At 59.5% G+C, this 55,536-nt stretch carries 55 protein-coding genes and 1 pseudogene (1 of these 56 only partly in view); 30 read left to right on the forward strand and 26 right to left on the reverse strand.

Translation table 11 applies throughout. The annotated features are described in order from the left end of the window. Positions 1–102: 102 nt before the first annotated feature. Together AC3WTM_RS02500 and AC3WTM_RS02505 are read right to left on the reverse strand one after the other, a co-directional pair. On the reverse strand, positions 103–1,245 hold the full coding sequence (locus AC3WTM_RS02500; protein WP_102669393.1) for an MFS transporter: 1,143 nt from the start codon (positions 1,243–1,245) through the stop codon (positions 103–105). A 183-nt stretch (positions 1,246–1,428) separates the two neighbouring features. Next, a complete protein-coding gene (locus AC3WTM_RS02505) occupies positions 1,429–2,922 on the reverse strand; it encodes an aldehyde dehydrogenase (RefSeq protein WP_102669394.1) in 1,494 nt (497 codons plus the stop codon). 224 nt (positions 2,923–3,146) lie between these two features. Between AC3WTM_RS02505 and AC3WTM_RS02510 the strand changes: the two genes are divergently transcribed. Further along, positions 3,147–3,509, forward strand: a complete 363-nt coding sequence (locus AC3WTM_RS02510) for a cupin domain-containing protein (protein ID WP_102669395.1) — start codon at positions 3,147–3,149, stop codon at positions 3,507–3,509. Positions 3,510–3,608: 99 nt separating this feature from the next. Here AC3WTM_RS02510 and rpmG read toward each other — a convergent pair whose 3' ends face one another. Both rpmG and rpmB read right to left on the reverse strand, forming a co-directional pair. Continuing rightward, a complete protein-coding gene (gene rpmG / locus AC3WTM_RS02515; protein WP_003177274.1) occupies positions 3,609–3,764 on the reverse strand; it encodes a 50S ribosomal protein L33 in 156 nt (51 codons plus the stop codon). 11 nt (positions 3,765–3,775) lie between these two features. Further along, complete coding sequence (gene rpmB, locus AC3WTM_RS02520) at positions 3,776–4,009, reverse strand: 50S ribosomal protein L28 (RefSeq protein ID WP_007975166.1); 234 nt, start codon at positions 4,007–4,009, stop codon at positions 3,776–3,778. 446 nt (positions 4,010–4,455) lie between these two features. Here rpmB and AC3WTM_RS02525 point away from each other — a divergent pair, with 446 nt between their 5' ends. Further along, on the forward strand, positions 4,456–6,042 hold the full coding sequence (locus AC3WTM_RS02525) for an ABC transporter substrate-binding protein (protein WP_102669396.1): 1,587 nt from the start codon (positions 4,456–4,458) through the stop codon (positions 6,040–6,042). Positions 6,043–6,160: 118 nt separating this feature from the next. Here the strand turns inward: AC3WTM_RS02525 and radC are convergent, their stop codons facing one another. After that, the gene (gene radC, locus AC3WTM_RS02530; RefSeq protein WP_102669397.1) at positions 6,161–6,835 is read right to left on the reverse strand and encodes a RadC family protein; all 675 of its coding nucleotides are present in this window, start codon (positions 6,833–6,835) and stop codon (positions 6,161–6,163) included. A 135-nt stretch (positions 6,836–6,970) separates the two neighbouring features. On the opposite strand from radC, the gene coaBC reads away from it, so the two are divergent. The 7 genes and pseudogenes from coaBC to AC3WTM_RS02565 all read left to right on the forward strand — a co-directional run bounded on the left by coaBC (position 6,971) and on the right by AC3WTM_RS02565 (position 12,618). Further along, complete coding sequence (gene coaBC / locus AC3WTM_RS02535; RefSeq protein WP_090452162.1) at positions 6,971–8,179, forward strand: bifunctional phosphopantothenoylcysteine decarboxylase/phosphopantothenate--cysteine ligase CoaBC; 1,209 nt, start codon at positions 6,971–6,973, stop codon at positions 8,177–8,179. A gap of 5 nt (positions 8,180–8,184) precedes the next feature. Next, a complete protein-coding gene (dut, locus tag AC3WTM_RS02540) occupies positions 8,185–8,640 on the forward strand; it encodes a dUTP diphosphatase (RefSeq protein WP_007975171.1) in 456 nt (151 codons plus the stop codon). Positions 8,641–8,906: 266 nt separating this feature from the next. Beyond that, positions 8,907–10,283, forward strand: a pseudogene (locus AC3WTM_RS02545) (phosphomannomutase/phosphoglucomutase); the annotation flags it as partial. Between the two features lie 17 nt (positions 10,284–10,300). Beyond that, positions 10,301–11,206, forward strand: coding sequence for an acetylglutamate kinase (gene argB / locus AC3WTM_RS02550; protein ID WP_053163877.1), 906 nt, complete (start codon positions 10,301–10,303; stop codon positions 11,204–11,206). A 190-nt stretch (positions 11,207–11,396) separates the two neighbouring features. Continuing rightward, positions 11,397–11,657: a hypothetical protein gene (locus AC3WTM_RS02555; RefSeq protein ID WP_057712744.1), complete on the forward strand. Its 261-nt coding sequence runs from the start codon at positions 11,397–11,399 to the stop codon at positions 11,655–11,657. 18 nt (positions 11,658–11,675) lie between these two features. Next, positions 11,676–12,248, forward strand: a complete 573-nt coding sequence (locus tag AC3WTM_RS02560; protein WP_057712743.1) for a hypothetical protein — start codon at positions 11,676–11,678, stop codon at positions 12,246–12,248. Beyond that, positions 12,235–12,618: a hypothetical protein gene (locus AC3WTM_RS02565; protein ID WP_102669399.1), complete on the forward strand. Its 384-nt coding sequence runs from the start codon at positions 12,235–12,237 to the stop codon at positions 12,616–12,618. Before AC3WTM_RS02560 ends, AC3WTM_RS02565 begins: the two co-directional genes overlap by 14 nt. Before the next feature lie 133 nt (positions 12,619–12,751). On the opposite strand, the gene pyrE is transcribed toward AC3WTM_RS02565, so the two are convergent. After that, positions 12,752–13,396: an orotate phosphoribosyltransferase gene (gene pyrE / locus AC3WTM_RS02570; protein WP_008047079.1), complete on the reverse strand. Its 645-nt coding sequence runs from the start codon at positions 13,394–13,396 to the stop codon at positions 12,752–12,754. Positions 13,397–13,476: 80 nt separating this feature from the next. On the opposite strand from pyrE, the gene crc reads away from it, so the two are divergent. Then, the gene (gene crc, locus AC3WTM_RS02575) at positions 13,477–14,256 is read left to right on the forward strand and encodes a catabolite repression control protein Crc (RefSeq protein WP_003176915.1); all 780 of its coding nucleotides are present in this window, start codon (positions 13,477–13,479) and stop codon (positions 14,254–14,256) included. A 106-nt stretch (positions 14,257–14,362) separates the two neighbouring features. Here crc and gltS read toward each other — a convergent pair whose 3' ends face one another. From gltS to rph, 3 genes are all read right to left on the reverse strand, one after another. After that, entirely contained in the window at positions 14,363–15,571 is a 1,209-nt protein-coding gene (gltS, locus tag AC3WTM_RS02580; protein WP_102669400.1) for a sodium/glutamate symporter, read from the reverse strand. Between the two features lie 389 nt (positions 15,572–15,960). Continuing rightward, complete coding sequence (locus tag AC3WTM_RS02585) at positions 15,961–16,329, reverse strand: DUF4870 domain-containing protein (RefSeq protein ID WP_102669401.1); 369 nt, start codon at positions 16,327–16,329, stop codon at positions 15,961–15,963. Positions 16,330–16,357: 28 nt separating this feature from the next. Further along, on the reverse strand, positions 16,358–17,080 hold the full coding sequence (gene rph / locus AC3WTM_RS02590) for a ribonuclease PH (protein ID WP_007989575.1): 723 nt from the start codon (positions 17,078–17,080) through the stop codon (positions 16,358–16,360). A 268-nt stretch (positions 17,081–17,348) separates the two neighbouring features. Here rph and AC3WTM_RS02595 point away from each other — a divergent pair, with 268 nt between their 5' ends. From AC3WTM_RS02595 to AC3WTM_RS02620, 6 genes are all read left to right on the forward strand, one after another. Beyond that, positions 17,349–18,212: a YicC/YloC family endoribonuclease gene (locus AC3WTM_RS02595; protein ID WP_102669402.1), complete on the forward strand. Its 864-nt coding sequence runs from the start codon at positions 17,349–17,351 to the stop codon at positions 18,210–18,212. A 12-nt stretch (positions 18,213–18,224) separates the two neighbouring features. After that, positions 18,225–18,845 (forward strand): guanylate kinase, encoded by a 621-nt coding sequence (gene gmk, locus AC3WTM_RS02600; protein WP_102669403.1) that lies wholly within the window; start codon positions 18,225–18,227, stop codon positions 18,843–18,845. A 167-nt stretch (positions 18,846–19,012) separates the two neighbouring features. Further along, positions 19,013–19,276: a DNA-directed RNA polymerase subunit omega gene (gene rpoZ, locus AC3WTM_RS02605; RefSeq protein ID WP_007921129.1), complete on the forward strand. Its 264-nt coding sequence runs from the start codon at positions 19,013–19,015 to the stop codon at positions 19,274–19,276. 57 nt (positions 19,277–19,333) lie between these two features. Then, on the forward strand, positions 19,334–21,439 hold the full coding sequence (gene spoT, locus AC3WTM_RS02610) for a bifunctional GTP diphosphokinase/guanosine-3',5'-bis pyrophosphate 3'-pyrophosphohydrolase (RefSeq protein WP_008047084.1): 2,106 nt from the start codon (positions 19,334–19,336) through the stop codon (positions 21,437–21,439). Between the two features lie 24 nt (positions 21,440–21,463). Further along, positions 21,464–21,844, forward strand: coding sequence for a RidA family protein (locus AC3WTM_RS02615; RefSeq protein WP_003229509.1), 381 nt, complete (start codon positions 21,464–21,466; stop codon positions 21,842–21,844). A gap of 67 nt (positions 21,845–21,911) precedes the next feature. Next, positions 21,912–22,652: a hypothetical protein gene (locus AC3WTM_RS02620; protein WP_102669404.1), complete on the forward strand. Its 741-nt coding sequence runs from the start codon at positions 21,912–21,914 to the stop codon at positions 22,650–22,652. 77 nt (positions 22,653–22,729) lie between these two features. Here the strand turns inward: AC3WTM_RS02620 and AC3WTM_RS02625 are convergent, their stop codons facing one another. Continuing rightward, positions 22,730–23,587, reverse strand: a complete 858-nt coding sequence (locus AC3WTM_RS02625) for an SDR family oxidoreductase (protein WP_102669405.1) — start codon at positions 23,585–23,587, stop codon at positions 22,730–22,732. Positions 23,588–23,775: 188 nt separating this feature from the next. On the opposite strand from AC3WTM_RS02625, the gene exbB reads away from it, so the two are divergent. The 6 genes from exbB (at position 23,776) to AC3WTM_RS02655 (ending at position 30,675) form a co-directional block, all read left to right on the forward strand. Continuing rightward, the gene (gene exbB / locus AC3WTM_RS02630; protein WP_102669406.1) at positions 23,776–24,747 is read left to right on the forward strand and encodes a tonB-system energizer ExbB; all 972 of its coding nucleotides are present in this window, start codon (positions 23,776–23,778) and stop codon (positions 24,745–24,747) included. 6 nt (positions 24,748–24,753) lie between these two features. Further along, positions 24,754–25,182 carry a TonB system transport protein ExbD gene (gene exbD / locus AC3WTM_RS02635; protein WP_007989589.1) on the forward strand — a complete coding sequence of 143 codons (429 nt, stop codon included), beginning with the start codon at positions 24,754–24,756 and terminating at the stop codon, positions 25,180–25,182. Continuing rightward, the gene (locus AC3WTM_RS02640) at positions 25,179–25,928 is read left to right on the forward strand and encodes an energy transducer TonB family protein (RefSeq protein WP_015097375.1); all 750 of its coding nucleotides are present in this window, start codon (positions 25,179–25,181) and stop codon (positions 25,926–25,928) included. The genes exbD and AC3WTM_RS02640 overlap by 4 nt, the downstream gene beginning before the upstream one ends. Positions 25,929–26,178: 250 nt before the next feature. After that, complete coding sequence (locus AC3WTM_RS02645) at positions 26,179–27,108, forward strand: hydrogen peroxide-inducible genes activator (protein ID WP_008047093.1); 930 nt, start codon at positions 26,179–26,181, stop codon at positions 27,106–27,108. Positions 27,109–27,117: 9 nt separating this feature from the next. Further along, positions 27,118–29,193, forward strand: a complete 2,076-nt coding sequence (gene recG / locus AC3WTM_RS02650; protein ID WP_090452170.1) for an ATP-dependent DNA helicase RecG — start codon at positions 27,118–27,120, stop codon at positions 29,191–29,193. A 78-nt stretch (positions 29,194–29,271) separates the two neighbouring features. After that, a complete protein-coding gene (locus AC3WTM_RS02655; protein ID WP_102669407.1) occupies positions 29,272–30,675 on the forward strand; it encodes an aminoacyl-tRNA deacylase and HDOD domain-containing protein in 1,404 nt (467 codons plus the stop codon). Between the two features lie 140 nt (positions 30,676–30,815). Here AC3WTM_RS02655 and AC3WTM_RS02660 read toward each other — a convergent pair whose 3' ends face one another. Next, on the reverse strand, positions 30,816–31,187 hold the full coding sequence (locus AC3WTM_RS02660) for a helicase (protein ID WP_102669408.1): 372 nt from the start codon (positions 31,185–31,187) through the stop codon (positions 30,816–30,818). Positions 31,188–32,909: 1,722 nt separating this feature from the next. Here AC3WTM_RS02660 and AC3WTM_RS02665 point away from each other — a divergent pair. Next, positions 32,910–33,305 carry a DUF6124 family protein gene (locus AC3WTM_RS02665; RefSeq protein WP_102669410.1) on the forward strand — a complete coding sequence of 132 codons (396 nt, stop codon included), beginning with the start codon at positions 32,910–32,912 and terminating at the stop codon, positions 33,303–33,305. A 90-nt stretch (positions 33,306–33,395) separates the two neighbouring features. Here the strand turns inward: AC3WTM_RS02665 and AC3WTM_RS02670 are convergent, their stop codons facing one another. From AC3WTM_RS02670 to AC3WTM_RS02680, 3 genes are all read right to left on the reverse strand, one after another. Then, positions 33,396–33,671 (reverse strand): HU family DNA-binding protein, encoded by a 276-nt coding sequence (locus tag AC3WTM_RS02670; RefSeq protein ID WP_003195589.1) that lies wholly within the window; start codon positions 33,669–33,671, stop codon positions 33,396–33,398. A 194-nt stretch (positions 33,672–33,865) separates the two neighbouring features. Then, the gene (locus AC3WTM_RS02675) at positions 33,866–35,014 is read right to left on the reverse strand and encodes an NAD(P)/FAD-dependent oxidoreductase (RefSeq protein ID WP_102669411.1); all 1,149 of its coding nucleotides are present in this window, start codon (positions 35,012–35,014) and stop codon (positions 33,866–33,868) included. An 18-nt stretch (positions 35,015–35,032) separates the two neighbouring features. Further along, positions 35,033–35,203, reverse strand: a complete 171-nt coding sequence (locus AC3WTM_RS02680) for a rubredoxin (RefSeq protein WP_007995385.1) — start codon at positions 35,201–35,203, stop codon at positions 35,033–35,035. A 199-nt stretch (positions 35,204–35,402) separates the two neighbouring features. Between AC3WTM_RS02680 and AC3WTM_RS02685 the strand changes: the two genes are divergently transcribed. Beyond that, a complete protein-coding gene (locus AC3WTM_RS02685; RefSeq protein WP_102669412.1) occupies positions 35,403–35,966 on the forward strand; it encodes a chorismate--pyruvate lyase family protein in 564 nt (187 codons plus the stop codon). After that, a complete protein-coding gene (gene ubiA, locus AC3WTM_RS02690; protein WP_102669413.1) occupies positions 35,966–36,856 on the forward strand; it encodes a 4-hydroxybenzoate octaprenyltransferase in 891 nt (296 codons plus the stop codon). The genes AC3WTM_RS02685 and ubiA overlap by 1 nt, the downstream gene beginning before the upstream one ends. Before the next feature lie 61 nt (positions 36,857–36,917). Here ubiA and AC3WTM_RS02695 read toward each other — a convergent pair whose 3' ends face one another. After that, positions 36,918–37,301 (reverse strand): COG4315 family predicted lipoprotein, encoded by a 384-nt coding sequence (locus AC3WTM_RS02695; protein WP_102669414.1) that lies wholly within the window; start codon positions 37,299–37,301, stop codon positions 36,918–36,920. A 153-nt stretch (positions 37,302–37,454) separates the two neighbouring features. Between AC3WTM_RS02695 and phoB the strand changes: the two genes are divergently transcribed. The 3 genes from phoB to AC3WTM_RS02710 all read left to right on the forward strand — a co-directional run bounded on the left by phoB (position 37,455) and on the right by AC3WTM_RS02710 (position 40,976). Further along, positions 37,455–38,144: a phosphate regulon transcriptional regulator PhoB gene (phoB, locus tag AC3WTM_RS02700; RefSeq protein WP_003229608.1), complete on the forward strand. Its 690-nt coding sequence runs from the start codon at positions 37,455–37,457 to the stop codon at positions 38,142–38,144. Positions 38,145–38,224: 80 nt separating this feature from the next. Beyond that, positions 38,225–39,511, forward strand: coding sequence for a phosphate regulon sensor histidine kinase PhoR (phoR, locus tag AC3WTM_RS02705; RefSeq protein WP_219736698.1), 1,287 nt, complete (start codon positions 38,225–38,227; stop codon positions 39,509–39,511). A 124-nt stretch (positions 39,512–39,635) separates the two neighbouring features. Further along, a complete protein-coding gene (locus AC3WTM_RS02710; protein ID WP_007975205.1) occupies positions 39,636–40,976 on the forward strand; it encodes a hemolysin family protein in 1,341 nt (446 codons plus the stop codon). A gap of 67 nt (positions 40,977–41,043) precedes the next feature. Here AC3WTM_RS02710 and AC3WTM_RS02715 read toward each other — a convergent pair whose 3' ends face one another. The 8 genes from AC3WTM_RS02715 to AC3WTM_RS02750 all read right to left on the reverse strand — a co-directional run bounded on the left by AC3WTM_RS02715 (position 41,044) and on the right by AC3WTM_RS02750 (position 51,774). Then, the gene (locus AC3WTM_RS02715; protein ID WP_102669416.1) at positions 41,044–41,940 is read right to left on the reverse strand and encodes a peptidoglycan DD-metalloendopeptidase family protein; all 897 of its coding nucleotides are present in this window, start codon (positions 41,938–41,940) and stop codon (positions 41,044–41,046) included. Positions 41,941–42,162: 222 nt separating this feature from the next. Then, complete coding sequence (locus AC3WTM_RS02720) at positions 42,163–43,065, reverse strand: response regulator (protein ID WP_102669417.1); 903 nt, start codon at positions 43,063–43,065, stop codon at positions 42,163–42,165. Between the two features lie 168 nt (positions 43,066–43,233). Continuing rightward, on the reverse strand, positions 43,234–43,995 hold the full coding sequence (gene phoU, locus AC3WTM_RS02725) for a phosphate signaling complex protein PhoU (protein WP_057712724.1): 762 nt from the start codon (positions 43,993–43,995) through the stop codon (positions 43,234–43,236). Positions 43,996–44,116: 121 nt separating this feature from the next. After that, positions 44,117–44,950: a phosphate ABC transporter ATP-binding protein PstB gene (gene pstB, locus AC3WTM_RS02730; RefSeq protein ID WP_007971742.1), complete on the reverse strand. Its 834-nt coding sequence runs from the start codon at positions 44,948–44,950 to the stop codon at positions 44,117–44,119. 179 nt (positions 44,951–45,129) lie between these two features. Continuing rightward, the gene (gene pstA, locus AC3WTM_RS02735) at positions 45,130–46,800 is read right to left on the reverse strand and encodes a phosphate ABC transporter permease PstA (protein ID WP_102669418.1); all 1,671 of its coding nucleotides are present in this window, start codon (positions 46,798–46,800) and stop codon (positions 45,130–45,132) included. A gap of 15 nt (positions 46,801–46,815) precedes the next feature. After that, complete coding sequence (locus tag AC3WTM_RS02740; protein ID WP_173677925.1) at positions 46,816–48,849, reverse strand: ABC transporter permease subunit; 2,034 nt, start codon at positions 48,847–48,849, stop codon at positions 46,816–46,818. 422 nt (positions 48,850–49,271) lie between these two features. Beyond that, positions 49,272–50,273, reverse strand: a complete 1,002-nt coding sequence (locus tag AC3WTM_RS02745; RefSeq protein WP_102669420.1) for a phosphate ABC transporter substrate-binding protein PstS — start codon at positions 50,271–50,273, stop codon at positions 49,272–49,274. Between the two features lie 202 nt (positions 50,274–50,475). Then, positions 50,476–51,774, reverse strand: coding sequence for an MFS transporter (locus AC3WTM_RS02750; protein ID WP_102669421.1), 1,299 nt, complete (start codon positions 51,772–51,774; stop codon positions 50,476–50,478). A 362-nt stretch (positions 51,775–52,136) separates the two neighbouring features. Here AC3WTM_RS02750 and AC3WTM_RS02755 point away from each other — a divergent pair, with 362 nt between their 5' ends. Beyond that, positions 52,137–52,541 (forward strand): acyl-CoA thioesterase, encoded by a 405-nt coding sequence (locus AC3WTM_RS02755; protein ID WP_007942704.1) that lies wholly within the window; start codon positions 52,137–52,139, stop codon positions 52,539–52,541. Between the two features lie 69 nt (positions 52,542–52,610). After that, on the forward strand, positions 52,611–53,510 hold the full coding sequence (locus AC3WTM_RS02760) for a D-hexose-6-phosphate mutarotase (RefSeq protein ID WP_102669422.1): 900 nt from the start codon (positions 52,611–52,613) through the stop codon (positions 53,508–53,510). A gap of 77 nt (positions 53,511–53,587) precedes the next feature. Here the strand turns inward: AC3WTM_RS02760 and AC3WTM_RS02765 are convergent, their stop codons facing one another. From AC3WTM_RS02765 to AC3WTM_RS02775, 3 genes are all read right to left on the reverse strand, one after another. Further along, complete coding sequence (locus AC3WTM_RS02765) at positions 53,588–54,124, reverse strand: DUF3299 domain-containing protein (protein WP_102669423.1); 537 nt, start codon at positions 54,122–54,124, stop codon at positions 53,588–53,590. A gap of 87 nt (positions 54,125–54,211) precedes the next feature. Next, positions 54,212–54,457 (reverse strand): GlsB/YeaQ/YmgE family stress response membrane protein, encoded by a 246-nt coding sequence (locus AC3WTM_RS02770; protein ID WP_095964360.1) that lies wholly within the window; start codon positions 54,455–54,457, stop codon positions 54,212–54,214. 106 nt (positions 54,458–54,563) lie between these two features. After that, on the reverse strand, positions 54,564–55,536 hold the 3' portion of the coding sequence (locus tag AC3WTM_RS02775; protein WP_057712717.1) for a 5-(carboxyamino)imidazole ribonucleotide synthase. Its footprint extends 110 nt past the window's final position; the window shows 973 of its 1,083 coding nt (coding positions 111–1,083); its start codon lies off the right edge, out of view — the gene reads right to left on this strand; its stop codon occupies positions 54,564–54,566.

The raw sequence follows: 55,536 nt of genomic DNA on the forward strand, positions 1-55,536 counted from the left end.
CGCCAAACGGAGTTGGTGGCGGCGCTTCAATACCTGGTTGAGCAATACTGTTGGCTGGAGAAGATGTTGCAAGACTCGACCGCCACAGTTCTGCGATGCTCATCAGGCTGGCTGAGCGGTGCCAAACGCCCCCTGCCGCGACACCACAATCAACACGCCCAAAGCCCCCAATGCCATCAGCAACGGCAGCGCATGACCGTTGATCCACTGGCTGCCGGCACCCGCCAGCAGCGGCCCGACCAAACAACCAATCCCCCACAGCTGTGCAATATGCGCGTTGGCCCGCACGAGTGCATCGTCGCGATAACGCTCGCCGATCAGGATCAGTGACAAGGTGAACAAGCCACCGGCACTGGCGCCAAACAAGACCCACAGCGGCCAGATCAGCAGCGTGTCGATCAGCATCGGAATCGCCAGGCTCGACACCAGCAAGACGACTGCGCAGCCGGTAAACAACGCCCGCCGCGACAAACGATCGGCCAACGCACCAATCGGCAATTGCAGCAACGCATCACCGACGACCACCGTACTGACCATCGCCAGAGCGATCTCCGTGGTGAAGCCCTGGCGCAGGCAGTAGACCGGCAACAGCGTCAAAATCATCGCCTCGAACGCGGCGAACAGCGACACCGCCCAGGCAATCGCCGGCAGGCCACGACAAAATTCAAGCAAATCACGCAGGGTCACGCTGCTGGCTTCACTGCTCGGCGCGCCACTGCGGCCCAGCAACAGGAACGGAGCCCCCATCAGCAAACCGACGCCCACCCAAAAGCCATAGTCATGCTCGGTACCGAGGAAGCCCAACAACACCGGCCCCGCCAGCTGACTCAATGCGTAGCTGCTGCCATACAGCGCCACCAGCCGCCCGCGCCATTGCTCGACCACCAGTTGATTGATCCAGCTTTCACCGATGATGAATACAAGGGTCAGGATCACCCCGATCATCAGCCGCAGCACCAACCAGATCGGATAGCTCGGCAACAGCGCCAGCAAACCGATCGAAACCGCCCCCGCCCACAGGCACAGGCGCATCAGATTGGCCGTGCCGAGTCGCGCCGCCAGATGGCTGGAGATTTTCGCCCCCAGCAGGACGCCGATGGCTGGCATCGCGGCCATCACGCCAATGGCAAACGAGCCGTAGCCCCAGCTTTCCAGGCGAAACGACACCAGCGGCATGCTGACACCCAAGGCCAGGCCGACACTCAGGACAGATGCCAAAACGGCAAAATAAGTCGCCCAACGCATACTCCACGCTCCTGTGGATATTTTTATGTACAACACAAAACATTGTGGGAGCGAGCTTGCTCGCGATGACGGAGCAACATTCAACATTGAAGTCGACTGTTACACCGCTACCGCGAGCAAGCTCACTCCCACAAGGGATCTGTGTCGTTCGGGAGGTCTTTACAACAGACCTCCCTTAACGGCTTACAACTTGATCCAGGTCGCCTTCAGCTCGGTGTATTTGTCGAACGCGTGCAGGGACTTGTCGCGACCGTTGCCGGACTGCTTGAAGCCACCGAACGGAGCGGTCATGTCGCCGCCATCGTACTGGTTGACCCACACGCTACCGGCACGCAGTGCGCGGGCGGTGAGGTGAGCCTTGGAGATGTCGGTCGTCCAGACCGCAGCGGCCAGGCCGTACGGTGTGTCGTTGGCAATCGCGATGGCTTCTTCGGCGCTGTCGAATGCGATGACAGACAGTACCGGGCCGAAGATTTCTTCCTGGGCGATTTTCATCGCGTTGCTTACGCCATCGAAAATCGTCGGTTCAACGTAAGTGCCGCCAGTTTCCTGGAGCGTACGCTTGCCACCGGCCACCAGCTTGGCGCCGTCAGCATGACCGGCCTCGATGTAGGAGAGTACGGTATTCATCTGCTGGGTATCGACCAGCGCGCCAACATTGGTCGCCGGATCCAGTGGGTTGCCCGGCTTCCAGGTTTTCAGTGCTTCGATCACCAGCGGCAGGAATTTGTCCTTGATCGAACGCTCCACCAGCAGGCGCGAACCGGCGGTGCAGACTTCGCCCTGGTTGAAGGCGATGGCGCCAGCTGCGGCTTCGGCAGCGTCTTGCAGGTTCGGCGCATCGGCGAACACGATGTTCGGGCTCTTGCCGCCGGCTTCGAGCCAGACGCGCTTCATGTTCGACTCGCCGGAATAGATCAACAGCTGCTTGGCGATCTTGGTCGAACCGGTGAACACCAGGGTGTCGACGTCGTTGTGCAGGGCCAAGGCCTTGCCGACGGTGTGACCGTATCCCGGCAGCACGTTCAGCACGCCTTTCGGGATGCCGGCTTCGACAGCCAGTTCAGCGATGCGGATGGCGGTCAGCGGGGATTTTTCGGACGGCTTGAGGATCACCGAGTTACCGGTGGACAACGCAGGACCGAGTTTCCAGCACGCCATCATCAGCGGGAAGTTCCACGGCACGATGGCGCCAACAACACCCACCGGCTCACGGGTCACCAGACCCAACTGGTCGTGCGGAGTGGCTGCCACTTCGTCGTAGATCTTGTCGATGGCTTCGCCGCTCCAGCTCAAGGCTTGCGCCGCGCCGGGAACGTCGATGTACAGGGAATCGCTGATCGGCTTGCCCATGTCCAGGGTTTCAAGCAGGGCCAGCTCTTCGGCGTGCTGTTTGAGCAGGCCGGCAAAACGGATCATGGTGGACTTGCGTTTGGTCGGCGCCAGACGCGACCAGACACCGGAATTGAACGTGGCGCGAGCGTTTTCCACGGCGCGCTGGGCATCGGCAGCGTCACAGCTGGCAATCTTGCCCAGCAGACGGCCATCGACCGGGCTGATGCACTCGAATGTCTCGCCGGAAACGGCGTCAGTGTATTCGCCATTGATATAGGCGCGGCCTTCGATTTTCAGGTCGCGGGCACGTTGTTCCCAGTCGGCACGGGTCAGGGTGGTCATGCGAGTGTCCTCCTCTTATTGATACGACACCCGCGTTCTTCGCGGGCGCTGTCAGGAATTCTGCCCGGCCAGCCTGCTTTTCGGCCCAAGGCATCCACCACCCTAAACCAGCCGCCCATGAAGTTTCAATATATTTGACATAACGCCGGCAAACGGCCTTGCGATGTTCATTTTAATAAACATAGACTTTGGCAACACCAACGCAATGACGGGGGAATACAACAATGAGCATCCAGAATATCGTCGACTTCAGCCAGGCCACCACCGCCGCCGAACGCTATCGCCCGGAACCGACCAAAGTACTGAAGGGGGATCCTGAGCAAGTGGTGTACAACCACTACAACAGCCCTTGCGGCCAATTGAACGCCGGCGTGTGGGAAGGGGCTGTCGGCCAGTGGACGGTAAACTTCACCGAGCACGAATACTGCGAAATCGTGCAGGGGGTTTCCGTGATACGTGACCTCGACGGCAACGCCAAGACGCTGCGCGTGGGTGATCGCTTCGTGATCCCGGCAGGCTTTCGCGGCACCTGGGAAGTGCTGGAGCCATGCCGCAAGATCTATGTGGCGTTTGAACAGAAGGTTTGAAGCGTTATCAGGGCTCTGACAGGCATTGCATAACCCACAGGCAACAAAAAAGGCCCGTATCTCGCGATACGGGCCTTTTTCGTAAGAGGGAAAAATCAATTACTTGATTTTGCCTTCTTTGTAGATCACGTGCTTGCGAACAACCGGATCATATTTCTTGATCTCGATTTTGTCCGGAGTAGTACGCTTGTTCTTGTCGGTAGTGTAGAAGTGACCAGTACCGGCGCTCGAAATCAAACGAATCAATTCACGCATGATTAGCTCCCTTAAACCTTGCCATCGCGGCGAAGTTCGGCCAGCACGACAGTGATGCCACGCTTGTCGATGATACGCATGCCTTTGGCAGATACGCGCAGACGCACAAAACGTTTCTCTTCTTCAACCCAGAAGCGGTGATGCTGCAGGTTCGGCAGGAAACGACGACGGGTTTTGTTGTTTGCGTGGGAAATGTTATTCCCAGTCACCGGACCCTTACCGGTAACTTGACAGACTCTAGACATGCCTCAGCCCTCTAAAACCACATGCCCAACCCGGCATGGGTTGGCCGCTTAATCTCTCAGTCATTTGGCGCCAGGCGCCGCGTTTCTTTAGAGGTCTTACCGGCTACACCTACAGTGAAGGAACCGGGCCCCTAGAAAAGAGCGCTGCTTTATACCAGAAAGACTAGAGAGCAACAACATTCAGTGTGCGTTGAAATCACAAAAACCCTGTTTTTCTGGCTCCGAGAGCCTTGGACAAAGGCTATCGTCGATGGCGACCGCTCGTCGCAGAGAATCGCTCAGCGAGCCATCCAGGGGGTTTGCTCAACCGCTGCACAGCAAAATCAGTCGCCTATAGTCCCCTTAAAATGAAAAAGGGGATAGTCATTTGCAAAAGAGCCCACTAGGGTAAGCCTTTTCCAGACTGCACTTGCAGATGGGCCTTCGACCTGTATAGGAAGCCGACCATGCGCCTTGCTGCCCTACCGCTGTTGCTCGCCCCGCTTCTGCTGAGCCCACAAGCATTTGCCGCCGCCCTGAGCGTCTGCACCGAGGCCAGCCCTGAAGGGTTCGACGTGGTGCAGTACAACTCGCTGACCACCACAAACGCCTCGGCCGATGTGTTGATGAATCGCCTGGTGGACTTTGACACGGCCAGTGGCAAAGTGGTCGCCAGCCTCGCCGACAGCTGGGATGTCAGCCCTGACGGACTGACCTACGTCTTCAAGTTGCACCCGCTGGTGAAATTCCATCGCACCGAGTACTTCACTCCAACGCGCGACCTGAACGCCGAAGACGTGATTTTCAGCTTCGACCGCATGCTCGACCCGGCCAATGCGTGGCACAAAGTCGCCCAGAGCGGCTTCCCGCATGCGCAATCGATGCAGTTGCCTGCATTGATCAAGAAGATCGACGCCCTCGATCCGCAGACCGTGCGCTTCACCCTCGACCATCCGGATTCAACCTTCCTGGCGACCCTGAGCATGGGTTTCGCCTCGATCTATTCGGCCGAATACGCCGACAAACTGATGAAGGCCGGTACACCCGAGAAGCTCAATAGCCAACCGATCGGCACAGGGCCGTTCGTTTTCACTCGCTTCCAGAAGGACGCCTCGGTTCGCTACAAAGCCAACCCCGACTACTTCGGCGGCAAACCCTCTGTAGATCCGCTGATCTTTGCCATCACCCCGGACGCCAACGTGCGCCTGCAGAAACTGCGCCGCAACGAATGCCAGATCGCCCTGTCGCCCAAGCCTCTGGACGTAAAGGAAGCGCTGAAAGAGCCGACGCTGAAAGTCGAAAAGACTGACGCGTTCATGACTGCATTCGTCGGCATCAACAGTCAGCATCCGCCACTGGACAAACCTGAAGTCCGCCAAGCCATCAACCTTGCCTTCGACAAGGCCAACTATGTCAAAGCCGTGTTCGAAGACACTGCCGAGGCAGCCAACGGTCCGTATCCGCCCAACACCTGGAGTTACGCGAAAGGCCTGCCGGGCTACCCTCACGACATCGCAAAGGCCAAGGCCTTGATGGCCAAGGCCGGACTCAAGGACGGCTTCCAGACCACCATCTGGACCCGCCCTTCCGGCAGCCTGCTTAACCCCAATCCAAGCCTTGGTGCCCAACTGCTGCAGTCTGACCTCGCGGAAATCGGCATTCAGGCCGAAATCCGCGTGATCGAATGGGGCGAACTGATCCGCCGCGCCAAGGCCGGTGAGCACGACTTACTGTTCATGGGCTGGGCCGGTGACAACGGCGACCCGGACAACTTCCTCACGCCGCAGTTTTCCTGCGCGGCGGTTAAGTCCGGCACCAACTTCGCACGCTACTGCAATCAGGAGCTGGACAAGCTGATCGGTGCCGGCAAGACCACCGGCGAGCAAGGTGTGCGTAGCAAACTCTACGAACAGGCCCAGACGCAGATCCAGCAGCAGGCGTTGTGGCTACCACTGGCTCATCCGACGGCCTTCGCGCTGACGCGCAAGGATGTCGAGGGGTATTCGGTCAGCCCGTTCGGCCGGCAGGATTACTCCAAGGTCAACCTCAAATAATCTGATACAACACAAAACCTGTAGGAGCGAGCTTGCTCGCGATAGCGGACTTTCAGGCAACATCAATGCTGAATGTGCCGACGCCATCGCGAGCAAGCTCGCTCCTACAGTGAATCATTCACATCCAGCCATACTCCGCCATCGACAACGGGTCGCCATCACCGATGATGAAATGATCGAGCACCCGCACGTCAATCAACTCCAGCGCCTTTTGCAGGCGCTTGGTCAGCACCCGGTCGGACTGACTTGGGTCGGTGTTGCCCGAAGGATGGTTGTGACAGAGGATCAATGCCGCTGCGTTGTTGGCCAGGGCGCGCTTGACCACCTCTCGCGGATGAACGCTGGTGTTGTCGATGGTGCCGCGGAACAGCGTCTCGAACGCCAGTACCTGATGCCTGGAATCGAGAAACAGGCAACCAAACACCTCGTGTGGCTCGTGGCGCAGCATCGATTTCAGGTACTCGCGAACCGCGTGCGGACTCTCCAGCGCCGTTTTTTGGCGCGCACGCTCGGCCAGATGACGCCTGCTCATTTCTTGCGCAGCCTGCAACTGCGCAAATTTCGCAGGTCCAAGTCCCAACTGCTTACTGAACGCTTCCTGATCGGCTTCAAGCAACAAACGCAGGCTGCCAAACTGATGCAACAGGTGTCGCGCCAGATCTACCGCACTTTTACCCACCACGCCCGTGCGTAAAAAGATCGCCAGCAATTCGGCATCCGAAAGGCTTCCCGCGCCCCGCTCAAGCAACCTCTCCCGCGGCCGTTCCGCCGCCGGCCAATCGCGAATACTCATAGCACCTCCCTGTCTGTGGGCACCGCTGTTCCGTAGCGGTCGCTGTGATATCGTAGCCCATCTTTTTTGCGGGCGAATTCACCCTGGGGAGGGGGTTTCGCCACGTATGTCACCAACGAATTGAAAGGCAGGCCTATGCAGCGGCTGTATCGGAAACGCATTGTTCTGGGCGTCGGCGGCGGTATCGCTGCCTACAAGAGCGCCGACCTGGTTCGCCGCCTGATCGATCAGGGCGCCGAAGTGCGCGTGGTCATGACCCGTGGCGGCGCAGAGTTCATCACCCCGTTGACCATGCAGGCCCTGTCCGGGCACCCGGTCCACCTGGACCTGCTGGACCCGGCGGCCGAGGCGGCCATGGGCCACATCGAACTGGCCAAATGGGCCGATCTGGTACTGATCGCCCCCGCCACGGCAGACCTGATCGCCCGCCTGGCCCAAGGCATCGCCGATGATCTGCTGACCACGCTGGTGCTGGCCACCGACGCAGTGGTCGCCGTCGCACCGGCAATGAACCAGGCGATGTGGCGCGATCCAGCGACCCAGGCCAACCTGCAAACCCTCGAAAGCCGCGACATCAAGGTTTTCGGCCCGGCCTCCGGCAGCCAGGCCTGCGGCGACGTCGGCCTGGGACGCATGCTCGAAGCCCTTGAACTGGCCCAGTGCGCCGCCGACTGCTTCCAGCGTCAGGCACTGACCGGCAAACACGTGCTGATTACGGCCGGCCCGACCCAGGAAAACATCGACCCGGTGCGCTACATCACCAACCATAGCTCCGGAAAAATGGGCTTTGCCCTGGCCGAAGCCGCTGTGGAGGCCGGTGCCCGGGTAACCCTGATCACCGGCCCCGTGCACCTGCCGACTCCGGATCGCGTCAACCGCATCGACGTGGTCAGCGCCCGCGACATGCTGGCCGCGTGTGAAGCGGCGATCCCTTGCGACCTGTTCATCGCCTCGGCAGCGGTCGCGGATTACCGTCCCGAAGTCGTCGCCCCGCAGAAACTCAAGAAAGATCCTACGAACGGCGACGGCTTGTTGCTACAGATGGTGCGTAACCCGGACATCCTGGCCACCATCGCCACCCGCCCCGACCGCCCGTTCAGTGTCGGTTTCGCCGCCGAGACCGAACACCTGCTCGATTACGCTGCACGCAAGTTGAAAGACAAGAACCTCGATTTGATCGTCGCCAACGACGTCGCTAACCCGAGCATTGGCTTCAACAGCGAAGAAAACGCCTGCAGCGTCATCGACCGCGAGCTTCACGCCACACTTTTCGCCCAGACCAGCAAGAGCAAGATTGCTCGCCAGCTGATCACTTTTATCGCCGAACGTCTGAACCAGGTTTAATTTACATGCACGCTTTGCAAGCCAAGATCCTCGACCCCCGCATCGGTACCGAATTCCCGTTGCCGCAATACGCCACACCGGGCTCCGCCGGCCTCGACCTGCGCGCCATGCTGGAACAGGACACCGTGATCAAGCCGGGTGAAACCGTGCTGATCCCTACCGGCCTGTCGGTCTATATCGGCGACCCGAACCTGGCGGCGCTGATTCTGCCGCGCTCGGGGATGGGCCATAAGCACGGCATTGTGCTAGGCAACCTGGTGGGGCTGATCGACTCCGACTACCAAGGCCCATTGATGGTTTCCTGCTGGAACCGTGGCCAGACCGAGTTCACCATGCCGGTTGGCGAGCGCCTGGCGCAACTGGTGCTGGTACCGGTGGTGCAGGCTCACTTCGAGATGGTTGAAGAGTTTGTTGAAACCGAGCGCGGCACCGGCGGCTTCGGCCATACCGGTACCCGCTGATCCGGTCTTGCTCTTCTTGTGGCGGGGGATCTGACTCCCCCGCCACAAAATTCAAATTGTCATCTGCAAGGTTTAGCTCCGAAAATCAAGGCATTGACCGGTCAAACCCTTGTCGTCAGGGGCATCATGGCCCTTTCACACCACGAACTCTCTGTGGAAAACGCCGTCATACCCTTCAGTTTGAACCTGCCGCCGAATGAATCGGCGGCCTGTCCAGCCACTTTCGAGATGGAGCATTTCCACAGATGAACACCCCGGCCAAAGTCGCACCCAAGTTCCCTGACAGCATCTTCCGCGCCTACGACATACGCGGCACCGTCCCGGAATTCCTGAACGTCGAAACCGCTTACTGGATCGGCCGCGCCGTCGGCTCCCAAAGCCTGGCCCAGGGCGAGCCAAACGTGTCCGTCGGCCGCGATGGCCGTTTGTCCGGCCCGGAACTGGTCGCGCAACTGATCAAAGGCATCGCCGACAGCGGCTGCCACGTCAGTGATGTCGGCCTGGTCCCGACTCCGGCGCTCTACTACGCCGCCAACGTACTGGCCGGCAAATCCGGCGTGATGCTCACCGGCAGCCACAACCCGTCGAACTACAACGGTTTCAAGATCGTCATTGCCGGCGACACCCTGGCCAACGAACAGATCCAGGCCCTGCACGACCGCCTCAAGACCAATAACCTGAGCAGCGGCCAGGGCAGCATCACGCAGGTCGAGATTCTCGACCGCTATACCACCGAAATCGTTCAGGACATCAAGCTGGCCCGTCGCCTGAAAGTGGTCGTCGATTGCGGTAACGGCGCGGCCGGTGTGATCGCTCCGCAACTGATTGAAGCGCTGAACTGCGAAGTCATCCCGCTGTTCTGCGAAGTGGACGGCAACTTCCCGAACCACCACCCGGACCCGGGCAAGCCTGAAAACCTCGTGGACCTGATCGCCAAGGTCAAGGAAACCAATGCTGACATCGGCCTGGCCTTCGACGGCGATGGCGACCGCGTCGGCGTGGTGACCAACACCGGCAGCATCGTCTACCCGGATCGGTTGCTGATGCTGTTCGCCCGCGATGTTGTGGCGCGCAACCCGGGCGCCGAAATCATCTTCGACGTCAAATGCACCCGCCGCTTGATTCCGCTGATCAAGGAATACGGTGGCCGGTCGTTAATGTGGAAGACCGGTCACTCGTTGATCAAAAAGAAAATGAAACAATCCGGCGCCCTGTTGGCTGGCGAAATGAGCGGGCACATCTTCTTCAAGGAGCGCTGGTTCGGTTTCGACGACGGCATTTACAGCGCCGCGCGGTTGCTGGAGATCCTCAGCAAGGAAAAATCCTCGGCCGAAGAGTTGTTCGCGACCTTCCCGAACGATATTTCTACGCCAGAAATCAATATCCATGTGACCGAAGAGAGCAAATTCAGCATCATTGATGCACTGCACGATGCGCAGTGGGGGGAAGGTGCCGACCTGACCACCATTGACGGCGTGCGAGTCGACTATGCCAAAGGCTGGGGCCTGGTACGCGCATCCAACACCACACCGGTGCTGGTGCTGCGTTTCGAGGCCGATGACGAGGCTGAATTGCAGCGCATCAAGGACGTTTTCCACGCCCAGTTGAAGCGTGTTGCACCTGATCTCCAACTACCGTTCTGATTCACCCGGAGCCCTGAATGACCCTCGAACGCGAAGCCGCCGCCAACACCGCCAAGGTCCTGTCCGAAGCGCTGCCTTACATTCGCCGCTATGTCGGCAAGACACTGGTGATCAAATACGGCGGCAACGCGATGGAAAGCGAGGAGCTGAAAACCGGCTTCGCCCGCGACATCGTGCTGATGAAGGCTGTGGGCATCAACCCGGTGGTAGTTCACGGTGGCGGCCCGCAAATCGGTGACCTGCTCAAGCGCCTGTCGATCGAGAGCCATTTCGTCGACGGCATGCGCGTCACCGACGCCGCGACCATGGACGTAGTTGAAATGGTCCTCGGCGGCCAGGTCAACAAGGACATCGTCAACCTGATCAACCGTCATGGCGGCAGCGCCATCGGCCTGACCGGTAAAGACGCCGAGCTGATTCGTGCGAAGAAGCTCACCGTTACCCGTCAGACGCCGGAAATGACCACCCCGGAAATCATCGACATCGGCCACGTGGGCGAAGTAGTCGGCATCAATACCGACCTGCTGAACCTGTTGGTCAAGGGCGATTTCATCCCGGTGATCGCGCCCATCGGCGTCGGCGCCAATGGCGAGTCGTACAACATCAACGCTGACCTGGTGGCCGGTAAAGTCGCCGAGGCATTGAAAGCCGAGAAGTTGATGCTGCTGACCAACATCGCCGGCCTGATGGACAAGTCGGGCACGGTCCTGACCGGCCTGACAACCCAGCAAGTCGATGACCTGATCGCCGACGGCACCATCTATGGCGGCATGCTGCCGAAGATCCGTTGCGCACTGGAAGCGGTCCAGGGCGGTGTGGGCAGCTCGCTGATCATCGACGGTCGCGTGCCGAACGCGATCCTGCTGGAGATCTTCACCGATACCGGCGTGGGCACCCTGATCAGCAATCGCAAGCGTCACTGATTCAAGAACGTCATAAAGATCGCAACCTTCAGCGGCACCTACGGAAGTATGAATTTTCCGTAGGTGCTGACGAAGCCTGCGATCTTTTTTATGCGTGCAGGAAATGCCTCACTTCAGATAACGAAACGTCCGACATCATTAAGGAATCAATCTGCATAGGATCTTCCCTGCATCCACAGGAGATCTACCCATGCAAAAAGACCATGTTCCATACGGCAGTGACATTTCAGCAGGCACCTACGCCTGCGTAGACTGCGGATTTGAGTATTCAGGCCCGTCGCAAACATCAATGCCACCCTGCCCTGATTTCAAAAAGACCCCTCACACGCGCAAAGCCTGGAAAGTATTGACCGGCCAGGGCGACGCCCCGAATGACCCGTATCCGGAAAAAACCGACAAATCCGTCGAGAACAAAAAGGCCGAGACAACCAGCCCTGCGAGCAAAAAATAGCCACGGAGGCACTGAGCCATGCAGATCTCGTTCACGATCGACGCCCAGGCTTTCGAGCAGGAGCAGAAGGAACCGGTCAAGAAAACCCTGAAGATTTCCGATACGGAAATTGCTCATGCCTTACAGCGTATAGCCAAGGCGAGCCTGACTGAATACTTGAAAATGCTGGTTGAGGGCGGCATGCCGAGCCGGGCCGATGAAGCAAAACAGGACCGTTTGCTGTATCTGATTCAAAGCTACTTCGGGCAGACCCTGCCAACCGAATCGCAGATATCGACGATTTTCCAGCTGACTCAGAGCCAAAGCAAAACCTTGCTGAAAAACACGGTTTCACGCTTCCGCAATCAATTGGACGAGATCCTGCAGCACAGCATGCGAGCCGTGATCGAGTCTGCGGAGCACGCGCAGACCGTGTATCTGGTGGTGATCAGCTCGGACGTCATCCGCGATGAACTGAACATGCTGATCACCCAGAACGAGCCGACTTTCAAACCCATCATCAAACGCAAAGGCAGTGCCGGGCAGTTCGAAATCAGCGAGGATTCCCACGCGCTGCTGTGCCGGACACTGGGCCTGAATGCCGTTCAGTGACATCATCGCGGTCAGTGGTTTGCTGCTGACCCTGACCACCTTCATGTTCAACCTGGCATGGCCAAAATTGCATGAAGCGTTGGAACTGGATGAAAAACAACCAGGCCCACTGGCCAGAAAACGTAGCCGAGAGAAGGTTTCAGGCGTTCTGCTCGGTTGCGCCCTGCCCCTGACTGGCGCCTTCACAGCACTTTTTTACGTCAACCTGCCGGCCGCCGCTCGAATCATGCGTGGCAGCAGACTGGATCTGTGGAATTTCGATGTGGACCGCACGCTTTACGTTCTAGTCGTCGTGGCACTGCTGGTGTTCGCGCTATTCAATCTGGGATTGGCACTAAAACTGATAGGAAAATGGCGAAGACTGCACTGACAGCACAAACAAAAAGACCATTGTAGGAGCGAGCCCGCTCGCGAAAAACGTCAACGATAACGCAGGGGTGCCTGACAACCCGCGTTGTTGGGACGTCCATCGCGAGCAGGCTCGCTCCTACAGGGTCGGCGTATCAAACGCCGAACTGGGCGCGGTAGGCTTCCACAGCTGGCAGATGCTGCTTGAGCTGCGGATCGTCCGCCAGGAATTCCAGCACCTGGTTCAGCGAAACGATGCTGATCACCGGGATGCCAAAGTCACGCTCGACTTCCTGGATCGCCGACAACTCGCCGTTGCCACGCTCCTGACGGTTTAGGGCGATCAGCACGCCAGCGGCCTTGGCGCCGTCCTGGGAAGCGATGATCTGCATCACTTCTCGGATCGCGGTGCCAGCGGTGATCACGTCGTCGATGATCAGAACGTCGCCAGTCAGCGGTGCGCCAACCAGGCTGCCGCCCTCACCGTGGGCCTTGGCCTCCTTGCGGTTAAAGCACCATGGCAGGTCACGGTTGTGATGCTCTGCCAGGGCTACGGCGGTGGTCGCCGCCAAAGGGATGCCCTTGTAGGCCGGACCAAACAGCACGTCGAACGCAATGCCGCTCTCGGCAATGGCAGCGGCGTAGAAGCGTCCCAGCTGCGCCAGGGCCGAACCTGAGTTGAACAGGCCAGCGTTGAAGAAGTAAGGACTGGTGCGCCCGGACTTCAGGGTGAACTCACCGAAGCGCAAAACGCCGCGATCGATGGCAAAACGGATGAAATCGCGCTGATACGCTTGCATGAAAAACCCCAAATACCACGGATTTAGCTAATTAGCTTGACGCCGTGTATCATACACGCACGCGATTTTTGGGGCCATTTATGCGGATCATCAGTGTGAACGTCAATGGTATTCAGGCTGCAGTCGAGCGTGGTTTGCTCAGTTGGCTGCAGGCACAGAATGCCGACGTCATCTGCCTGCAGGACACCCGCGCCTCCGCCTTTGAACTGGACGATCCAGCCTTCCAACTGGATGGATACTTCCTTTATGCCTGCGATGCCGAAGTCCCCGCCCAAGGTGGCGTGGCTTTGTATTCGCGGCTGCAACCGAAGGCTGTCATCAGCGGTCTCGGTTTCGAGACGGCCGACCGCTACGGGCGCTACCTGCAAGCCGATTTCGACAAGGTCAGCATCGCGACCTTGCTGCTCCCTTCGGGGCAGAACGGCGATGAAGACTTGAACCAGAAGTTCAAGCTAATGGACGACTTCGCCCGTTATCTGGATAAACAGCGACGCAAGCGTCGCGAGTACATTTATTGTGGCTCGCTGTACGTGGCGCAACAGAAGCTGGATATCAAGAACTGGCGCGACAGCCAGCAATCTCCGGGCTTCCTGGCACCTGAGCGTGCCTGGATGGACGAGATTGTCGGCAACATGGGTTATGTCGACGCCCTGCGGGAAGTCAGCCGGGAAGGCGACCAGTACAGCTGGTGGCCGGACAACGAACAGGCGGAGATGCTCAACCTTGGTTGGCGCTTCGACTATCAGTTGCTGACCCCTGGCCTGCGCCGCTTCGTACGCAGCGCACGCCTGCCACGCCAGCCGCGGTTCTCGCAACACGCGCCGCTGATCGTGGACTACGACTGGACGCTGACGATCTAAGTGATTTTTCACTGAGCAGTCTGACGGATGGTCGAAAAAATGCCCGTATCGCTAGATACGGGCATTTTTTATGCGCTATATACAAAGGCCTCCATCGACCTGAAATTCAAGCCGCGACGAAAAACGGCAGAGCGAGGTACAACTTGATCACAATGACATTAATGATGTCGATGAAAAAAGCGCCCACCATGGGCACTACCAGGAATGCTATCTGCGAAGGCCCGTAGCGTTGCGTCACCGCTTGCATGTTAGCGATGGCAGTTGGCGTGGCCCCCAGTCCAAAGCCGCAGTGTCCTGCCGCCAGTACAGCCGCATCGTAGTTACTACCCATGACCCTGAACGTCACGAACGTCGCAAACAGCGCCATGACCAGCGTTTGCGCCGCCAGGATGATGAAGATCGGTAAAGCCAATGCGGCCAGATCCCAGAGTTTGAGTGACATCAGAGCAATTGCCAGAAACAGCGACAAGCTGACATTCCCAAGCACGGAGACTTCACGCTCAAACACTTGATACAAGCCAAGCGCTGAAAGCCCGTTTCGCAAAAGTACACCCACGAACAAGACACAAACGAACGTCGGCAACTCGAATGCGCTTCCGTGGAGCATCTCGTTCAGAAGAGTACCTGCCAGCAGGCTGACGGCGATCAGCGCGAGCGTCTCGATAAACGAAAAGGGTGTGATCGAGCGCTCTTTGTTAGGCTGTTCAAAGCCTTTTGGCACCCGTGGCTTTTCTTGATCAACGCAGCCGGGTACTTGTACTCGCTTGATGAGGTGACGAGCAACTGGCCCACCGATCAATCCGCCCAGCACCAATCCAAACGTCGCAGAGGCCATCGCAAGCTCGGAGACAGATGCCAGACCATACTTCTCACTGAACGTAGCCCCCCATGCAGCACCCGTACCGTGACCGCCGGCCAACGTAACCGAGCCTGTCAGCAGACCCATCAAGGGATCGAGCCCCAAGAGACTCGCAAGACCGATACCCATGGCATTCTGAACCAGTAAAAGCCCGGTGACCGCCAGTATGAAAATACCCACTACCCGCCCGCCCTTCTTCAGGCTGGCGAAATCTGCACTCAAGCCAATGGTGGCGAAAAACGCCAACATCAAGGGTGTCTGCAACGAAGTGTCGAACCGGACCTCAATATCAAAGCCACGCAAAGCCAGGAGAACCAAGGCAACCACCAGGCCACCCGCTACAGGTTCGGGGATATTGTAGGTGCGTAAAAAACCGACACGCGTGACAAGTCCGCGCCCCAGCAAAAGTACTAAAGAGGCCGCTACTAATGTTCCGTAAAAATCGAGCTGAAGCATTCTGGATATTCTTGCTTATATATTCAGGGGCGAACTTTCTACCTGGACACGCCTCTTGAACAGGTTGATGGATCTCAACACTGATTGGTATTAGATTCAGGAGCCGTCAATGGTCTGAATATATCGAAATATTTCTTGATAAATATTACTTGGGGCAACCTTAACAACCGCCAAGTCCAATTGCCAAGCATACAAGCGGCACTGAGCTTTGCAGTTTGTGTCTAAACGTGTAAAAAATATTATGCGCACGAATTAACTTAGTTTGAATAGCGAGCGACCAAGCACGCAATAATAGAGATTAATCTGATTGCAAAAAAATGCCCCGGTATGTCGGAGCATTTGTTTTGAATTGCGCTGAAGTGTGCATCAAACAACAGCAGCGTCTTGGCTTACTTGATGAACCGCCATGTGAACGGATACCGATAAGGCTGCCCTTCATTGGCCTTCACCCCGGCAATGATCGTTAGCACCAGCGCACCGATCGCGATCAGGCCAAACAGGAAGAACCCGATAATCACCAGCATCAGCAAGAAGCAGATAGCCGAAGCGATCGCCACGGTTATCTGAAAGTTCAGCGCTTCCTTGCCCTGGGCATCGATGAACGGGTCCATCTCGCGCTTGATTTGCCAGAGAATCAGCGGGCCGATGATCGTACCGAACGGAATCCAGATCCCCAGCAAGGCGGACAAGTGGCAAAACATGGCCCACTGACGCACCTCTTGGCTCGGCGTGGGCAGCGGCAGTTGCTCATCACTCATGGTGTCCTCCTTGTCTGGAGCAGCCCGGTCAGTCGGCCAGGGCGGCCTTTTGCAGTTCGAAGATCTCGTTCATGCCTTTCTTGGCCAGTTCGAGCATGGCGTTCAGCTCTTCAGGCTGGAACGGCGCGCCTTCGGCAGTGCCCTGGACTTCGATGAAGCCGCCAGCGCTGGTCATTACCACGTTCAGGTCAGTCTCGGCGGCCGAATCTTCCAGGTAATCGAGGTCGAGTACCGGTTCACCTTTGTACATGCCCACGGAAACCGCAGCGATCATCTGCTTGACCGGGTCGCCGCCTTTCAGGCCGCCACGCTTCTTGATCACTTTCAAGGCATCGATCAGCGCAACCATGGAACCGGTAATCGAAGCCGTGCGGGTGCCGCCATCGGCCTGGATCACATCGCAGTCGACGTACAGGGTGACGTCACCCAGCTTGGACATGTCCAGCGCAGCGCGCAGGGAGCGACCGATCAGACGCTGGATTTCCAGGGTGCGGCCGCCTTGCTTGCCACGGCTGGCTTCACGCTGGTTACGCTCGCCGGTAGCACGCGGCAGCATGCCGTACTCGGCAGTCAACCAACCCTGGCCCTGGCCTTTCAGGAAACGCGGTACGCCCGGTTCAACGCTGACGGTGCAGATGACCTTGGTATCACCGAACTCGACCAGCACAGAACCCTCGGCGTGTTTGGTGTAGTTGCGGGTGATGCGGATCGAGCGGAGCTGATCGGCAGCGCGACCACTTGGACGTATCATAGGGAATACCTGTACTGGGGACGGAAAACTGCGGAGCATTATAGAGCCGACGGCCGCCACTGGGCACTTCTAAAAAAATCCGCCGACGACCGATGGCTCTGCACCGTGCATAGGCGAAGGCCTGCCGCTCTTTGTCACACCCTGTGTTTGGGCGCATCCGCGCCACTGCGCTACAATCCTGCGCCTTTGCTGCCAGTCGGCTTTAATTCACTGATATCGGATTCCCGGAACCTCGGTTCTGTGCCGATCTGCATTGCGAGGTACCGCCATGGTGCACAGCATGACCGCCTTCGCCCGCGTCGAAAAAGCCGGCGTCCAGGGCACCCTGAGCTGGGAACTGCGATCGGTCAACAGCCGCTACCTGGAACCCCACCTGCGCCTGCCGGAGTCCTTTCGCGACCTCGAGGGCGCTGTTCGTGAAGCCCTGCGCCAGGGTGTATCGCGGGGCAAGCTGGAATGCACCCTGCGCTTCACCGAAGAAAACACCGGCAAAGCACTGCAAGTCGATCAGGAGCGCGCCGCGCAACTGGTCACCGCTGCCGAGACTGTCGCGAGCCTGATCAAAAACCCGGCGGCGCTTAACCCGCTGGAAGTCCTGGCCTGGCCCGGCGTACTGGTCGGTGACGCCGCCGACCCGCAAGCCTTGAACGCCGAAGCGCTGGCACTGTTCAATCAGGGCCTCAAAGAACTGAAGGCCGGCCGCGAGCGCGAAGGCGCGGAGCTGGCGCGGCTGATCAGCGAGCGCCTGAGTTCCATCGAAGAAGACGTGGTGACCTTGCGCGAACTGGTCCCGCAAATGCTCGCCACCCAGCGCCAGAAAGTCCTCGACCGCTTCGCCGACATGAAGGCTGAAATGGATCCGCAGCGCCTGGAGCAGGAAATGGTCATGCTCGCTCAAAAAAGCGACGTCGCCGAAGAACTGGATCGCCTGAGTACTCACATCATCGAAGTTCGCCGGGTGCTCAAATCCGGCGGTGCCGCCGGTCGGCGCCTGGACTTCCTGATGCAGGAACTCAACCGCGAAGCCAACACACTGGGCTCCAAAGCCTTCGACCCGCGCAGCACCCAGGCTGCGGTCAACCTCAAGGTGTTGATCGAGCAGATGCGCGAACAAGTGCAGAACATTGAGTAAGGCTACCCCGACATGACCCACAGCACTGGCACCCTGTACATCATTTCCGCCCCTTCGGGCGCGGGCAAGAGCAGTCTGGTCAAGGCCCTGACCGACACCAATCCGGAGATCCGCGTATCGATTTCCCACACCACCCGTGCCATGCGTCCGGGTGAAGTGGACGGCGTGAACTATCACTTCGTGACCCGCGAAGAGTTCGTGAAGATGGGCGAACACGGCGACTTCCTCGAACGCGCCGAAGTCTTCGGCAACTTTTACGGCACCTCGCAAAGCCGCCTGCAGCATACACTGGACGAAGGTCACGACCTGATCCTTGAAATCGACTGGCAAGGCGCCGAGCAAGTGCGCAAGCTGATGCCGCAGGCACGCTCGATTTTTATTCTGCCGCCGTCGCTCCAGGCCCTGCACCAACGCCTGACCAACCGCGGCCAGGACAGCGACGAGATCATCGACGGCCGTATGCGTGAAGCCGTCAGCGAGATGAGCCATTACGTCGAATACGACTACCTGATCATCAACGACGATTTCGCCCACGCGCTGGACGATCTGAAGGCGATTTTCCGCGCCAACCAGCTGCAGCAGAAACGCCAACAGGTGCGTTTCGGCAAACTGCTGGCTGAATTGCTCGGTTAATCAGCTCTTCCCAAAACCGCTGCAAGGGCTTTACATTGGCACTTGCAGCGCGTTGAAGAGCTTGGTCAAAAAATCAGCGCTTCCCTAATCGCTGGTGATTTTTTAAACTGTTGAGTCCGCTCGCCCATCCGGGCAGCGCGCATATTGCATTTGCTACGAGGAAGACCATGGCCCGCGTAACCGTTGAAGACTGCCTAGAACACGTGGATAACCGCTTTGAGCTGGTCATGCTCTCTACCAAGCGTGCCCGTCAACTGGCCACCGGCGGCAAAGAGCCGAAAGTAGCATGGGAAAACGACAAGCCTACCGTCGTTGCCCTGCGCGAAATCGCTGAAGGCCTGATCGACTACGCAGCTATCGCCGAAGCCGAAATCGTTGAAGATGAACCGCTTTTTGCTGCATTCGAGGACGAGTCCAACGAGGCCGTCTAAGCCTATGCCTGGTCGACGTAGCACGGCGCGGGATAAAAGCTTACGGCAGGAGACATCATGCCGAGCATAGACGCCCTCGCCGATCGCTTATCGACCTACCTCGGCAAGGACCAGGTCAACCTGGTCCGCCGAGCGTATTTCTACGCCGAACAAGCCCACGACGGCCAACGCCGCCGTAGCGGCGAGGCGTACGTCACGCACCCACTCGCGGTTGCGAATATTCTTGCCGACATGCACATGGACCATCAGAGCCTGATGGCCGCGATGCTGCATGACGTGATTGAAGACACCGGTATTGCCAAGGAAGCGCTGCAAGCGCAGTTCGGTGAAACCGTGGCCGAACTGGTCGACGGGGTCAGCAAACTGACCCAGATGAACTTCGAGACCAAGGCCGAGGCACAAGCCGAAAACTTCCAGAAAATGGCCATGGCCATGGCCCGCGACATTCGCGTGATCCTGGTCAAGCTGGCCGACCGCCTGCACAACATGCGCACGCTGGAAGTGCTGTCCGGCGAAAAACGTCGGCGCATCGCCAAGGAAACCCTGGAAATCTATGCGCCCATCGCCAACCGGCTGGGCATGCACGCAATCCGTATAGAGTTCGAAGACCTCGGCTTCAAGGCCATGCACCCGATGCGTTCCGCGCGGATCTACCAGGCCGTCAAACGCGCCCGGGGTAACCGCAAGGAAATCGTCAACAAGATCGAAGAATCCCTGAGCCACTGCCTGGCCATCGATGGCATTCAGGGCGAGGTCAGCGGTCGCCAGAAACACCTCTACGGCATCTACAAGAAAATGCGCGGCAAGCGTCGGGCCTTCAACGAGATCATGGACGTCTACGCGTTCCGGATCATCGTCGACAAGGTCGATACCTGCTACCGCGTGCTGGGTGCTGTACATAACTTATATAAACCATTGCCGGGACGCTTCAAGGATTACATCGCGATCCCCAAGGCCAACGGCTATCAGTCACTGCACACCACGCTGTTCGGCATGCACGGTGTTCCGATCGAGATCCAGATCCGAACCCGTGAAATGGAAGAGATGGCCAACAACGGCATCGCCGCCCATTGGCTGTACAAATCCAGCGGCGACGAGCAGCCAAAAGGCACCCATGCCCGCGCCCGCCAGTGGGTCAAGGGCGTGCTGGAAATGCAGCAACGCGCCGGCAACTCGCTGGAATTCATCGAAAGCGTGAAGATCGACCTGTTCCCGGACGAGGTCTACGTGTTCACGCCCAAAGGCCGGATCATGGAGCTGCCCAAGGGCTCCACGGCGGTCGACTTCGCTTACGCGGTGCACACCGACGTCGGCAACAGCTGCATCGCCTGCCGGATCAACCGTCGACTCGCGCCGCTGTCCGAACCGCTGCAAAGCGGCTCCACGGTCGAGATCGTCAGCGCTCCCGGCGCACGGCCGAACCCGGCCTGGCTCAACTTCGTGGTCACCGGCAAGGCACGCACACACATACGCCACGCACTGAAGCTGCAACGCCGCTCCGAATCCATCAGCCTCGGCGAGCGCCTGCTAAACAAGGTCCTCAACGGCTTCGACAGCTCGCTGGAGAAAATCCCGGCCGAGCGCGTCAAGGCCATGCTGGTCGAGTACCGCCTGGAACTGATCGAAGACCTGCTGGAAGATATCGGCCTGGGCAATCGCATGGCCTATGTAGTGGCCCGCCGGTTGCTGGGCGAAGGCGAACAGTTGCCAAGCCCTGAAGGCCCGCTGGCGATTCGCGGCACCGAAGGCCTGGTGCTCAGCTACGCCAAGTGTTGCACCCCGATCCCGGGCGACCCGATTGTCGGCCACCTGTCCGCCGGCAAGGGCATGGTCGTGCACCTGGACAACTGCCGCAATATCAGCGAAATCCGCCACAACCCGGAAAAATGCATCCAGCTCTCGTGGGCCAAGGATGTCACCGGCGAATTCAACGTCGAGCTGCGCGTCGAGCTGGAGCACCAGCGCGGCCTGATCGCCCTGCTGGCCAGCAGCGTCAACGCCGCCGACGGCAACATCGAGAAAATCAGCATGGACGAACGCGATGGTCGTATCAGCGTGGTCCAGTTGGTGGTCAGCGTGCACGACCGCGTGCACCTGGCCCGCGTGATCAAGAAACTGCGCGCCTTGACCGGGGTGATTCGCATCACCCGCATGCGCGCCTAAGCCCCTAATTACAAGGAGTCCTACATGACCAAGACTGTTATCACCAGCGACAAGGCCCCGGCCGCCATCGGTACTTACTCCCAGGCGATCAAGGCTGGGAACACCGTTTACATGTCGGGTCAGATTCCCCTGGACCCAAAAACCATGGAACTGGTTGAAGGCTTCGAAGCCCAGACCGTCCAGGTATTCGAGAACCTCAAGGCCGTGGCTGAAGCTGCCGGCGGTTCGTTCAAGGACATCGTCAAGCTGAACATCTTCCTCACCGACCTGAGCCACTTCGCCAAGGTCAACGAGATCATGGGCAAGTACTTCGACCAGCCTTACCCTGCACGCGCCGCCATCGGCGTAGCCGCCCTGCCTAAGGGTTCGCAGGTCGAAATGGATGCCATCCTGGTCATCGAGTAATGCGTGCGGCGCAGCCTCGGGCTGCGCCGACTGCTCTGCTGTAAAGAAAGCTTGAAAGGATTCCACCATGCGCAACGCGCTTGTTCTCTCGCTGCTTGCCCTGTTCTTGGGCGGATGTGCCAGCAATCCTGCCGACCGCGACATCAGCGGCACCTGGATCAACCAGGTGGCGATCGATGCTGCCGCCAAAGGCGTCCCCCTGCGTGAAGCGCTCCAGGCCTATGGCCCGAACCTGGAATGGGACATCAACACCAAGGCCGGCCAGGCTCGCTACACCAACGGTTTTGAAAATGTCGATGGCAAGCTTCTGGGTGAAGAGTCCGGTGCCTGGAAAGTCGACTTTTATGGCAGCTCGGCCAGTGAACTGAAGCGTGACGGCAAACAACTGAGCCAGTCCGCCAGCGACAATGAGCCTGAGCAAGTCTTCGACCGCGTACAGATCCAGGTACCGGATGGCGCACCGATGGGTGCCACCTTCGAACGTGCCCTGTATTCGGCCTATATGGGCGGCGGCTGGACAATCGTCAACGGCCCGGGCGAAGGCAACAAGGTTCAATTCCAGGCCGACGGCCAAGTGACCGGCCTGCCGGGCAGCGACCGCTATGCGTTGTGCCTGGCCGGCGATTGCGCATCCATGAGCGGTGGCAATGACAACATGTGGCTGCAACTCAATGGCCAAGGCAACGCCTGGATCTTTGCGCGCAAGGGCAAAGAGCTGGAGATTTTCCAGGCCGTGAACACGGCGCAGGCGGACGAGATGCCTCAGTACACGCCGGGTGATCGCAAGTGGTTGCTGGAGAAGCAATAAGCGTCCCTTGAAAGCACCACGAAACACCTGTGGGAGCGAGCTTGCTCGCTCCCACAGGTGTTTACGGTGCCTGGAAGTCAGCAGCGCCCTTCAATGATCGCAGCATACCCCTCGCGGAAGCTTGGATACTTCGGCGCCCAGCCCAAGGCTTTGGCCCGCGCATTAGTGCAACGCTTGCTGCCGGTACGACGTACGCTGGCGTCGTCGTCCCACTCGGTCACGCCCAGATACCCGCGCAACCAGTTCACCACATCGGCCAGCGCCGCCGGTTCGTCATCGACGCCGATATAGACATCATCCAGCGCCACCCCACGCCGATCCGCCTCAAGCAGGCACGCGATCAACCCTGCGGCATCGTCGGCATGAATCCGATTGGCATACAACGGTGGCTCGACCGCCACGCGATAACCCCGGCGCACCTGGGTCAGCAGCCATTCACGGCCGGGACCGTAAATGCCGGTCAGGCGCACGATACTGGCCGGAATGCCGCTCTTGAGGGCAAGTTGCTCGGCTTCGAGCATCACACGTCCGGAGTAGCCCGCCGCCACGGCCGGTGAAGCCTCGTCGACCCATTCGCCATTCTGCTGACCGTAGACACTGCTGCTGGAAACGAACAACAGGCGATTGGGCATCTGCCCGTAGTCGTCCAGCCACTCCAGCACATGCTCCAGACCCTGAACATACGCAGCGCGGTAACCGGCTTCGTCGTGATCGGTGGCCGCCGCGCAATACACCAGGTAATCCACGGCGCCGATTGGCCAAGTGTCCGGGCAGTCTTTGTTGAACAGGTCACCGGCCACGCCGATGACGCCCTTGGGCAGGCGTGAAACGTCGCGTCGCAGGCCATGGACCTCCCATCCCGCCGCCAGCAATTGTGTGGCCAAGCGGCTGCCGACATCACCGCAGCCGGCGATCAAAACAGTAGGCGCAGACATCAGAAAACTCCCATCGGAAAGCCACAGACTAGCGCCAGCAACAGATAGGCGGCTAGTAATGCAGGAAAAAAAGAGACGCTATTACTTCTGTTAACAAGAATTACTTGCAATAATGCCTCCCCACTTTTGTTCTCGGCCTTCGAGGCCTGGAAGAACATCACCCGTTTTTTCTCTCAGGTCCGGCCAGCATGACACGCAATCAATTCTCCGCTTCGCCAACCAAACGACCTCGCGCCTGGAGCGCGGTGGCCGCCCTGCTCTTCAGCCTGATGCTCGCGCCAGTCGCCGCTTTCGCCGATGCCCAGACGCCAGCCACACCAGCCGCCACCGCGCCTGCTCCAGCCGATCACGCCGCCCCGGCCGTTGCTCCGATCACGACCGTTCCTGCCCAGGCCGCACCGACAGAAGCGTTGGGCGAAGACGTCCCTGAAGTCCTCGAGGCCGACAACACCTTGGGCATGGCCCACGACCTGTCGCCGTGGGGCATGTACAAGAACGCCGACATCATCGTGAAAATCGTGATGATCGGCCTGGCTATCGCCTCGATCATCACCTGGACCATCTGGATCGCCAAGGGTCTTGAACTGATGGGCGCCAAGCGTCGTCTGCGCGGTGAAATCGCCCAACTGAAAAAATCCGCCTCCCTCAAGGAAGCCAGCGCCATCGCGGCGAAGGAAGGCACCCTGGCCAACCTGCTGGTACATGACGCCCTTGAAGAGATGCGCCTGTCGGTCAACAGCCGTGAGAAAGAAGGCATCAAGGAACGCGTCAGCTTCCGTCTTGAGCGCCTGGTCGCGGCCTGCGGTCGCAACATGAGCAGCGGCACCGGCGTGCTGGCCACCATCGGTTCTACCGCGCCGTTCGTCGGCCTGTTCGGTACCGTGTGGGGCATCATGAACAGCTTCATCGGCATCGCCAAGACCCAGACCACCAACCTCGCCGTAGTCGCCCCCGGTATCGCCGAAGCCCTGCTGGCTACCGCACTGGGCCTAGTTGCAGCTATCCCTGCGGTCGTGATCTACAACGTCTTTGCCCGCTCCATCGCCGGTTACAAGGCTCAGGTGTCCGACGCGTCGGCACAGGTCCTGCTGTTGGTCAGCCGCGACCTCGACCACCAGCCTGAGCGCAGCTCGCAACCGCACATGGTGAAAGTGGGGTAATCGGCCATGGGCCTGCATTTGAAAGAAGGGGCAGACGACGATCTGTCCGAAAACCACGAAATCAACGTTACGCCGTTCATTGACGTGATGTTGGTGCTGTTGATCATTTTCATGGTGGCGGCCCCGCTGGCCACCGTGGACATCAAGGTCGACCTGCCCGCTTCGACCGCCAAGCCGGCTCCGCGGCCAGAGAAACCGGTGTTCCTCAGCGTCAAGGCTGACCAGCGCCTGTTCCTTGGTGAAGACGAAGTGAAGGCCGAAGCACTCGGCGCCACCCTCGACGCCAAGACCCAGGGCAAGAAAGACACGACAATCTTCTTCCAGGCCGACAAGGGCGTGGACTACGGCGACCTGATGAGCGTGATGGACAACCTGCGTTCTGCCGGTTACCTGAAGGTAGGTCTGGTCGGACTCGAGACGGCAGCCAAGAAATGATCACGACGCGCCATAAGCTGACGCGTTACAGCGGTAGCCTGGCCGTGGTGCTGGGCGTTCACGCACTGGCCATCGCGCTGGCGTTGAACTGGTCGGCCCGTCCGCCCATCGAATTGCCCCCTCAGGCAATGATGGTCGAACTGGCACCCGTTCCTGCCCCGCCACCGCCTGCTCCGCCAAAGGTCGTCACCCCACCGCAACCACCGGCTCCGGTTGAAGAACTGCCGATACCCAAGCTCGCTGAAGCGCCGAAAGCTGAAATTGCCGTGCCAAAACCGGTCAAACCCAAGCCGAAGCCACAACCGCCCAAGCCGGTAGAGAAAAAACCCGAACCTCCGAAGGAAAAACCGGCCGAGGAAAAGCCTGCCGAAACGCAACAGACTCAGGCACCAACGGAGAAATCCGCCCAGCCTGCGCCGGGCCCATCGCCTGCTCAATTGGCAGCCAAGGCCAGTTGGCAAGGCACGCTGTTGGCACACCTGCAGAAGTACAAAAAGTACCCTGCAAGTGCCCAGGCGCGGGGCAAGGAAGGCATGAACCGTCTGCGTTTCGTCGTGGATGCCGAAGGCAATGTGTTGTCGTTTGAGCTAGTAGGCGCCTCGGGCACTGCCGATCTGGACCGGGCCACTCTGGAAATGATCCGTCGCGCCCAACCGCTGCCCAAGCCACCGGCCGACATGCTGACCAATGGCTCCATCGAAATCGTTGCACCGTTTGTTTATTCGCTGGAAAAACGCCGGCGGTAAATGTGGAAGCGGGCTTGCTCGCGAAGAGGCCGACACATTCAACATCCATGTTGATTGGCACACCGCTTTCGCGAGCAAGCCCGCCTCCCATGATCACGCTTCAACGATAAAAGGCACCGAAAGGTGCCTTTCGCTTATCTGCCAGCGGCAAACCGGTATAACCCAGTGTCACGCGACAGTCTCAGTCTGATAACGTGCGTCTATCGATTGCAGCCGGTATGCTTGGCCCGCAACTACATGGACGCTTGCTATGACCCTCACAGAATTACGCTACATCGTTACCCTCGCCCAAGAGCAGCACTTCGGCCACGCGGCCGAGCGTTGCCACGTCAGCCAGCCGACCCTGTCGGTGGGTGTGAAAAAGCTTGAAGACGAACTCGGTGTGCTGATTTTCGAGCGCAGCAAAAGCGCCGTGCGCCTGACGCCGGTCGGCGAAGGCATCGTGGCCCAGGCTCAAAAGGTACTGGAACAAGCTCAGGGCATCCGCGAACTGGCCCAGGCCGGCAAGAACCAGTTGACCGCCCCACTCAAAGTCGGCGCGATCTACACCGTCGGGCCGTACCTGTTTCCGCACCTGATTCCACAACTGCACCGGGTCGCCCCGCAGATGCCGTTGTACATCGAAGAAAACTTCACCCACGTGCTGCGCGACAAACTGCGCAACGGCGAGCTCGACGCGATCATCATCGCCCTGCCGTTCAATGAAGCCGACGTGCTGACCCTGCAGCTCTACGACGAGCCGTTCTACGTGCTGATGCCGGCGCAGCACCCGTGGACACAAAAGGAATCTATCGACGCCAGCCTGCTCAACGACAAGAGCCTGCTGCTGCTCGGCGAAGGCCACTGCTTCCGCGATCAGGTACTGGAAGCCTGCCCGACCCTGACCAAAGGCAACGACGGCGCCAAGCACACCACGGTGGAATCCAGCTCCCTGGAAACCATTCGCCACATGGTCGCCTCCGGTCTCGGGATTTCCATCCTGCCGTTGTCGGCGGTCGACAGCCATCACTACGCCCCCGGCGTGATCGAGGTCCGTCCGTTGTCGGCACCCGTACCGTTCCGCACCGTGGCCATTGCCTGGCGCGCCAGCTTCCCGCGCCCGAAAGCGATTGAAATCCTCGCTGACTCCATTCGCCTGTGCTCGGTGGCCAAGCCAGCGGCGCAAGTCGCTGCGGGCTAAGCAACGGTCATGAGCGAGTTGTCGCAAGTGTCGGTGACGGCACTCAAGGGTGTCGGTGAAGCCATGGCCGAGAAACTGGCCAAGGTCGGCCTGGAAAACCTCCAGGACGTGTTGTTTCACCTGCCCCTGCGTTATCAGGACCGCACTCGCGTGGTGCCGATCGGCGCACTGCGGCCCGGTCAGGATGCGGTCATCGAAGGCACTGTCAGCGGTGCCGATGTGGTCATGGGGCGTCGGCGCAGCCTGGTGGTCCGGTTGCAGGATGGCACCGGCGGACTCAGCCTGCGCTTCTACCATTTCAGCAACGCGCAAAAGGAAGGTCTCAAACGCGGCACGCGGATTCGCTGCTACGGCGAAGCACGGCCCGGCGCTTCGGGGCTGGAGATTTACCACCCGGAATACCGCGCCATCACCGGCGACGAACCGCCGCCAGTGGATGAAACCCTGACCCCGGTCTACCCGCTCACCGAAGGCCTGACCCAACAGCGCTTGCGCCAGTTGTGCATGCAGACCCTCACCCTGCTCGGCCCCAGCAGCCTGCCCGACTGGCTACCGAGCGAACTGGCCCGCGACTACCAACTGGCGCCGCTGGCCGATGCGATCCGCTACCTGCACAACCCGCCCGCCGATGCCGACGTCGATGAACTGGCCCTCGGTCACCACTGGGCACAGCACCGTCTGGCTTTCGAAGAACTGCTGACCCATCAACTGTCGCAACAGCGCCTTCGTGAAAGCATGCGCGCCCTGCGTGCGCCCGCGATGCCCAAAGCTACCAAGCTGCCGGCCAAATACCTGGCCAACCTCGGCTTCAGCCCGACCGGTGCCCAGCAGCGGGTCGGCAACGAAATCGCCTATGACCTCAGCCAGCACGAACCGATGCTGCGGCTGATCCAGGGCGATGTCGGCGCCGGTAAAACCGTGGTCGCCGCCCTTGCCGCGCTGCAAGCGTTGGAGGCCGGTTATCAGGTCGCGCTGATGGCGCCCACCGAGATTCTCGCCGAGCAGCACTTCATCACCTTCAAGCGCTGGCTCGAACCGCTGGGCATCGAAGTCGCATGGCTGGCCGGCAAGCTCAAGGGCAAGAACCGCGTCGCCGCGCTGGAGCAAATCGCCAACGGCACGCCGATGGTGGTCGGCACCCACGCGCTGTTCCAGGATGAAGTGCAATTCAAGAACCTGGCATTGGTGATCATCGACGAACAGCACCGTTTTGGCGTACAGCAGCGTCTGGCCCTGCGGCAGAAAGGCGTCGGCGGGCGCATGTGTCCGCATCAGCTGATCATGACCGCCACGCCGATTCCGCGCACGCTGGCCATGAGCGCCTACGCCGACCTCGACACCTCGATCCTCGACGAACTGCCCCCCGGCCGAACCCCGGTCAACACCGTGCTGATCACCGACACCCGGCGGGTCGAAGTCATCGAGCGAGTACGCAGCGCTTGCGCCGAAGGGCGTCAGGCCTATTGGGTGTGCACGCTGATCGAAGAGTCGGAAGAGCTGACCTGCCAGGCCGCCGAAACCACTTTTGAGGACCTCACTGCCGCCCTCGGCGAACTGAAGGTCGGGCTGATCCACGGCCGCATGAAGCCTGCGGAAAAAGCCGCGGTGATGGCCGAATTCAAAGCCGGCAACCTGCAATTGCTGGTCGCGACCACAGTGATCGAAGTCGGCGTGGACGTGCCCAACGCCAGCCTGATGATCATCGAGAACCCTGAACGCCTGGGCCTGGCGCAATTGCACCAGTTGCGCGGCCGCGTCGGCCGGGGCAGCGCCGTCAGCCATTGCGTGCTGCTCTACCATCCGCCGCTGTCGCAGATCGGCCGCCAGCGCCTGGGCATCATGCGTGAAACCAACGATGGTTTCGTCATCGCCGAAAAGGATCTGGAACTGCGCGGCCCCGGCGAAATGCTCGGCACCCGGCAGACAGGTTTACTTCAATTCAAGGTCGCCGACCTGATGCGCGATGCCGATTTGCTGCCCGCCGTGCGGGATGCCGCCCAGGCATTGCTCGAGCGCTGGCCGACCCACGTCAGCCCGCTACTCGATCGATGGCTGCGTCATGGCCAACAATACGGCCAAGTGTGACAACCGTCACGGTTTCTGAGGCGTGGCCCCAAGCAAGCTGGTTATACTCCTGCAATTGTTTAAGTCCGGATACAGACCATGACCGACGTTGCCTTCGCACCCGACACCCCGCACGCTCCGTCGGTTATTCGGCTGATGCTGGGCAAGCTGGGCATTGCCTACGAAGAAGTGCTGGACCGTCACGGTCTCAATGCCGCGCGCAAAGTGCAGGCTGTTCTCCTGGATGACAGCATTGGCGTATTGATGGTGCTGTTCCCGCAGAGCCAATTGCTGGACCTCAATCGCCTGACCGAACTCACCGGTCGCCGCCTCGCCGCCGTACCCACCGAACGCCTGACAAAAATGCTCGGCAAGCACAATCTCAGCTTGCTGCCAGGCTTGCCGGCGCTGACCAGTTCACCGTGCCTGTATGACGAAAGCCTGCTGCGCGAGCCGAAGTTGCTGATCAACTCCGGTGAGCCGGGCGTGCTGCTGGAAATCACCAGCGAAGACTTCAAGGCGACCATGCTGACCAAGGCCAGCGCCGCCAACTTCGGCGAAAACCTGACCAGCATCCGTCCCAACCTCGACCGCCCCGATGACGACCGCGAGGAAATCACCCAGGCCGTCCAAGCGTTCACCGCACGGCGTATCCAGCAGCGTCTGGAAGCGACCATCGAAATTCCGCCGCTGGCCGAAACCGCGCAAAAAATCATCAAGCTGCGCGTCGACCCCAACGCCACCATCGACGACATCACCGGCGTGGTCGAAACCGACCCGGCGCTGGCCGCACAAGTGGTGAGCTGGGCGGCATCGCCCTACTATGCGTCGCCGGGCAAGATCCGCTCCGTTGAAGACGCCATCGTGCGCGTGCTGGGCTTCGACCTGGTGATCAACCTGGCGCTGGGCCTGGCCCTGGGCAAAACCCTGAGCCTGCCCAAGGACCACCCGCAACACTCCACCCCATACTGGCAACAATCGATCTACACCGCCGCCGTCATCGAAGGCCTGACCCGCGCCATGCCGCGCGCCCAGCGTCCGGAAGCAGGCCTGACCTACCTCGCCGGCCTGCTGCACAACTTCGGCTACCTGCTGCTGGCCCATGTGTTCCCGCCGCACTTCTCGCTGATCTGCCGTCATCTGGAGGTCAACCCGCACCTGTGCCACAGCTACATCGAGCAACACCTGCTGGGCATCAGTCGCGAACAAATCGGCGCATGGCTGATGCGCCACTGGGACATGCCCGAAGAACTGTCCACAGCGCTGCGCTTCCAGCACGACCCGGCCTACGACGGCGCCTACGCCGAGTACCCGAACCTGGTCTGCCTGGCCGTGCGCCTGCTGCGCAGCCGTAACATCGGCTCCGGCCCCGACGAAGACATCCCCGACGCCCTGCTCGAACGCCTCGGCCTGAGCCGCGAAAAAGCCAACGACGTGGTAAGCAAAGTCCTCGAAGCCGAAGTGCTGCTGCGTGAACTGGCGTCGCAATTCACTCAAGGCTGAAAAACATCGCGAGCAAGCTCGCTCCCACAAGGATTACCAAGACCTTGTAGGAGCGAGCTTGCTCGCGAAAGTCGTCAACGATGACGCGTGCATCCTTGATAACCGCGGGGGCCTTGAGTTTCTCGCGAGCAGGCTCGCTCCTACACCTTCTTCGGCTTCAAATACTTCGTCAGCCCCTGGAACCAGATCACCAGCGCCGGGTTGCCCTTGATCTGAATCGACTTGTCCTGGATCCCCGTCATGAACGCCAGCTGCTTGTTCTTCGCCTGCATCGTGGCAAAGCCGTACGCGGCGTCTTTAAAGGCAATCGCAAATGCAGGTTCGGCATGCACACCCGATTGACTGGTGATGCGCTGGTCCTTCACGCGGAAATGCCGCGCCACTTTCCCGTCCAGGGTCTGCAGCTGGAACACCAGTTCCTTGTCACCCAACTGCTGCTGAAACGCCGGATTGGTCCGGCTGGCCTTACCCATCAACAAACCCAGCATCCACAGCAGAAAACGAAATTTCATGCGCACAGCCTCAAGAGAAAAATGAACGGCTGGGGCAGTGTAATGGCTTTGAACGAGAACGCCACCGTTGCGTATCGTTAGAGGGAGATGATGTTATTTTTGACGTTGATGACTACCAAGTCACGGAAAAAGTAGAGTGATGTAGTCGTTCCCAGCAGGATGCTTCTACCGGCAGAAGTCGACCCTTTGCAGACATTCATAACGTCTAGGTTCAGCCGCGGGGTTGCCGGACCGAAGCGGAGTCAAGGTCATCGGCTGGAATAGCTTGCTAGATACGGCTACTCGCACCATACATCGCACTTTTCGCGTGTTCTCAGGTTTAGAAGCTCTGCGCTTGTACAGACACCGAGCGGGCTTCCCTCTAGAAATAGAACTTCGTCTCCTTCTTCCCAGCCCAGGCAATAAGTTCGTGATTCAAATTTTTCTCCGTTGATAATGAAAAACTCATCGTTATGAGCCACCTCGATTTTATAGCTCTCATGACCTGAGCTTCTGCTTGGTGTGCTGTAGAGCTGGCGTGGAGCAGGAGACGCGGCTGCGCGTGGTTGTTGGGGAGCGGATTGTGTGCCACGAAGAACTGCCGACTCTCTTTGAACGCATGCCAGAAATAGCGAAGGCCCTAGCGATGTAGAACAGGAGCTGAACAACCATTGCTTTTGTTCTTCGGTAAGAGATGAAATGTTTGGTAACCCGTCTGCCAGTGCAGCTTTCTCGCGGGTGAGGCAGCTAATGGTAAGAGACGGGCCGAGAGAGTCAGAACAACTTCTTATGACCCAAGCCCGCAGCTCCGGATTTAGGCTGGAGAGGTCTGGTTTTCCACGCGAAGCTGCTGACGCTTCCCGATCGACGCAGCTTGACCAGAGAGACGGTCCGAGGCTGCGAGTACATGAACGATTGACCCAATCGCGTGCGTCGGGAGAAAGCTTAGATAAGGCCGCGTCAGGATCTTGAGCTATCGCTGACTGAGCGACCAAAATCGCAAGAGATGTGAAAAGCTTAAGTCGTAATCGCATGTGTCTCCCGCATCTAGCTACCATTTAGCGACATCGCTCTCGCATTTAAACGCGATAGTAATGTCGTATGACGCTCCTTGATGTCCTGTACGTCCTTGTTTTTCCTCGGGTGGCCACAGCGAAAGCGAGCCGATCCAAGGAGAAACACGATAAAGATAACAAGCCAAGCTGCTTGATCAGTGTAGGCGGCAAATCAAACTACACTGCCAGCAGCTTTATTGACCTCTTTTGGCCGTTTTCTGCCTGCTTGCCTCACTGCAGCAGTGTGTAGCTCATTGTCGATCATGAATATGAAGCATCGCGGTCGAGCTCGACTTGATTCCCAGTGATACTCCATGCAAATGGGTGTTTAAGACGAGTGCGACTTCGTCTCTAATCCCCCTCAACCTTCTCAGACATTTCCTTCAAAATGTCGAGCCATCCATGAACTAGGCACCCTCCACATCCGCAGCTAACCTCTGCCAGCCACCGCAAAAAACGGTGACACGGACGTGCAAGTCCGGTACATATCGCCGCGCAACTGCCACGCAAACCTTTGAGCATAAACATGCTTTTTGGATCGCTATATGGCGGCTGTGCGTGGGAGGTCCCTTTGGGGTCTGCCGGGGTCCGATATGCCCGGTCTTGCACACCTGCGTACGGCTGCCACCACATTCGAATGCAAGCGAAACGGTGCCAGTCCCTCACCTACACATATCGGGATATACCAATGACTAAGCCAACACCTAATCCGCCAGAAGATCCGGCTGCATCACCTTACGAATCCCTCGATTCCAAAAAACTCCACGAAGCCGCCGAACGCGCTCTAGATCACTATCTCGCCCCACCAAAACAAACACCAACGAAACGCAGCGGCCAACTCTTCAGCGTCTGCCCGGACATCAACACCGAAGCACTCCTGGCCAACGCCTCGGAAGATCTGCTGTCCATCAGCGCCATCGCCGCTGACCTGGCCGATGATGTAGACGGCTCACGCCGCTCAGTAGCCCTGGCGATCAGTCGCGTGGCTGAGGGGGCGCATTTGCTGGTAGAGCGGGCGCTGGATCATCTGGATGAGCCGGAAATGGCGGCGATTCTCGCCAAGCAACAAAGCGGGCTCGGCTGATTCGTCACCCACAAAAAATGGGCACCCAACCCTGGTTGGCGTGCCCATTTTTTATTCCACTCCCCCCGCTACGCGGGAGGTGAAAACGGATTACGGATTAACGCTGTCTTTCAACGATTTCCCAGGCTTGAAAGCAACGGTGTTGCTGGCCTTGATTTTGACGGGTTCACCGGTTTGCGGGTTTTTGCCGGTGCGGGCACCGCGATGGCGTTGCAGGAAGGTGCCGAAGCCCACCAGCGTCACGCTGTCTTTGCGGTGCAGGGCACCGGTGATTTCTTCAAGAACGGCGTTGAGAACGCGGTTGGCTTGCTCTTTGGTGAGGTCTGCTTTTTCAGCGATGGCTGCAGCGAGGTCTGGTTTACGCATGTGAATGAAGCCCCTTTGACGGTTTGTTGTTGTTATGTCCGTGCTGCCCTCTGCGGAGCAGCGCCAAAAGCGCCGCAGGTGCTCTACTCTGCGGCAGACGGGAGTGAGGATGGCACGCAGTGAAGCCCCGCGCCAGTATCGGCGCGGCCATTGTTGGGGCAAAAGGGGGGTGATTCCGACAGAACGACCGGTATTTATGCCAACAGGGCCGGAAGCTCTTTGTTCAGGGCCAGTTTTTCCATCACGGCGGCACCGGTGAGGGCGTAACCGAGCAGCTTGCCCGCGGCATCGCGGCATAAAACCTTGATGTCGGTGCCCTGCCCTTCGACTGTCCAGATGCCCTCTGCGCCCCGTGGCGGCGGAGACACCACCAACGGGCAGACCGGGGTCTTGACGGTGATCGGCATCGGGCCATAGGTGACGGCGGTCGGGTTGCCGGCCAGAGTTTGCGCCAGCGCTCGCGCACAGCTCATCAGGGGCATCACGTACAGCAGGTTCAGCCCGTCGACCTCGGCGCAGTCGCCCAGGGCGTAGATGTTGGCGTGGGAAGTCTTCAGGTGCCGGTCGACCATGATGCCACGGTTGACCTGCAGACCGGCCGCAGCCGCCAGGTCGACGCGCGGTCGCAGGCCAATGGCCGAGACCACCACGTCGCAAGGGATCACCTGGCCATCGGACAGGTGCGCTTCCAGGCCATCAGCCACGCGTTGCAGGCGGTTGAGCACCGGCCCGAGGTGGAAGCGAGCGCCAAGACTTTCGAGGCCTGCCTGCACCGCAGCGGCGGCCGCCGGGTGCAACAGGGTCGGCATGACTTGTTCGCACGGCGCAACCAGCTGCACTTCGTAGCCACCCAGGGTCAGGTCGTTGGCGAACTCGCAGCCGATCAGGCCAGCGCCGAGCAGCAGTACGCGGCGTTTGCCGGCCGCCGCCGCACGGAAGCGTGCGTAGTCTTCCAGGTCGTTGATCGGGAACACGCAGCCCGCCGCGTCGCCCTCAATGGGTACACGCACGGTTTCGGCGCCCCAGGCCAGAATCAGGTCGCGGTAGATCACCGCTTCTTCACCGATCCACAAGCGCTTGTGGCCCGGGTCGATGCCGCTGATGCGCGTGTGGGTACGTATTTCAGCCTTGAGCTGTTCGGCCATGGCGCCGGGTTCGGCCATGCTCAGGCCGTCGGCATCCTTGTTTTTGCCGAAGCCGGTGGAGAGCATGGGCTTGGAGTAGGAGCGCCCGTCATCGGCGGTAATCAGCAGCAGCGGGGTTTCGCTATCGAGTTTGCGAAACTCGCGGGCCACGTTGTAGCCAGCCAGACCAGTGCCAATGATTACGACAGGTGCGTTCATTCCTTACTCCTCAATTATTCAGGCAGCGATTTCGATCATTTCAAAATCCATTTTGCCCACACCGCAGTCCGGGCAAAGCCAGTCTGCCGGGACGTCTTCCCAACGGGTGCCCGGCGCAATGCCGTCATCCGGCCAACCGTCGGCTTCGTTGTAGATCAGGCCGCAGACAATACATTGCCACTTTTTCATCAGGTACTTCCTCAGGGTTCAGGCATTTTGCCGGCCGGACGGTCGATGGTTGTAGCACTGCCGTCCAACTCAGCGCGTTTTGTACTGATCGGGGCCATCGGATGCAAGCCTGTTCGGCGCAACGGCAGGCCATTTCAATCGATAACGGCAGCTGACATGTTAAGCTCGCCGCCTCATTTGCTGCCAATAATGACTCATTGTGCATCACACAGAATCCCCCTCTCCAGCTTCTCTCTGGCTCGCGCGCAGCGAACTGGCGCCCCTCCCCGATGCCTCTACCCTCGACTGGCTGTTCGACGAAGGCTCGCTGACCAGACGTCTGATTCATCTGTCGAATGACGCCTTCAGCGTCTCGCCGATGTTCGAAGGCTGGCAGCCCCTGCGTGCCGACGAATGCGCAGCACTGGACCTGGTCGATGGCAGTGAGGGCTGGGTACGCGAGGTGTATTTGCGTGGTCATGGCCAGGCGTGGGTGTTTGCGCGCAGCGTGGCATCACGCAGTGCATTGCAAGGCGACGGCTTGCACATGGACGAACTGGGCAGCCGCTCGCTGGGCGAATTACTGTTTTGCGATCAGGCCTTCCAGCGCCGGGCCATCGAGGTTTGCCATTATCCACAAGCGTGGCTGCCCGCCGAGGTGCAATCGCCTGGACTGTGGGGCCGCCGCTCGCGCTTCGACCGCGGTGCCTTGAGCGTTTTGGTGGCCGAAATTTTCCTGCCTTCCCTGTGGGACGCCGCCTGCGCCCAATCGGAGAACCGTTGATGTACCAAAGCCTGCTCAAGTCCTTGAACCGCTTGAACCCTCGGGCCTGGGATTTCATTCAGCTGACCCGCATGGACAAGCCGATCGGCATTTACCTGCTGCTCTGGCCAACGCTGTGGGCGCTGTGGATTGCCGGCAAGGGTTCGCCCTCCCTGGCCAACATTGTGATTTTCGTCCTAGGCGTGGTGCTGACTCGCGCTGGCGGCTGCGTGATCAACGACTGGGCGGACCGCAAGGTCGATGGTCATGTGAAGCGCACCGAGCAGCGGCCGCTGGTGAGCGGCAAGATCAGCTCCAAAGAGGCACTGGTATTCTTCGCACTGCTGATGGGCGTGAGTTTCCTGCTGGTGCTGTGCACCAATGCCGCGACCATTTGGCTGTCATTGGGCGGCCTGGCACTGGCGTTCAGTTACCCATTCATGAAGCGCTACACCTATTACCCGCAAGTGGTGCTGGGCGCTGCATTTTCGTGGGGGATGCCGATGGCGTTCACCGCAGAAACCGGTGAATTGCCGGCTGTCGCATGGCTGCTGTGGATCGCCAACCTGATGTGGACCGTGGGTTACGACACCTATTACGCGATGACCGACCGCGATGACGACCTGAAGATCGGCGTGAAATCCACGGCGATTTTGTTCGGCGACGCGGACCGGGCAATCATCCTGACCCTACAGGGGCTAGCGCTGGGCTGCCTGTTGCTGGCGGGTTCGAAGTTCGACCTCGGTGGCTGGTTCCACCTTGGATTACTGGCGGCGGCGGGCTGCTTTGTGTGGGAGTTCTGGTACACCCGCGACAGGGACCGCATGCGTTGCTTCAAGGCGTTCTTGCACAATCACTGGGCGGGTTTGGCGATTTTCGTCGGGATTGTGCTGGACTACGCGTTGCGTTGACCGTTGAAAAGATCGCAGCCCTGAGCAGCGCCTACCCGAAGGCTGCGATTTTTTTGCTGTGTTACATATGCTCGCGGACGACGTGCCAGACGTCTTTCATCTTGTCGCCCGTCATGTCTCCGGGTGCCTTGTCCTTGACGAAGTAGTACAACGGCTTACCGTCATAGGCCCACTGCATCGTCCCGTCGTCACGCTTGATGACTGTCCACTTGCCTTCAGGCTTGGCGCCCGCTTCCGCCTTGAGTGGCGGCCAGTTTTCCGCGCATTGCCCGGTGCACACCGACTTGCCACCCGTATCTTTGTCGAAGGTGTACAGGGTCATCCCTTTGTGGTCGGTCATCATGCCGCCCTTCATCATCGCCGGCTCGGCGGCGAAAGCCATCGAAGGCAATGCCAAGGCAGCGGCCAGCAGCAGGGCCTTGATGGACTGCGAGTGTCGATTCATTTGAAGCCTTCCTTTGTGGTTGTCAGGATTCGGACTTAAAGCTTAGCCCAGGATCCAGCCAATCGCCGGCCGACTAAAATACTGTCACACGACTGCAATAATTCCGTTATCTAATGCGGCGCAAGACAGTTAAATGACAAGAGGACTAAGGGCATGGTTGGCAGGAGCATTCTGATCGTCGACGACGAAGCGCCTATTCGCGAAATGATCGCCGTTGCGTTGGAGATGGCCGGCTATGACTGCCTGGAGGCTGAAAACTCCCAGCAGGCCCACGCCATAATCGTCGACCGCAAACCGGACCTGATCCTGCTCGACTGGATGCTACCCGGCACGTCTGGAATCGAGCTGGCCCGTCGTCTCAAGCGTGATGAATTGACCGGGGACATCCCGATCATCATGCTCACCGCCAAAGGTGAGGAGGACAATAAGATCCAGGGCCTGGAAGTCGGCGCCGACGACTACATCACCAAACCGTTTTCCCCCCGTGAGCTGGTCGCGCGCCTGAAGGCCGTGCTGCGCCGTGCCGGCCCTACCGATGGCGAAGCACCGATCGAAGTCGGCGGCCTGCTGCTGGACCCGATCAGCCACCGCGTGACCATCGACGGCCGTCCTGCCGAGATGGGCCCGACCGAATACCGCCTGCTGCAATTTTTCATGACCCACCAGGAGCGCGCCTACACGCGTGGCCAGTTGCTGGATCAGGTCTGGGGCGGCAACGTCTATGTCGAGGAGCGCACCGTTGACGTACACATTCGACGCCTGCGCAAAGCCCTCGGCGACGCTTACGAAAATCTGGTACAAACCGTGCGCGGCACCGGTTACCGCTTTTCTACCAAAGCCTGACCCGGACCTTTACCGCCCGACAAGCTGACAAGGACGCGCGTCAAGTGAACCAAAACTGGCATGGCACCCTGATTCGCCACATGCTGCTGCTGGTCACCGCCTGCCTGGTGATCGGCCTGATCACCGGCTATTACGGCTGGAGCCTCGCCGCAGGCCTGGGTCTTTACCTGGCCTGGACCCTCAAGCAATTGCTGCGTCTGCATGAGTGGCTGCGCCTGCACAAACCCGATGAAGCACCACCCGACGGCTACGGCCTGTGGGGCGAAGTGTTCGACAGCATCTACCACCTGCAACGCCGTGACCAACGGGTACGCGGACGCCTGCAAGCGGTTATCGATCGGGTTCAGGAATCCACCGCCGCGCTGAAAGACGCGGTGATCATGCTCGACACCGACGGCAACCTGGAATGGTGGAACCGCGCCGCCGAAACCCTGTTGGGCCTCAAGACGCCACAGGACAGCGGCCAACCGGTGACCAACCTGGTGCGTCATCCGCGCTTCAAGGAATATTTCGAGCAAGAGAGTTACGCCGAACCGCTGGAAATCCCTTCGCCGACCAACGACCGTGTACGCATCCAGCTGTACATCACCCGTTACGGCAACAACGAGCACTTGATGCTGGTGCGCGATGTGACGCGTATCCATCAGCTTGAGCAAATGCGCAAAGACTTCATCGCCAACGTTTCCCATGAACTGCGCACGCCGTTGACGGTGATCTGCGGTTACCTGGAAACCTTGCTCGATAACGTCGACGAGGTAAACCCGCGCTGGGTCCGTGCCTTGCAGCAGATGCAGCAACAAGGCGGACGCATGCAGACCCTGCTCAACGACCTGTTGTTGCTGGCCAAGCTGGAAGCCACCGATTATCCGTCGGACAACCAGCCGGTACCGGTCGACGGCTTGCTGCAATCGATCAAGAGTGACGCGCAGCAGTTGTCTGGCCAGAAAAACCAGCAAATCACCCTGGAAGCCGACCCGACGATTCTGCTCAAGGGCAGTGAAGCGGAGTTGCGCAGCGCGTTTTCCAACCTGGTGTTCAACGCGGTGAAATACACCCCGGCCGAAGGCAATATCCGCATTCGCTGGTGGGGCGATGACCAGGGGGCGCACCTGAGCGTGCAGGATTCAGGGATCGGCATCGATGCCAAACACCTGCCGCGCCTGACCGAACGCTTCTATCGCGTCGACTCCAGCCGCAACTCCAACACAGGGGGCACTGGCCTGGGGCTGGCGATCGTCAAACACGTCTTGTTACGACATCGAGCACGGATGGAAATCAGCAGCGTACCGGGCCACGGCAGTACCTTTACCTGCCACTTTGCCCCGGCCCAGGTCACCAAATCACGGGTTATCAGCACCGCTGACTGATACCGGCCAGCACGCGCCACTAGGCAACTGGACGGTCAGCCGCTACATTGGCTGACTTGTGCCTGCCTTTCAGGCGCGGTTTTTTACTTCCCTCTCGAATATACGGAACCCGCAAAACTCCATCATGGACCCTTCCCCTGGCTTGACCCTCGCTACAATTTTCGCCGACTTCGGCATGATTCTTTTTGCTCTGATCCTGGTTTTGCTCAACGGATTTTTCGTTGCGGCGGAATTCGCCATGGTCAAATTGCGCTCGACCCGGGTTGAGGCCATCGCTGACAAAAACGGCTGGCGCGGGCACATCCTGCGCACCGTGCACAGTCAGCTCGATGCTTACCTGTCGGCTTGCCAATTGGGTATTACCCTCGCCTCCCTGGGCCTGGGTTGGGTTGGTGAACCCGCGTTTGCCCACATTCTTGAGCCGGTGTTGAGTGCAGTCGGCGTCGAGTCGGCCGAAGTGGTCAAGGGCATCTCGTTCTTCACTGCCTTCTTCATCATTTCGTACCTGCACATCGTGGTCGGCGAACTGGCCCCCAAATCCTGGGCCATCCGCAAACCCGAGTTGCTGTCGCTGTGGACCGCCGTACCGCTGTACCTGTTCTATTGGGCCATGTACCCGGCCATCTACCTGCTCAACGCCAGCGCCAACACTATCCTGCGCATAGCGGGGCAAGGTGAACCCGGCCCGCATCACGAGCATCACTACAGCCGTGAAGAACTGAAACTGATCCTGCACTCCAGCCGTGGCCAGGATCCAAGCGACCAAGGCATGCGCGTGCTGGCCTCGGCAGTGGAAATGGGTGAACTGGAAGTGGTCGACTGGGCCAACTCCCGCGAAGACCTGGTGACCCTGGAGTTCAACGCGCCACTCAAGCAGATCCTGGCGATGTTCCGTCGCCACAAGTTCAGCCGCTACCCGGTGTACGACAGCGAGCGCCAGGAGTTCGTCGGCCTGCTGCACATCAAGGATCTGCTGCTGGAACTGGCAGCGCTGGACCACATTCCCGAGTCGTTCAACCTGGCCGAACTGACCCGCCCGCTGGAGCGCGTGTCACGGCACATGCCGCTGTCGCAGTTGCTGGAGCAGTTCCGCAAGGGCGGCTCGCACTTCGCCGTGGTCGAAGAGGCCGACGGCAACATCATCGGCTACCTGACCATGGAAGACGTGCTGGAAGTGCTGGTCGGCGACATCCAGGACGAACACCGCAAGGCCGAACGCGGGATCCTCGCGTATCAGCCGGGCAAGCTGCTGGTGCGGGGCGATACGCCACTTTTCAAGGTTGAAAGGTTGCTGGGCATCGACCTCGACCACGTCGAAGCCGAAACCCTTGCCGGGCTGGTCTATGAGAGCCTCAAGCGCGTTCCGGAAGAGGAAGAAGTGCTGGAAGTCGAAGGCCTGCGGATCATCATCAAGAAGATGAAAGGGCCGAAGATCGTTCTGGCCAAGGTGTTGATGCTCGATTGATCTGCGGCTGAAGGGCCTATTGTGGCGAGGGGGCAAGCCCCCTCGCCACAGTTGATCACCGAAAACTTCACTTCCCGCCCAACGCGAAGTTGGGCAGCGCACCCACCGGCTGGTTGAACTGGTACGGAATCGAGACCAGCCCCAGCCCGGTGTTGCGCTGCACCACGAAGTGCAAATGCGGCCCGGTGCTGTTACCGGTGTTGCCGGACAATGCCAACGCACTGCCTACCGTTACCCGCTGACCCTCCCGAACGCAGACCGAACCTTTCTTCAGGTGCAGGTAAACCCCCATGGTCCCGTCATCGTGCAGCACCCGCACGAAATTGCCGGAAGCGTCGGTACCGCGCCCGCTCTGCCTGTTCTCCGTTTTCACCACCACCCCGCCTCGCGCGGCAATGATCGGTGTGCCCTCAGGCATTGCGATGTCTATGGCATATCGGCTCTTGGGCCCGAAGTGGCTGTAGGGGCCATTGGCGCCCTGACTGATCCGGAACGGTCCGCCACGCCAGGGCAACGGGTACCGATAGCCCACCGTGGGCCCAGAGGGGTCGCCCAGGGAGTATTTGAACTTCGGGACGTATGCGAGGGGCCTCCCGCCTTTAGTCGCCGTGAGCCGCGCCAGACGAACGCTGCTGCGTAGCGGTATCACCCGCCGAATCGTCCCGCCCGGCACGCCGCTGGCGTTCTTCACCCCGGCAAAACTCAATTCGACTTCTACCGGCGCATACAGGTCATTGCGCACGTACACGCTGTGCACGCCGTTCTTCTTCATGATGATGAGGCGCACCTGGCGCTCAAGATGCTCGACCATGCCATCGCGAAAAACGAACACATGGGCGCCCTTGCTGGGACGGTCGCTGTAGGAAACCACGCCATAGGCGTCCTTGGACTTGTAGATGGTCATGGCCATGGCCGAGGTGGCGACCATGAACAAACCACATAAAAACAGCAGGCGCGTGAACATGAGCAAGGATTCTGTCGAGTGAGATCTGGGATTGAGCCTAGCAGCTGCAATGGACCCAGGTAGTCGGCAGTTGTTTCAGAAAAGGTGTTCAGCAGATGTGCGGTAAAAGTGATGACCCCATCGTCGGATCGCCGCCCGGAGCAAGCTCCCTCACACAAGAGAACGCATTACAAATGTGGAAGCGAGCCTGCTCGCGAAAGCGGACTGTCAGGCGGCCCTATATCAAGCGCCAGGAATAAAGTGCTTCTGCGCCGTACCACGTGCAATCAGGCGGGAGATGTAATCGAGCTTCTGCGCATCCTGGTCGACAAAGCGGAAGGTCAGTTGCAGCCAGTCGCTGTCGGGCTTCGGTTCGTGGGCCACGACGGCGTGCAGGTAACCGTTGAGGCGGGCGATTTCGGCGTTGTCGCCCTGCTCAAGGTCCAGCACGGCGCTGTCGAGGATCTGCGGCAGGGTCTCGGTGCGTTTGACCACCAACAGGGCTTCCTTGAGGCTCAAGGCCTTGATCACACATTGCGCGATGCCATTCGGCAAACGCAGTTGACCCTGGCCACGGCCACTGGTGGGTGCCGAAGAGGTCGCAGGCGTCTTGACCGGTGGACTATTGAGCAAGCCTTTGGACGGTGCGGGTGCGGCCGTTGGTGTCGCTACGGGTGCCTTGCCACCGGTCAAAGCGGCAAGGGAGTCGTTACCGAAGGCAGGGCTGGTTTTGGTTGCGGCTACGTTGATCAATGCGTCGAGTTTGCCGACCTTGTGCAGCGCCTGCTTGACCTTGGTGATCAGTTGCTCGTTTGTGAACGGCTTGCTGACGTAACCGGAAACTCCGGCCTGGATCGCCTGGACAACGTTCTCCTTGTCGCCACGGCTGGTGACCATCACGAAGGGCATTGTTTTGAGGGTGTCTTGCTCGCGGCACCAGGTCAGTAGTTCCAGGCCGGACATTTCCGGCATTTCCCAGTCGCACAGGACCAGGTCGAAGGCTTCCTTGGCCAGCATTGCCTGGGCCTTTCTGCCGTTGATCGCGTCTTCAATCCGCATGCCCGGGAAATAGTTGCGCAGGCACTTCTTCACCAGGTCACGAATGAACGACGCGTCGTCCACGACCAACACATTGACCTTACTCATCCAAAACCCCTTTAAAAAATCCCGGCCAGCATACCGCCTTGCTGATGGCACATTGCCAAAAACCTTCAGTCACGCCGGACTTTTCGTTCGCGGGGTGCTGCCTTTCGAATTCGTGAAGCTCAAACAAAAACGCCCGGCCAAAAGGCCGGGCGCTTTACTTGGGCAACCTTACTTATCGTCAGTTTTGCCCGGAACATTAGCGCTTTCGCCGGTTGTTCCTTCGACTTCTTCCTTCATGCGCTTGAGACCCAGGTGCCGCACGTCGGTGCCGCGTACCAGGTAGATCACCAGCTCCGAGATATTGCGCGCGTGGTCGCCGATACGCTCCAGCGAGCGCAGCACCCAGATAATGCTCAGAACCCGCGAAATGGAACGCGGATCTTCCATCATGTAGGTAGCCAGCTCACGCAGGGCCGTCTTGTATTCGCGGTCGATGATCTTGTCGTACTGCGCAACCGACAAGGCCAGTTCGGCGTCGAAACGGGCAAAGGCGTCCAGTGCATCGCGGACCATGTTGCGCACCTGGTCGCCGATGTGACGCACTTCGACGTAACCGCGCGGCGCTTCGCCTTCTTCGCACAGCTGGATGGCACGACGGGCGATCTTGGTCGCTTCGTCACCGATGCGCTCCAGGTCGATCACCGATTTGGAAATGCTGATGATCAGGCGCAGGTCGGACGCTGCCGGCTGACGACGGGCCAGAATGCGCAGGCATTCTTCGTCGATGTTGCGTTCCATCTGGTTGATCTGGTCGTCGATCTCGCGCACCTGCTGGGCCAGGCCGGAGTCGGCCTCGATCAGCGCGGTGACCGCGTCGTTGACTTGCTTTTCCACCAGCCCGCCCATGGCCAGGAGGTGGCTGCGCACTTCCTCAAGCTCGGCGTTGAATTGCGCGGAAATGTGGTGGGTAAGGCCTTCTTTACTAATCATCTTTTTCGCTCCGCGAAAGTTGCAAGCTTCAAGCTGCAAGCTTCAAGCAGTTATGTACAAGTCCTGGAATCGCACCGCCTCTTTCTTGCCGCTTGCAGCTTGTAGCTCGCGGCGGCCTCAACTAGCCATACCGACCAGTGATGTAGTCTTCGGTCTGCTTCTTCGCCGGATTGGTGAACAGGGTATCGGTGTCGCCAAACTCGACCAGCTTGCCCATGTACATGAACGCGGTGTAGTCGGACACCCGCGCAGCTTGTTGCATGTTGTGGGTCACGATCACGATGGTGAACTTGGATTTCAGTTCGTAGATCAGCTCTTCGACTTTCAGCGTGGAGATCGGGTCGAGTGCCGAGCAAGGTTCGTCGAGCAACAGTACTTCCGGCTCCACAGCGATGGTGCGGGCGATCACCAGACGCTGCTGCTGACCACCGGACAGGCCCAGTGCCGACTCGTGCAAACGGTCCTTGACCTCGTCCCACAGTGCCGCGCCTTTCAACGCCCACTCGACGGCTTCGTCGAGGACGCGCTTCTTGTTGATGCCCTGGATGCGCAGGCCGTAAACCACGTTTTCGTAGATGGTTTTCGGGAACGGGTTGGGCTTCTGGAACACCATGCCGACGCGACGACGCAGCTCGGCCACGTCTTCGCCCTTGCGATAGATGTTGTTGCCGTACAGGTTGATCTCGCCTTCAACGCGGCAGCCGTCAACCAGGTCGTTCATGCGGTTGAAGGTACGCAGCAGCGTGGACTTGCCACAGCCGGACGGGCCGATGAAGGCGGTCACGCGCTGTTTCGGGATGTTCATGCTGACGTCGTACAGCGCTTGTTTTTCGCCGTAGAACAGGCTCAGGCCCGGCACTTCGATGGCTACGGTTTCCTGCTCGAGGTTCAGGCTCTGTTTGTCGCGACCCAGCGCCGACATGTTGATGCCGTGGGTATGTGCTTCGTGCTGCATGGGAGGCTCCCTGTGCTAACAAATTCGGTTCGGAACGCTGCTTATTGCAGTTCCCATCAATATTCCGGTGGACGCGGTCCAGTGTGGGAGCGGGCTTGCTCGCGAAGAGGCCGGCACATTCAACATCAATGTTGCCTGACCCACCGCTTTCGCGAGCAAGCCCGCTCCCACATTGGAAATCAGCTGTCCAAAGCTTTGTACTTCTCGCGCAGGTGGTTACGGATATACACCGCCGACAGGTTCAATGTCGCGATCACCAGTACCAGCAGCAGCGCCGTGGCGTACACCAGCGGTCGCGCGGCTTCGACGTTCGGGCTCTGGAAGCCGACGTCATAGATGTGGAAGCCCAGGTGCATGATCTTCTGGTCCAGGTGCAGGTACGGGTAGTTACCATCCACCGGCAGCGACGGCGCCAGTTTCACTACACCCACCAGCATCAGCGGCGCCACTTCACCCGCGGCGCGGGCCACAGCGAGGATCATGCCGGTCATCATCGCCGGGCTGGCCATCGGCAGCACGATCTTCCACAAGGTTTCAGCCTTGGTCGCGCCGAGGGCCAACGAGCCTTCACGCACGGTGCGAGGAATCCGCGCCAGGCCTTCTTCGGTGGCCACGATCACCACAGGCACCGCCAGCAGCGCCAGGGTCAGCGAGGCCCAGAGCAGACCCGGCGTACCGAAGGTCGGTGCCGGCAGTGCTTCCGGGAAGAACAGACGGTCGAGCGAGCCGCCCAGCACATAGACGAAGAAGCCCAGGCCGAACACGCCGTAAACGATCGCCGGAACACCCGCCAGGTTGTTCACCGCGATGCGGATGATTCGGGTCAGTGCGTTCTGCTTGGCGTATTCACGCAGGTAAACCGCTGCCAACACGCCGAACGGAGTCACGATCATCGCCATGATCAGGGTCATCATCACGGTGCCGAAAATCGCCGGGAAAATCCCGCCTTCGGTGTTTGCTTCACGCGGGTCGTCGGACAGGAACTCCCAGATCTTGCTGAAATAGAAACCGATCTTGGTGAAGGTGCTCATGGCATTCGGCTGGTAGGCGTGAACCACTTTGCCCAGACCGATTTCGATTTCTTTGCCATTGGCGTCGCGGGCTGTCAAAGCGTCGCGGTTGAACTGTGCATGCAAGTCAGTCAGACGCGCTTCGATATCCTGATAGCGGGCGTTCAGCTCAGCGCGCTCGGATTCCATGTCCGCTTGTGCGGTTGCGTCGAGTTTACCTTCCAGCTCCAGCTTGCGGCCGTGCAGACGGATGCGCTCCAGACCTGCGTTGATCGCACCAATATCACTCTTTTCCAGTGACTTCAGTTGCGCAGCAAGCTTGTTCACGCGGTCGATCCGCGCTTGCAGCTCAGGCCATGCCGCTTCCCCCTCGGCGATAACCTTGCCGTCCTGTTTGACGTTAACGAGGTAGCCGTAAAAGTTGCCCCACTCGCGACGCTCGATGGCCATCAACTCGACCGGGGCGGTCTGGTTGGTCAGCCACTCGCCGACGACCCAGGTGAAGTCGTTGCCGTTCAGATCACGGTTGCCGACCTTGATCAGCTCGCGGGTCATGAATTCCGGGCCCTGATCAGGCACCGGCAGACCGGCACTTTTCAGACGGGCGCGCGGCACTTCTTCTTTCTGCACCACCTCACCGACGACCAGATGCTGGCCCTGGCCCGGCACGTCATAGCTGGCGTGGATCAGATCCGCCGGCCAGAAGTGACCCAGGCCACGCACGGCAATCACTGCCAGCAGGCCAATGGTCATGATGACCGCGATGGACACCGCGCCACCGCTGATCCAGACGCCGGGGGCGCCGCTCTTGAACCATCCTTTCAGGGAGTTCTGTTTCACAGACTTCTACCTTTCTTAAAGCGACGAGTATTTCTTGCGCAGACGCTGACGAATCAGTTCTGCGAGGGTGTTCATGACGAAGGTGAACAACAGCAGCACCAGCGCCGAGAGGAACAGCACGCGGTAGTGGCTGCCGCCGACTTCCGATTCGGGCATTTCCACTGCGACGTTGGCCGCCAGGGTGCGCAGGCCTTCGAACAGGTTCATTTCCATGACCGGGGTGTTACCGGTGGCCATCAACACGATCATGGTTTCACCGACCGCACGACCCATGCCGATCATCAGCGCCGAGAAGATGCCCGGGCTCGCGGTGAGGATCACCACGCGGGTCATGGTCTGCCACGGCGTGGCACCGAGGGCCAGGGAGCCCAGGGTCAGACCGCGAGGCACGCTGAACACGGCGTCTTCGGCGATGGAGTAGATGTTCGGGATGACCGCGAAGCCCATGGCCAGGCCCACTACCAGGGCGTTGCGCTGGTCGTAGGTGATGCCCAGGTCGTGGGAGATCCACATGCGCATGTCGCCACCGAAGAACCAGTTCTCCATGAACGGGCTCATGTACAGCGACAGCCAGCCCACGAACAGGATCACCGGAATCAGCAGCGCACTTTCCCAGCCATCCGGGACTTTCAGGCGGATCGACTCCGGCAGGCGGCTGAAGGTGAAACCGGCGACCAGGATGCCGATCGGTAGCAACATCAGCAGGCTGAAGATGCCCGGCAAATGCCCTTCAACATAGGGCGCGAGGAACAGGCCGGCGAAGAAACCGAGGATCACCGTCGGCATCGCTTCCATCAGCTCGATCACCGGCTTGACCTTGCGGCGCATGCCCGGAGCCATGAAGTACGCGGTGTAGATCGCAGCGGCAACGGCCAGTGGAGCGGCCAGCAGCATGGCGTAGAACGCGGCTTTCAGGGTACCGAAGGTCAGCGGCGACAGGCTCAGCTTGGGTTCGAAGTCGGTGTTGGCGGCAGTCGATTGCCAGACGTATTTAGGCTCGTCGTAGTTCTCGTACCAGACCTTGCTCCACAGCGCGCTCCACGAGACTTCCGGGTGCGGGTTGTCGAGCAGCAGCGGGTGCAACTTGCCACCGGCTTCCACGATCACGCGGTTGGCGCGCGGCGACAGACCGAAAACGCCTTGGCCTTCTGCGACCGGCTCCACCAGCAAGGTGCGGTGGGCAGTGCTGTGGAACACACCAAGCTTGCCGGAAGCGTCGAGGGCAACGAAACCCTTGCGGCGCTCTTCGGCGGTGATTTCAACGATAGGCGTGGTGCCCATCTGGAAGGTGCGGATCTGCTTCAGGCGTTGCTCGCCATCGGGGTCGCGCGCCATGAACCACTGGGCCAGGCCGCCTTTGGAGTCACCGATGATCAGCGAGATGCCGCCCACCAGTTGGGTGCTGGCGGTGACTTGAGCCTCACCGTCTTCAAGCAGTTTGTAGCGACCGTTGAGGCTCTTGTCGCGCAGGCTGAACACGTCGGCCTGGGCACGCCCGTTGACCACGTAAAGCCACTGCTGACGCGGGTCGACGAAAATATTCTTCACCGGCTCGGTCATTTGCGGCAGTTCAATGCGTTTCTGCTCGTTGGTGACTTCGCCGGTCATCATGTTCTCTTCGCTGGTCAGCGACAGAACATTGAGTTGCGAACCGGTGGAGCCGACCAGCATCAGGGTCGAATCATTGGCGTTGAGGCTGACGTGTTCCAGCGCACCGCCGGCTTCGTTAACCGCTATTGGCGTTTCGCCGTAAGGGTACTCGATGGCCGGGGTGATGGTTTTCTTGCCTTCCGGGTAGCTGACTTTATAGGTGTGACGGAACACCAGGGCCTGACCGTTGGACAGCCCCACGGCCACCAGCGGGTGACCTGGCTGGTCTTCGCCGATGGAGGTCACGGTGGTGCCGGCCGGGATCGACAGATCGACGCGCTTCAATTCAGCGCCACTGTCGATATCGAAGAACAACGCCTGGCCCTTGTCGGAAACGCGCATGGCCACCTGATTCTGCTCTTCGAGCGAGATCATCAGTGGCTTGCCAGCGTCCTGCATCCAGGCCGGGGTAATGGACTCTTTCGCGGTCAGGTCGGCACCCTGGAACAGCGGAGCAACAACATAGGCGAGGAAGAAGAAGATCAGGGTGATGGCTGCCAGCACCGCAAGGCCGCCGATGAGGACGTACCAACGGGTGAAGCGATCTTTGAGCGCGCGAATGCGGCGCTTGCGTTGCAGCTCAGGCGTATTGAAGTCAATTCGCTTGGGGGGATTAGTAGTCATGTTGGAATTGGCCAGATCATTCATGCGCTCACCCTAGCGATCCTGTATGACAGAAAGATGACAATGCAGTGACGCACCAAATCCACCGCCAGCGGGACTGGCAGAGGATCGAAAATTTGAGGTGTGTAAAAGGCCGGCCTGCAAGCAGATCCGGCCTTTTACTTGAGTCCGGAAGGGTTCACCCCGGACTCAATTTGTTACTTTTTTACGACTGCAGCGCCGCCTTCCGCCAGACCCAGGTCAGCCAGTGCTTTTGCAGCTACCTTGGCTGGCAGTGGGATGTAGCCGTCTTTCACCACAACTTCCTGACCCTGTTTGGACAGAACCAGCTTCACGAACTCAGCTTCCAGCGGAGCCAAAGGCTTGTTCGGGGCTTTGTTGACGTACACGTACAGGAAGCGCGACAGCGGGTACTTGCCGTTCAGGGCGTTTTCTTCAGTGTCTTCAACAAACTCGCTGCTGCCTTTCTTGGCCAGGGCCACCGTCTTCACACTGGCAGTCTTGTAACCGATACCCGAGTAACCGATGCCGTTCAGCGAGGAGCTGATCGACTGCACAACCGAAGCCGAGCCTGGCTGTTCGTTGACGTTTGGCTTGAAGTCACCTTTGCACAGGGCTTCTTCCTTGAAGTAGCCATAAGTGCCGGATACCGAGTTACGACCGAACAGCTGAACCGGCTTGTTGGCCAGGTCGCCGGTCACACCCAGGTCACCCCAGGTCTTGACGTCGGCTTTGCCGCCGCACAGACGGGTGGACGAGAAGACCGCATCGACCTGTTCCATGGTCATATGCTTGATCGGGTTGTCCTTGTGTACGAATACGGCCAAGGCATCCACGGCAACCGGAATAGCGGTTGGCTTGTAACCGTATTTGGTTTCGAAGGCCTGCAGCTCGTTGTCCTTCATCTTGCGACTCATCGGGCCCAGGTTAGCGGTGCCTTCGGTCAGCGCAGGTGGCGCGGTAGAAGAACCGGCGGCCTGAATCTGGATATTTACGTTCGGGTATTCTTTTTTGTAGTTCTCAGCCCAAAGGGTCATGAGGTTGGCCAGGGTATCGGAGCCGACGCTGGACAGGTTGCCCGACACACCAGTGGTCTTGGTGTAGCTCGGGATAGCAGGGTCAACAGCGGCAACCGCATTGGCAGTCGCAACGCCAGCAGCGACAAAAGTCATTGCCGCCATCAAACGCTTCAGTTTCATGCCTTACTCCTAGCAGATAGGGTGTGTTAAGTCGGGGCCAAGTATCAGCAGGCCGTGTGAACACTCTATGGCTGAAATATGACAATTGGATGAAAGGCCAGCATTCCGCTCAGAAGGCTGGCCTTTCTGTTGTAACTGTAAATGTTGGAATTGGCTGGATTTAGCCGAGAGCGTAGCACCCGCCGCTGCCACTACTAACGGATCAACGGCCCTTCCTCCATAGCCAGGCGCCAACCAGGATCCCCACCCCGCACAGCACCGCCACATAATAGGCAGGCCCCATCGCACTTTCCTTGAGCAACAGGCTGACGATCATCGGCGTCAGGCCGCCGAAGATGGCGTAGGCCACGTTGTAGGAGAACGACAGACCGCTGAAACGCACCACTGGCGGGAACGCCTTGACCATCACATAAGGCACCGCGCCGATGGTGCCGACCAGCAGACCGGTCAGGGCATACATCGGGAATAGCCAGTCGGGATGATCGGCCAGGCTGTGGTAGAAGGTCCAGGAACTGGCCAGCAACGCGGTACAGCCGATCACGAAGACTCGTCCCGCACCGAAGCGATCGGCCAGTGCGCCGGCAATGATGCAACCAAAACTCAGGAACACGATCGCCACGCTGTTCGCCTGCAGGGACGTGGTTGGCGAGAAGTGATAGACCGTCTGCAACACAGTCGGTGTCATCAGGATCAGCACCACGATGGCGGCAGACAGCAGCCAGGTCAGCAGCATCGAAATGGCGATGGCACCACGATGGTCGCGTAGCACCGCCCGCAACGGCACCTCTTCAGCCAGGGCCTTGCGCAGTTGAAGTTCGGCAAACACCGGGGTTTCGTGCAGCCAGCGACGCAGGTACACCGAGAACAGACCGAATACGCCGCCAAGCAGGAACGGAATCCGCCAGGCGTAATCCGACACTTCCACCGGGGTATAGAGGCTGTTGATCGCCGTGGCGACCAGCGAGCCAAGCAAAATGCCCGCCGTCAGACCGCTGGTCAGGGTCCCGCAGGCATAGCCGATATGCCGTTGCGGCACGTGTTCGGAAACGAAGACCCATGCCCCCGGCACTTCACCGCCAATGGCCGCGCCCTGGATCACCCGCATCAGCAGCAACAGGATCGGCGCCCACATGCCGATCTGCGCATACGTCGGTAACAGGCCCATGATCAGCGTCGGCACGGCCATCATGAAGATGCTCAGGGTAAACATTTTCTTGCGGCCCAGCAGGTCGCCGAAGTGCGCCATCACGATGCCGCCCAGCGGCCGCGCCAGGTAGCCGGCGGCGAAGATGCCGAAGGTCTGCATCAGGCGTAGCCACTCTGGCATGTCCGCCGGGAAGAACAGCTTGCCCACCACCGTGGCGAAGAACACGAAGATGATGAAGTCGTAGAACTCCAGCGCACCGCCCAAGGCAGACAGCGATAGAGTCTTGTAGTCACTGCGGGTCAGCGGACGTGTGGGTTGGTCTGGCTGCGCGATGCTCGAGGGCGCTGTGGTCATGGCAAGGGCTTCTCTTATAGTCGGATCTGCAACCTCAACAACGCTGGCTGAGGTTTGGGCAGGTCCGGCACGATAGCAAATTGTTCGAAAAAGCACATAGAGGTGCGCTTTTGACAGTCAAAATGAGAACCGGACGGTCGTCGCGGAGTCTACCGACCGATATACTCAAAGCCTGCTCCGGTTTTTGAGGGGTTGCTGTGCGAAAGCGCCTGTCAGGTTCATAGGCGATTTCGCAGAGTTTCCCTTTAGGCGCCTGATGGAAAACGTGACGAACGTAGTATGTTCGGTGCTGAATCGTTTTTCCCGAAGACGGCTACCACCAGCAATACCAACGAAGAGTCACGGGTCAGAGGCCCCCCGGCATGATAGAACTCGAACAAGAAGATCCGATCCCGCAAGGCGACCTGGCCTTGCAAATCACCGCGCTCCCACGCGAAACCAACGGCTTTGGCGATATTTTCGGCGGGTGGCTGGTGGCGCAGATGGATTTGGCAGGCACCGCGATGGCCAGCAAGGTCGCCGGCGGACGCGTTGCCACCGTTGCAATCGACCGCATGGCGTTTCTGGTTCCGGTGGCGGTGGGCGCTCAGCTCTCCTTTTATACCCAGGCCCTGGAAATCGGTCGCAGCTCGATCAAGATGATGGTCGAGGTCTGGAGCGACGACCCACTGTCCAGCGAGTGGCGTAAAGTAACCGAAGCGGTGTTTGTGTTCGTTGCCATCGACGGCAGTGGTCGCACCCGTTCGGTTCCGCCCCGGGCTCGCTGAAAGAACTTCTAAACCTGGTAGCCGTTTTGCGGTCGATAGTCGTCCACGTTACTGATCGAGAGCTGTCCCATGAGCACGCCCAATGTTGAAGCCGTAAAACTGGATGAACTGAACTGCTGGCGTATTCGCCACGGTCAGGCTGAATTACTGGTGGCCCAGCAAGGCGCGCACATCCTCAGTTATCAACTGGCCGGCCAGCCGCCGCTGATCTGGCTCAATGACGAGGCCGTGTTCAAGACCGGCAAGAGCATTCGTGCCGGCGTGCCGGTGTGCTGGCCGTGGTTCGGCGTCTTCGACCGTAACCCGCAAAGCGTGCAGGCGATGCGCGTCAGCAATGAAGCGCCGTCGGCTCACGGCTTCGTGCGAGCGATGGATTGGGAGCTGGGCGGCATCGAAGCCGAAGGCGAAAGCCTGAAAGTCGAATTCCTCCTGCCCTATCCCGACGGCGGCTTTCCTGGCTGGCCGCACCAGGTGGACTTGACGCTGAGCATTCGCCTCGACGAGCAGTTGCACATCCGCCTGACCAGCCATAACCAAGGCGCTGAAACCGTCAGCATCAGCCAGGCGCTGCACAGCTATTTTGCCGTCAGCGATGTGCGCGAGGTGCATGTCGAAGGTGTCGGCGGTCTCAAGTACATCGAAACCCTGGATAACTGGAAAACCGCAACCCAGACCGGTGATCTGCGTTTTACCGGCGAAACCGACCGCATCTATCTCGATGCCCCGCCACTGCTGAGCATCGTCGATCCGGCCTGGGAGCGACGCATCGAACTGACCAGCATGGGCTCGCGCACCGCGGTGATCTGGAACCCATGGATCGACCGCGCCGCCGCGTTCAGCGACATGGCCGACGACGGCTGGCAGCGCATGCTGTGCATCGAGACGGCGAACGTGATGGACGATGTGGTGAACCTGAAACCAGGGGCCAGCCATACCCTGGGTGTGAGCGTCGATAGCAAGCCGCTCTAAGCAGCACCACAAAACCAATGTGGGAGCGTCGACCGGCTGCTCCCACAGTTTTTTGTGCCATGCCATCTGGTGGCGTGTTACAAATCCGACTCTTTCACAACCCTGACCGTCGCCGCATCCAGCGCATACGCCGCATCCGCCAAGTCATTGCTGACCTTCTCGACCTTCAGCGTGCCGGTGACCCACAGCGGCGTGTAGATATCGTTCAGTTTCAGGCCCTTTGGATAGCGCACCAGCACCAGTTGGTTGGGCGGCGGCGGCGGCACGTGAATGCACGCGCCCGGGTACGGAACCAGGAAGAACAACGTACTGCGGCCCTTGGCATCTGACTCCAGCGGCACGGGGTAACCGCCAATACGGATGTTCTTGTCGTTCATCGACGCAACGGTCTTGGTCGAGTACATCACCGCTGGCAAGCCTTTGGCCTGCTTCATCCCGCCCTTGTCGGTGAAAGTGCCATTGGCTTCAGGGGAATTGTGGTCGATTTCAGGCATGGCCTCGAGGGCCTTCTGATCCGACTTGGGCATCAATTCGAGCCAGTCGGTTTCTGGTAGTTCGCCGGCATGGGCAAAGCCAGAACCCAGTAAAACAAGAGTCAACAAAAGACGGCGCATGAAGGTGCTCGGAAAAGGGAAGAACAGAAAACGCCGAGCATTCTAGCCCTCCCGACCGATTTGGCGGAGAGGGCTTTGTCGCATTGATCAGTTCTTTTTTATCAGTCCGTAGACCACCAGCAACACAACCGCGCCCACCAGCGCGCCAATGAAGCCTGCGCCTTGGCCGGCCTGATAGATGCCCAGGGCTTGACCGCCGTAAGTGGCCGCCAGCGAACCGCCGATGCCGAGCAGGATCGTCATGATCCAGCCCATGCTGTCATCGCCCGGTTTCAGGAACCGTGCCAGCAGACCGACGATCAAGCCGATAAAGATGGTTCCGATAATTCCCATGGCATTCCCCTCTCAATGAAGTCGCTATTGGAAAGCCTAGTCAGACTTTCGTGACCTGCCATGAGAGAACGGTGCAACCTGAAGGTTCCACCGTTGCACATAAATACTATTCGGCTATCAGTGCTTCAACCTTGAGAATCTGGGCCGTCAGCGTCTCTCGGTCTGCACAACGAAGGTTGGCGTGACCGACCTTGCGGCCGACCTTGAACGCCTTGCCATAGTGATGCAGATGGCAATCGGCGATGCTCAGGACCTTCTCGGTCTCAGGCACTTTGCCAATGAAGTTGAGCATCGCGCTTTCGCCGACCTTGGCCGTCGAACCCAACGGCAGACCGGCAACGGCCCGCAGGTGGTTTTCGAACTGGCTGCACTCGGCGCCTTCGGTGGTCCAGTGCCCGGAGTTGTGCACTCGCGGGGCGATTTCGTTGGCCTTGAGGCCACCGTCGACTTCAAAGAACTCGAACGCCATCACGCCGACGTAATCCAGTTGCTTGAGCACACGGCTGGAGTAGTCTTCGGCCAAGGCTTGCAGCGGGTGATCGGTGCTGGCCACGGACAGCTTGAGGATGCCGCTGTCGTGGGTGTTGTGTACCAGCGGATAGAAGCGGGTTTCACCGTCGCGGGCACGCACGGCGATCAGCGAGACTTCACCGGTGAACGGCACGAAGCCTTCCAGCAGACAGGCCACGCTGCCCAGCTCGGCAAAGGTGCCAACCACATCTTCTGGCGTGCGCAGGACTTTCTGACCTTTGCCGTCGTAACCTAAAGTACGGGTCTTCAGCACTGCGGGCAGGCCGATGGAAGCCACGGCGGCGTCCAGATCAGCCTGGGACTGAATGTCGGCGAACGCCGGGGTAGGAATCCCCAGATCCTTGAACATGCTCTTCTCGAACCAACGATCGCGGGCGATGCGCAGCGCTTCGGCGCTCGGATAGACTGGGACGAATTGCGACAGGAAGGCGACGGTCTCGGCCGGAACGCTTTCGAACTCGAATGTCACCAAATCGACTTCATCGGCCAGCTGGCGCAGGTGATCCTGATCGCCGTAATCGGCTCGCAGGTGTTCGCCCAACGCGGCT

The sequence above is a fragment of the Pseudomonas sp. EU05-FHT14B02 genome (assembly GCF_058791055.1).

What these genes read in the sequence shown, in the direction of transcription:
- AC3WTM_RS02500 (WP_102669393.1), bottom strand. Translation starts at nt 1,245, where the DNA reads ATGCGTTGGGCGACTTATTTTGCCGTTTTGGCATCTGTCCTGAGTGTC.
- AC3WTM_RS02505 (WP_102669394.1), bottom strand. Translation starts at nt 2,922, where the DNA reads ATGACCACCCTGACCCGTGCCGACTGGGAACAACGTGCCCGCGACCTG.
- AC3WTM_RS02510 (WP_102669395.1), top strand. Translation starts at nt 3,147, where the DNA reads ATGAGCATCCAGAATATCGTCGACTTCAGCCAGGCCACCACCGCCGCC.
- rpmG (WP_003177274.1), bottom strand. Translation starts at nt 3,764, where the DNA reads ATGCGTGAATTGATTCGTTTGATTTCGAGCGCCGGTACTGGTCACTTC.
- rpmB (WP_007975166.1), bottom strand. Translation starts at nt 4,009, where the DNA reads ATGTCTAGAGTCTGTCAAGTTACCGGTAAGGGTCCGGTGACTGGGAAT.
- AC3WTM_RS02525 (WP_102669396.1), top strand. Translation starts at nt 4,456, where the DNA reads ATGCGCCTTGCTGCCCTACCGCTGTTGCTCGCCCCGCTTCTGCTGAGC.
- radC (WP_102669397.1), bottom strand. Translation starts at nt 6,835, where the DNA reads ATGAGTATTCGCGATTGGCCGGCGGCGGAACGGCCGCGGGAGAGGTTG.
- coaBC (WP_090452162.1), top strand. Translation starts at nt 6,971, where the DNA reads ATGCAGCGGCTGTATCGGAAACGCATTGTTCTGGGCGTCGGCGGCGGT.
- dut (WP_007975171.1), top strand. Translation starts at nt 8,185, where the DNA reads ATGCACGCTTTGCAAGCCAAGATCCTCGACCCCCGCATCGGTACCGAA.
- argB (WP_053163877.1), top strand. Translation starts at nt 10,301, where the DNA reads ATGACCCTCGAACGCGAAGCCGCCGCCAACACCGCCAAGGTCCTGTCC.
- AC3WTM_RS02555 (WP_057712744.1), top strand. Translation starts at nt 11,397, where the DNA reads ATGCAAAAAGACCATGTTCCATACGGCAGTGACATTTCAGCAGGCACC.
- AC3WTM_RS02560 (WP_057712743.1), top strand. Translation starts at nt 11,676, where the DNA reads ATGCAGATCTCGTTCACGATCGACGCCCAGGCTTTCGAGCAGGAGCAG.
- AC3WTM_RS02565 (WP_102669399.1), top strand. Translation starts at nt 12,235, where the DNA reads ATGCCGTTCAGTGACATCATCGCGGTCAGTGGTTTGCTGCTGACCCTG.
- pyrE (WP_008047079.1), bottom strand. Translation starts at nt 13,396, where the DNA reads ATGCAAGCGTATCAGCGCGATTTCATCCGTTTTGCCATCGATCGCGGC.
- crc (WP_003176915.1), top strand. Translation starts at nt 13,477, where the DNA reads ATGCGGATCATCAGTGTGAACGTCAATGGTATTCAGGCTGCAGTCGAG.
- gltS (WP_102669400.1), bottom strand. Translation starts at nt 15,571, where the DNA reads ATGCTTCAGCTCGATTTTTACGGAACATTAGTAGCGGCCTCTTTAGTA.
- AC3WTM_RS02585 (WP_102669401.1), bottom strand. Translation starts at nt 16,329, where the DNA reads ATGAGTGATGAGCAACTGCCGCTGCCCACGCCGAGCCAAGAGGTGCGT.
- rph (WP_007989575.1), bottom strand. Translation starts at nt 17,080, where the DNA reads ATGATACGTCCAAGTGGTCGCGCTGCCGATCAGCTCCGCTCGATCCGC.
- AC3WTM_RS02595 (WP_102669402.1), top strand. Translation starts at nt 17,349, where the DNA reads ATGGTGCACAGCATGACCGCCTTCGCCCGCGTCGAAAAAGCCGGCGTC.
- gmk (WP_102669403.1), top strand. Translation starts at nt 18,225, where the DNA reads ATGACCCACAGCACTGGCACCCTGTACATCATTTCCGCCCCTTCGGGC.
- rpoZ (WP_007921129.1), top strand. Translation starts at nt 19,013, where the DNA reads ATGGCCCGCGTAACCGTTGAAGACTGCCTAGAACACGTGGATAACCGC.
- spoT (WP_008047084.1), top strand. Translation starts at nt 19,334, where the DNA reads ATGCCGAGCATAGACGCCCTCGCCGATCGCTTATCGACCTACCTCGGC.
- AC3WTM_RS02615 (WP_003229509.1), top strand. Translation starts at nt 21,464, where the DNA reads ATGACCAAGACTGTTATCACCAGCGACAAGGCCCCGGCCGCCATCGGT.
- AC3WTM_RS02620 (WP_102669404.1), top strand. Translation starts at nt 21,912, where the DNA reads ATGCGCAACGCGCTTGTTCTCTCGCTGCTTGCCCTGTTCTTGGGCGGA.
- AC3WTM_RS02625 (WP_102669405.1), bottom strand. Translation starts at nt 23,587, where the DNA reads ATGTCTGCGCCTACTGTTTTGATCGCCGGCTGCGGTGATGTCGGCAGC.
- exbB (WP_102669406.1), top strand. Translation starts at nt 23,776, where the DNA reads ATGACACGCAATCAATTCTCCGCTTCGCCAACCAAACGACCTCGCGCC.
- exbD (WP_007989589.1), top strand. Translation starts at nt 24,754, where the DNA reads ATGGGCCTGCATTTGAAAGAAGGGGCAGACGACGATCTGTCCGAAAAC.
- AC3WTM_RS02640 (WP_015097375.1), top strand. Translation starts at nt 25,179, where the DNA reads ATGATCACGACGCGCCATAAGCTGACGCGTTACAGCGGTAGCCTGGCC.
- AC3WTM_RS02645 (WP_008047093.1), top strand. Translation starts at nt 26,179, where the DNA reads ATGACCCTCACAGAATTACGCTACATCGTTACCCTCGCCCAAGAGCAG.
- recG (WP_090452170.1), top strand. Translation starts at nt 27,118, where the DNA reads ATGAGCGAGTTGTCGCAAGTGTCGGTGACGGCACTCAAGGGTGTCGGT.
- AC3WTM_RS02655 (WP_102669407.1), top strand. Translation starts at nt 29,272, where the DNA reads ATGACCGACGTTGCCTTCGCACCCGACACCCCGCACGCTCCGTCGGTT.
- AC3WTM_RS02660 (WP_102669408.1), bottom strand. Translation starts at nt 31,187, where the DNA reads ATGAAATTTCGTTTTCTGCTGTGGATGCTGGGTTTGTTGATGGGTAAG.
- AC3WTM_RS02665 (WP_102669410.1), top strand. Translation starts at nt 32,910, where the DNA reads ATGACTAAGCCAACACCTAATCCGCCAGAAGATCCGGCTGCATCACCT.
- AC3WTM_RS02670 (WP_003195589.1), bottom strand. Translation starts at nt 33,671, where the DNA reads ATGCGTAAACCAGACCTCGCTGCAGCCATCGCTGAAAAAGCAGACCTC.
- AC3WTM_RS02675 (WP_102669411.1), bottom strand. Translation starts at nt 35,014, where the DNA reads ATGAACGCACCTGTCGTAATCATTGGCACTGGTCTGGCTGGCTACAAC.
- AC3WTM_RS02680 (WP_007995385.1), bottom strand. Translation starts at nt 35,203, where the DNA reads ATGAAAAAGTGGCAATGTATTGTCTGCGGCCTGATCTACAACGAAGCC.
- ubiA (WP_102669413.1), top strand. Translation starts at nt 35,966, where the DNA reads ATGTACCAAAGCCTGCTCAAGTCCTTGAACCGCTTGAACCCTCGGGCC.
- AC3WTM_RS02695 (WP_102669414.1), bottom strand. Translation starts at nt 37,301, where the DNA reads ATGAATCGACACTCGCAGTCCATCAAGGCCCTGCTGCTGGCCGCTGCC.
- phoB (WP_003229608.1), top strand. Translation starts at nt 37,455, where the DNA reads ATGGTTGGCAGGAGCATTCTGATCGTCGACGACGAAGCGCCTATTCGC.
- phoR (WP_219736698.1), top strand. Translation starts at nt 38,225, where the DNA reads ATGCTGCTGCTGGTCACCGCCTGCCTGGTGATCGGCCTGATCACCGGC.
- AC3WTM_RS02710 (WP_007975205.1), top strand. Translation starts at nt 39,636, where the DNA reads ATGGACCCTTCCCCTGGCTTGACCCTCGCTACAATTTTCGCCGACTTC.
- AC3WTM_RS02715 (WP_102669416.1), bottom strand. Translation starts at nt 41,940, where the DNA reads ATGTTCACGCGCCTGCTGTTTTTATGTGGTTTGTTCATGGTCGCCACC.
- AC3WTM_RS02720 (WP_102669417.1), bottom strand. Translation starts at nt 43,065, where the DNA reads ATGAGTAAGGTCAATGTGTTGGTCGTGGACGACGCGTCGTTCATTCGT.
- phoU (WP_057712724.1), bottom strand. Translation starts at nt 43,995, where the DNA reads ATGATTAGTAAAGAAGGCCTTACCCACCACATTTCCGCGCAATTCAAC.
- pstB (WP_007971742.1), bottom strand. Translation starts at nt 44,950, where the DNA reads ATGCAGCACGAAGCACATACCCACGGCATCAACATGTCGGCGCTGGGT.
- AC3WTM_RS02740 (WP_173677925.1), bottom strand. Translation starts at nt 48,849, where the DNA reads ATGCAGGACGCTGGCAAGCCACTGATGATCTCGCTCGAAGAGCAGAAT.
- AC3WTM_RS02745 (WP_102669420.1), bottom strand. Translation starts at nt 50,273, where the DNA reads ATGAAACTGAAGCGTTTGATGGCGGCAATGACTTTTGTCGCTGCTGGC.
- AC3WTM_RS02750 (WP_102669421.1), bottom strand. Translation starts at nt 51,774, where the DNA reads ATGACCACAGCGCCCTCGAGCATCGCGCAGCCAGACCAACCCACACGT.
- AC3WTM_RS02755 (WP_007942704.1), top strand. Translation starts at nt 52,137, where the DNA reads ATGATAGAACTCGAACAAGAAGATCCGATCCCGCAAGGCGACCTGGCC.
- AC3WTM_RS02760 (WP_102669422.1), top strand. Translation starts at nt 52,611, where the DNA reads ATGAGCACGCCCAATGTTGAAGCCGTAAAACTGGATGAACTGAACTGC.
- AC3WTM_RS02765 (WP_102669423.1), bottom strand. Translation starts at nt 54,124, where the DNA reads ATGCGCCGTCTTTTGTTGACTCTTGTTTTACTGGGTTCTGGCTTTGCC.
- AC3WTM_RS02770 (WP_095964360.1), bottom strand. Translation starts at nt 54,457, where the DNA reads ATGGGAATTATCGGAACCATCTTTATCGGCTTGATCGTCGGTCTGCTG.